Below are 50,559 nucleotides of genomic sequence, written 5' to 3' on the forward strand. Positions count from 1 at the left end.
TTATACATTGGTAAACATGTTTGGCGCTGCCTGGTAAATCCCCTGGCAAACAGTGGTAAAAAACATGGCAAGGATGGTAAAATCTCTTGGCTGTAATCACGCGAACACTTTCTTATTTTCTGTATGTCGCATTAATGTCCAGTTCTTATCTCGAAACGGATAATCTTCATATGTATTACCCATACTCAAACAATAATCAATAGCTTCCTCTCTGTTTTTCATTGTTTACCTCTCCCTCAAACTAACATGCTAGGTTTTCCATAAAGCTGCATCGCTTAATTATAACCCTTGAACCCTTTATTCCACTAATTGGCCCTAAACAAAAGAAGCGCATCTCTTGTTTGAGAAATGCGCCCGTTTACTGAATAAAAAAAAACAAAAGAACTGAAAAATAGTATTAAATGCATTTATTAAGCGTCCATTATGGATTCAACTAACTGTGTTTCTTTTTACTGTAGTGAAGGGCAGGTTCTAACGCTGCCTCATATTGTTTTCGGTCAAATACAAAAGTAAGACCATCATCAATTGGAGTATGTTCTCCTGATCTATAATCCACAAAACCTTTCCATATAACCCTGTCATATTCTAAGAAAATATCGATTTGAATTCCGTGACATTCTAAATATCCACAAGTACATATATAGATGGCAACCTTCCCATCCTCCGAGCAATTCCCGTCTGGTTTATCTAATAAATGGCGAGAAGGAAGAAACATGACATCCGGAGGCAAAGTATCAAAAAGTTCCGGTCTAAAATTTGGAGCTCTGTCTTTTATAATAGAAACTAGATTCCGATCATTTATGAAAATATTACACGATGGGTAAGAGAAAAAAATCGAATCCATTCATATCACCTCTTTATGAAGGTTTATTCAACATTTATTCAAAAAAATCCTTCATAAACAAAACTGTCTTTAACAAAAGTAGACGCATCTCTTGATTAAGATTTGCGCCCTTTTGTGGAATATTGAATTTGGTAATTTGACAGTAAAACTCTTCAATATTTTACAAATATCTTTTAATACAAAAACTACTGTTATTTTATGGTAAAATTGAATTGTTGGTAGATTAAATTTTTTTGAGGTGATATTTTGGGTTGGATTATTTTATTAATAGCTATTAGTACCATTCTATGGGCAATTTTAAATGTAAAAAGAAATCCTAAAATTTCATTACTGATTTCACTTATTGTTCCCTTCACCTGCTTTTATCTTCTAGGTAAGGACGGAAATAATGAAGTATTTATCTTTGCAACAATACTTTTTTTTATTATTGTAAATGTCCTTCTTTTCAAAAATAGGTTAAAACAAATTTAGAGCCTTCTTAATATGGAGGCTCTATTTTTTCTTCTTCAAGCGCGCCCTATTGTGAAATTTACTACTTTAAATTTTAGTGTGATACTCCTTCATTAAACTCCAGATCAAGATCTAACAAGATCTTGTTAGCCTCATGAAGCTTGTTAATGTCTTGCTCCGAAATAGCTTGCTGAATTAGCTGATTAGGCTGGTTTAATCTATCTTTAATTAATTGTGCAGCATTTCGTTCCTCAGCAAGTTCAATAACTCCGTTCATATATTTTTCGATATTTTCAATTCCTTTTATTTCCGAAAAACTTGAAACGTGTTCAAGAGAAGAATTTAGGATCATAGAAGTATTATGGATTCCATCTGAAATCGTTCCATTGTCTTTAAGATTTTCATCTAGTGCTGTGAAAACAACCTCTTCATTGTTCTTAACGTTGTTAGATTCAAGTGCTTCGCTATTCTTTCCACCGATTCCAAACCAAGCAGTCGCAATGACCACAGAAGCAAAACCAGTTACAAGTACTTTTTTCATTTTACATACCTCCGCATTATCATGGTAATAAATACCAACTAATATTTCAAGAGAAAGCTGGAAGTATTTTAGCTTTCACTACATAAAGTAGCACACTTCACAAGCAGTCGTCCTTTTTCCTTAATCATCCGTTGCTGATACTACAGTAGCAAATGGAAATATTAACAAAAAGCATATACCAGATAGCCATATCTCAATCCCCCTAAACCTTTATATAAGGATCCATTTCTCATTAGCAGGTGTTGTTTTGTTAAATCATCCATATTGAAAATAAGCGCTGATCCCTACAGGATAGCGCCCGATTGATGAGTATTGAACAACATGAAAAAGCTTCAAAAATCAATCCTTCGATCCCGTCCGTTATACTGTCCACCCCCTACTTGTAGAAACATGTTTGAGGCTGGTTGGGGCTTTGACCACAAATAACAAGCGAAACTATGAAATTACAAGATAGTCATGGGCTGCCGGCAAATATAGTAAAAGGAGATGTGATAAAGTATGGATCCAGTCATTGGTCTGGATGTCGCAAAAGGAGAAAGTCAAGTCCAAGCTTTCCTGGCAGTGTGAGTTACGTAGATAAAGAGTCACTGAGCATCAGTTTCTTTTAGGAATAAATCGATAGCTACACGAGCAATTGACCCGTTAGCGCCAAGAATTAAAATATTACTCAAATTTAACCCACCCTTCCTTCACTGTTTGTAATGAAAAAATCTCCCTAACATACTGAATCAAATTGAGGCAAGCTAAAAAGAAAGATTAAATATCAAGTTTACGGGTAGCCATCCATTTCACGATTTCAGGGTCGTTATGTGAAAAGAACAAACTCTTTCCTGTATCTAACACAGTAATCTTCACCATTTCCTCTTGGTTTAATTCAAAATCGAAGATATTGAAGTTTTCAATGATTCTTTCCTTATGAACGGATTTTGGAATCACAACAACCCCTCTTTGTATCAACCAACGTAAAACCACCTGTGCAACGGATTTACGATATTTTTCAGCTATTGATACTAAAACTTCATTATGGAAGAGTTCATTTCTCCCTTCAGCAAAAGGTGCCCACGATTCGATTTGAACATTGTATTCCTTCATCAATTTTGCACTTTCGATTTGCTGGCAGAAAGGATGTGTTTCAACCTGATTTACGGCCGGGATGACCTCATTGCGTAGCGTTAAATCGAGTAAACGGTCATCTCTAAAGTTACTCACTCCGATTGCCCTAACCTTGCCTTCATGATACAGCTCCTCCATTGCACGCCAAGAACCAAAAATATCACCAAACGGCTGATGAATAAGGTATAAATCCAAATAATCCAATTGCAATCTTTTAAGTGATTTTTCGAATGCCTTCTTTGTGTTCTCATAACCTGTATCCTGAACCCAAAGTTTTGTGGTTATAAATAATTCTTCTCTTGGTACATTACTGCGTTTGAGGGCTCTTCCAACTCCTTCTTCGTTTAGATAAGAGGCAGCAGTATCAATCAAACGATAACCTGCCTTAATAGCGTCGTAAACTGATTGTTCGCACACATTTGTATCTTGAATTTGATAAACACCAAACCCGATGATAGGCATCTCAACACCATTGTTTAAAACTACTTTTTGCATATAAAACCCTCCAAATTTTTTCAAAGAACAGAGCAGAGTATATACCCTGCTCCTGAAAAATTTTCATCAATCTATAGTGCGCCTACTACTGGATGTGGTACGTACGGTTCTTCTAAGTACGCAATTTCTTCATGTGTTAATGTGACGGACAACGCACCCACTGCATCTTCAAGGTGGGATATTTTCGTTGCCCCGATAATAGGTGATGTTACCGGTTCTTTCTGTAACAACCAAGCAACAGCGATTTGTGAACGAAGGACACCGTGTTTTTCAGCCAATTCTGCAACCCGCTCTGCAATCAATCGATCAGCGCTTGCAGTTGCATCGTACTTTGATTTCTGCGTTTGGTCGGTTTCGGAACGAAGTGTAGTTTCTGACCAATCACGCGTCAATCTACCTGAAGCAAGTGGGCTATATGGTGTCACCCCAATTTTTTCCTCCTTACAAAGTGGTAACATCTCCCGCTCCTCTTCACGGTATATGAGGTTGAGATGGTTCTGCATCGATACAAAACGGGTCCACCCATTTTTCTCCGCCACATTCAATGCTTTTAGGAACTGCCATGCATACATTGCAGAAGCACCAATATATCTTGCTTTACCAGCTTTCACAACATCATGTAATGTTTCCATTGTCTCTTCGATGGGCGTGTTATAATCCCAACGGTGGACGATATAAAGATCTACATAATCTGTCCCCATGCGTTTAAGGCTCTTATCAATTTGGCTCATAATATGCTTTCGGGAGAGTCCCTTGCTGTTCGGACCTTTGCTGTTTAAATCTTTACCCAGCGGAAAATAAACCTTTGTGGCAAGGACAATCTCATCTCGGTATGCGAAATCCTTAAGAGCACGTCCCACAAATTCCTCGCTTGTTCCATCTGAATAGACATTTGCTGTATCAAAAAAATTGATGCCTAAATCAAGGGCTTTTTTGATGACAGAACGACTGCTCTCTTCATCAATTACCCAAGGATGAACCCAACGTTCCTTCTCACCAAAACCCATGCATCCAAGGCAAAGCCGGGATACATCCAAGCCAGTATTTCCAAGTTTCACGTATTCCATTACGTTTCCCTCTCTTTCGAATATCTGATTTAACTTTTAGTATTAGCAGATACAAGATACTTAAAATGGTCATCTATTAAAGTTTCTTATTTTCATTACTAAACAGCTAAGGCGTTTATTTGTTCAATTACAGCTTTTTTCTACTGCCGAAGATTGTTATTAGAAAATAAAGGTGTTTAACAACTTGAACATCCTTATTATGCAAGAATTGAAATCACGACCGGTATCACAATCGTGTCAAATGATTGCATAATCCTCTCACAGCCATTTACGTAGAAAGTAAATTAGTCATATAATGGGACCATCACTGATGAAGAAAACAAAGGAGGATTCTATGTTTGAACAATTGTATAGACAGAGAGTCGAGCTCGCAAAGTTCATAGAGGGTCACACAGGACGGGATGGCTCTTTTGCTACTGATATTTCATCTTTATTTTTCTCCCGGTACTCGAATAATACTGGACCAAATTATGGAGTTTACAAACCCTCCTTATGCATTATTGTTCAAGGGATGAAGGAGGTACTGCTGTCACAGGAGGTCTTCAGGTACGGTCCTGCTGATTACCTTGTTGCATCCGTTAACTTGCCCATTACTGGAATAGTCACTAATGCTTCTTCTGAAATTCCTTATTTGGCTTTAAAACTTGAATTTACACCGAGTGAAATATTAGAGGTGTTACGCGAATTCCAAAAGGGAGTTGATAAAAAGGAAATTGCTAAACGAGGTATGTACGTCAGCAAAATAGAACCATCTTTGCTGGACGCAGTAACCAGGTTAGTTAGACTCCTAGATAATCCGAAGGATATCCACGTACTTGCTCCTATAATTAGGAAAGAAATCATCTATAGGGTTCTACAAGGAGAACATGGAAAAGTGCTAAAACAGATAGCGATAGAAGGAAGTTCCACTAATCAAATCAGTGACGTGATTGAACATATTATGAATAACTATGAAAAGTCTTTTAAGATTAAGGAACTTGCGGAAAAAGCAAATATGAGTGTTTCTTCACTTCATCGGCACTTTAAAGAGGTTACCGCGATGAGCCCAATTCAATTTCAAAAACAACTTAGACTTCAAGAAGCCCGAAGCCTGTTGTTATTGGAATCAACTGATGCTGCTGATGTAGCTTTCCAGGTTGGCTATGAGAGTCCATCACAATTCAGTCGTGAATATTCGCGCATGTTTGGTTTACCACCCAAAGAAGATATAAAGCGCCTAAAAGAGAACTATGAGGAAACGATAAACGGATGATCCTCTGCCTAATAGTAGGGGTTCTCCTATGTGGATGAAAAGGAAATTTTTCGAGGGAGATTTACTAAACAGGAAATTGTGGTAACAAACAATCAAAATGTAGATTATGTATCATTTCACTTAAAATTAAATTCCAGCTAGTTTAAGTTTACTTTTCCTCAAACTCACTTAGTCAATATAAATATCCTAGATTTTCCAAAATAATATTTTTCAATTATATGGCCTATATTAAAAAAAGGCGCAATCACTTCATTTTGCAGGAAAGCGCCCGATTGCTGAGCATCATTGCCATCATTTAATTGAATAAATCCCCGTTAGTTAAACAACCTCCAGAAAACACTTAACTCGTTTATTCTTTATTTAAAGAATTTATTTAACTTATCTGGAATAAAAGAGGGCATTTATTGTTAGTATAATAAAAATAATGAGTAAAAAAACACAGAAAAACGCTTGGATTTATTCCAAGCGTTTTTTCTAATTTTAAATGCACTACTGAACCAACTTACGCCATTTGCTTAATAATATAAAACCTTACCACTGTTGAATTAAGTAGTCTTTTCTATTCTGGTTTAATTTCAACTTTTGTAATCTTTACAAGATTATTAGAAAAGGGATTATAATCAAATAAAAAACAAGTGAATAAAATAATGATTAGGAGGAATGCAACAACAATAATTTCTTTGTTATATTTTACTCCTTTATTTTTATCCTGTATTGTCTTTCTATATTTAATTTGAATTTTTTTCTTATTAAAATCCTGGTTCATAAAACATACCTCTATAATCTTAGGATTTTCAAATTATGATAAATGAAAAATACCTTCCTGACCTAGATTGAATTTCGATGTTGTCTATTACACACCAGTGATTATATTTGTTACATTTAATATCATACTTTTGTAGAATCCGCTTTTCAAATTTTCCACTATAAGGAGCAGTTGATACCCTAACTGTTAAAAGCAGTAAGGGAGAAATTACAAGCACGATTCTAAAATTCCTTTTACCTCAACTTTTTATTTTCCTCTCCATAGATTGTAGACCTTCCTAATCTAATTATGTTTATGTACTATTATTTCGTCATAATTCCTCTTATTCCTTCTTTAACAAATCAAATCTGCACCTGTAACTGATTAAAGACCAAGAAAAATGGACTGCTCAAAAAAATAGCCCAAGTTGTTGAGTTTTCGCGCCCATTTTATTGAATAAGCGCTACTATTATTTAGTTCGAACAATCATCATTCATTTATTCTTCCCATAACAACTGTGTTGTAATAATTACCATCGGAAAGGACTTTATCATTTTTTAGAATGCCTTCAGTTTTAAAACCAAATTTTTTATATAGGTTTATCGCTTTTTCATTTGTTTCCATAACATTTAAAGTTATTTTTTTAATTCCGTTTGAGTCAATCCAAGCAATGGACTCTTTTAAAAGATTTTTGCCAATGCCGTAGCCCCAATAATCTTTTAAGACACAGACTCCAAATTCTACTTTATGGGCAAATCGTTTTAATAGATTTCCTTCACATCTTGAAAATCCGACAATCCTGTCATGAACCACAGCAACTAAAAAAAGGTTCTCCTTATTATCTGTATCTGTTTTGATTAATTGTTCAAAACCTTGTGCATCTATGAATCCCTCCCCTTTTTCCCTGTCGAGATTTTCAGTTTCTCCATCAATCTGTAATCTGATTTTCGACAAATCCTTTGCATCTTTATTTATTGCAGATCTAATGATATAGGTCATTCCGTTAACATTAAATTCTTGCTGGATAATTTTCATCTCATATTCCCCCCTAACAATTTAGCCATTTTTCACATCAATCACTTCAAAGCGCTCACATACAAGGAGCATATCTTCCGAAAATTCACGTCCGATTGCATTTAACTCGTTTCTGAAGAATTTTTCATGGGCTTCCCACCAATATTGATAAGTACTATCTCCTTCACCTTCTGCAACAGCAAACTCTTCAGTAACTTCGTTCATTGGGGTTAGGGTAACCTCCACCGTCTTAATGATTGCTAAAGGTTTGTCGTCGCTGTTTAAAATAATACTGTAATCCTCTGTTGTTGGGAGGGGTTCATTCTCCAATTCATAAAATATATATCCGGAACATGTTGCAGTTTTAATACCATCTATCACCAATTTAGCAATGTAATCAGGATCTGCCCCAAATTGCCATGCACCAACAGACTTAGGTTGATCTTGATTCTGATCCCTCCAATATTCATTCCAGTACACCTGAACATCCTGATTCATAATTTCTACCGCCTTGCACAGCTTTTATATTTATAACATAGCTTAACTCATAACCTTATTCTATTAAATGGCCCTAAAAAGGTTAAAAGCGCCATTCCTTTCTACAGGAAAGCGCCCTATTGCTGAATATAAACAAAAATCAATCAAAAAAGTCTTAAATCTCCTATAAAACTCCATATTGTAAAAGAAACCCCCATTTCCTTGGAGGTTTTTAAACTACTTATTTATTCCTTTTCCAATAAACATTTTCTCGTTTATGTTTGATACCATCAATCCAAACAATTGATTCTTCTTCATCAACCTCAAATACCAGAATCATTTTATAGAGACCAAGTCTAACCCAATAACCTTTTAAAGTACCACTGGAAATTTGTTTTGCAGTCAACGTAGGCATATATGATAATCGTCTAAATGTATCCAGATATATCCGTTCCTTTACTGCTGGAGGATAAGCAAGTATATTACTTAACTCATCAATAGCAGTTTGCGACCAATAGACACTATAAGTTTTGTTCACTTTCAAACTCCTTGATTTTGTTCTGGAGATACTTTAGTCCCTGCTCTTGATCATAAATACGTCCATTAATACGGTCCTTACGGCTGTTTTGTACTTGACGAATGATTTCTGCATCCTCAGAAAAAAGTTCTAAATTCATTTGATCAATGGCTTCTCTTTCTCGTTTCATATTTAAGTAGCCAATAAAGTCATAAACTTCAGCTGCGTCTTCTTCGTGAATATTGTCAATTAGTCGTTTTAGTTCTTCACGGTTAACACTCATTTTAAACACCGCCTTGTTATTTACTTACAATATTATAACATTGAATTAATAATTATTTGCAGTCATCATTTGGCCTTACATCACCAAATCCCCAAAAAAGGATAAAAAGAACTTCGTGAAAAATATTGAACAAAGTCGGTACTAAATAAGTTGATACCAAATAAAAACATCAGTATATCGTTAATTAATTATTTAGATGTTTATAGTCTAATACTTCTACCTTAAAGCCATGACTACATCCAATTTTAGGGCTATCACAGGATGGGGAAACTCTTACTTTAACCAAGTCCTCTACGTATTCAAACGGATCATCGTTATTGTCAGGAATGTTAATTTTTATGGTAATATCATATGAATGATTGTTGTTATAAACAATTTTTATTATCCTCTGTTGCTGCCAACCAAAACCGGAAGCCTCTTTTCCTCCGTATTCTTTTATTACCCTTTTATCAATAGCTGGAAATATAATATCTCGAATAATATCTTCTGGTGTAACATACCAGTCATCTGCATAAGGTTTAATTTCCTTTGGCTCTGGTGATTTAGCATTTACCAAGTTATCTGTGTCAAACATTAATAAAATTGCAAAGAGTAGAAACATTTTCTTCATGATGCTCGCTCCCATTAATTTTTACCGTTAGATTCCGCATACTCAATAAATAATTTCCATACCAATTGAGAAAAAACTCGTTACCTTAAGTCAAGCATTTCCTAATCTCATCTAAACTCTACCTATTGGTCCGGGTACTGTACTCTTTATCTTTTCTGCCCACATTTCTATTATCTTCTCTAGTTCATTTGTTTCTATTACACATTCATCTTCTTCCTCACTGTAGTTATCAAGTATTTTTGTTATATCTTGATTAATCTCCAATGTACAATTATTACCTGTACATTCCTCATAATTTGAATCACCTCTTAAAACCTTGTTAATTAATTTTAACCATGGTTGACTGTTGCTTTGAACATCGCCCATTAGAAGTATTGCTACTGAGGAAATAGCATGTGGAACCTCCACCTCAATACCTCTTTCGGTTTCCTTAAACGTGATTTGATATTTCATATTTGTACACTTCCTTAATATATTGGGTAAGCCGTTTTAATTTTTCCTTCAATGTCTAACCTCATTTGAATTTTCATACCATTAGGTAAAATGCCTTCATATAAATTATCTTTTATCACTTTTCTATTACTGTAAGCCTGTTTTATCGCATCTGTAACTTGCACCCTATTCCAATTACTTGGAAAAAATGTAGAAGGAACTTTTTTATTTTTCCCTTCAATTTCTACTATTGCACGATATACCCATATTTATTAGGAGGATCAGTTACCTCTACTATTTTACCACCCATCATACTGTCATGATGATAACCTACAGCTTTACTTTTTTTGTTTATTTCCCCATGAAACACATGATTAAACGAACCATTAGAAAATATATTATCTTTATCTATATCCTTAGTAACATCTCTTACATCATCCACAACTTTATTCACTACAGGACTACTTACGTCCGCAGATTTCTTAATATGTAGAAAATTTTCACCATAACCGCTTTGTGCCCATGCATTGGATAGTTCTGGTTTTTCCAATTTGATAGTCAGGCGTTCTCCAATGTCATTCAAGCCTTTGCCAAATAGTTTTTTTCCACCCTTAATCGCTAACGATTTAGGATTGACCACGTATTCTACTTCAAAAATAAATAGCACCCACTTTGGGGTGCCATTAAGAAGTGCAGCCTATGAAGAAAAATCAAAATAATTTCTCTTCAACAATCTTGGTAATTCCATAAGTTCCTTAAAGGTTATCGAACTATCAATTTTTTTATTATCAACCAAAAACAATTGATCTTCTATTTCTTTAATCGTGATGTCGGTCTGATACACCATGCCACATTCCTGGCAGATAATCGCTGGTGTCATCGTAATTTCAATCGCTCTTGAGCCGTCTGGCAACTCCCAATAGACCGTGTTCTCACCACTGCTGGCGTTTCCGCCACACCATTCACATTTCATCTCCATCACGAATCACCTACTCCTGAACCGTTGAATCATTTTTTTGAGCATCAATTGTGCTGGATTTTTGCTGGGCTTTAAATTTCTTTTCCTTTAATTCATCTCGCTTTTCACGCTTATCCTTTAGCGAAGAATGGGTGGGGTCTTGTTGGTACTTCTGCCTTCTATCTAGGCGCTGAAGGTCTTCCGGGATGAGGTTGAATTTACTGTCATTCATGACAGCGGATATTCCAACATTAGATTTATATTTTTCATAATCCGAATACACACCTTTGAAATAATCTTCCGCTGTACCTGGTTTATAATTCTGGGGTTCTGGGTAGGATGTTATTACACCTTCAAAATTCCTCAACACCACTTTTTCCGCACTTTGTGAAATCAAATAATTCGGCTGTAACGAAATTTTCCCGCCACCACCAGGAGCATCGCAAACGAAGGTAGGGACTGCGTTTTTTATTGTAAGTACTTTTTTAATATCAAAAAACTGCAAATCAACATAATTAGCTTGATTTGCAGTTTCAACAATACATAATGTTTATTTGTCTTTTTTTATAAAGGGAATTTACAGTATATTTTTTAGACTGCATATATTTCAAGTCGTAACCTAGTGACCTTGTGATTTTGGAAAATTATTTCCAATAGACTTTGTATCAACAACCCTTCCTAATTTTTTATGGATTCTTCAATCCATTTATAAAATCCTTAAAACTATCAGCGATTTTATATGTATTTTCTTCTTCACTTGATTGTGGGAAATAAAAAGAATGATCCCAATAATAGACACCATAGTTTTCAACATCTGTAACAAGTACAATTAATCCTGCTCCAGGATCATCTCCTATAATTAGGCTATTTGGTAATAAATCTTCTTCAAACTCTTCAAAACACACACTTAAATCAAAAGTACTATTTACACCTATACCGTACAAGACATCCAAGGGGATTTCCTGATTCAATTCATTAACAAAAAATTTACTATATCTAACTTTCGAAGTTCCTCCATTATATTCACTCAAAAACTTTTTATAATCATCGGGAAGAGGAAACCCTATAAATTCTTCTAATTCTATGAGTAATTCCTCTGATGCTTTGCCAAAAGCATCTAAATTCATACATATCACTCCTTGTTATCTTTTAGCTTCTTAGTTAATGACATTCCACCCATATGTCGAAATCTTCTGTGTATCTCTTTATTAACCTCTTGCATTGTTTTTAAATCTTGATGATGATGCCATGTATTTTCATCTAACTTTGGTCCGTTTGGAGCTAATTCATCTGCTGTAGCAAAGTCAATATCATATCTATCAAATTTACCTAATTGGACTTCTTGTCTTACCAATCCTGCAGATTTAAAATCAGGAAAACTTCCCGGGTAAGAAACCCGATTTGGAGGTATCTCCCAATCAATATAAGTCCATATTCCTTCCTCACTTATTTCAATTTTCCCACCTTTTTTCAGCCATTTCTCGGGATCCCTAGAATATGGTGGTTTAGAAGATAATTGTTCTTCCGTAAACTTCAAAATTTCTGAATTCTTACTCGTATGCTTAGTTCCATTTATATTTATATTAATATTTCTACTTTCTTGTTTCACATTAAACTTCTGAACTACGTCTTTAAGCGAGGCACTTTCTGTAGAAACATTTATAAAATTGAATACACCTGAAATCGAAAGTTGATTTCTCTTGAAACTTGTTGGAACCTTAACTTCACCTATTTTCTTAATACTGCTTTTGATAGACTGATCAATCGCTGCCTTTGTTTTTGTAAGTGGACTTTTGATGACATCACGATATGTATTTTCAAAGACGTACTTGAGTTTGTTTGGATTTACTACATTTTTTATAGTGCTCAAAGTCTTTGTGTTTTGAACGGCTCGAACAGCTTGATTTAAGGTGATTTGGACGGGTTTGTTTTTAAAAAATTGAACAATCTTTGCTTTTTGATTGCTGAAATTAGTTTTTACTTTATTATAGATGAAACCCTTCAGTTTCTCTGTGTTTAGGACATTATTTGGAAGAGTGGGCTTGGTCTTGGAAACCCTGCCTAGTTTACCTAGCTTGCCGACTTTATCGAATCCCTTTAATCCAAAAATTGAAACAGCTGCATAGGTGAAAAAACCACTTCGACTGCGGGCATTTCCATTTACCACATCACGTTTCCACGCCGTTTCAATTCCGTTACACATACTTAGCAGTGTCAATCGGATGAGTTACTACATTCATAATTCCTTTGAAAAAGTTTACCGAGTCAGTGACTAAAGAAATGGCAAGATCGATTAGACCTTTAAAAATATCAACAACTGCTTTCCATGCACCCTCACCGATTCCAAGTAAAATATCACTTAAGTATTTTATACCATGATGAATTTTGCTCTCATTCATGATGGTACTACCATCATGAGCTCTCGATCCTCAAACAAATCATTTTCTTATTGTCTCACTCAAATATTTGATTTTTTGTGTAAATTAAGAGTAAAAAACCTTGAAAGGCATTTTGCCAATCCAAGGTTCTCATATTTTTCATTAAGATAGTCCCCAAACACTTAACTCATAAAAATATTCCGTTCGTTCGATACACAAACCAAAATTAAAATCTTCTGCAACTAGGATAAAATCTCCATATCCAACTGAAAACTTTGTTAACTCAATAATTTCATTTAAGTGACTAAATACTTCATTAAGATTAACCAATACTGCTTCTATTTCATTTTCTCTAAAAAACAATAATCTTCCTTGTTTTGGGATTACTTCAATATTATTAATAGTCTCATTTAAAAAATGTATTGATTTTTGAATATGTTCTTTATAAGTATCTCCTTGCAATTGAATTTTATTTTCCCGTGTGTTAAGCATCGAAAACACATTCTTACAAAATAAATCGTTATCTTCAATATCTAAAAATGGTTCATCTGAAAGATTCATGAAGTTTATTTCTTTTACCAAATTCCGCCTTCTATTTTTTCTTTTTAACAGCTCCATTTTTGTTTTTCTTTCGTCACTCAAATTAATCACCTTTCTCATGGTCGCCCCTACTTTTTATAACCAACGGAATCTTCAGGGGAATGTCCAGGATACTGATTATATCTTCCTTTTCCCAATGGGCTTCCCTTCAAATCGTCAGCGCCATGAAAGTGAGGACCTCTCCCGAATTTATCCTCTCTGTGCTCTATGATATATTTTTTCTTGCCATCTACATCAAATTCATATACTCTCCTATTTTCAGTTGTTCCATCATAAACATCGACAGGTTTCTTGTGCTGAGTAGAGTTAGGTATTCCCGCCCTTCTCTTTGCATCCCTAAATGCTCCATTTTTTGTTAATACCTTATCAATTTCATGCGAACTCTTAGAAACATCTCTTACATCATCCACACCTTTGTTCACTTCAGGGCTACTTACTTCCGCAGATTTCTTAATATGTAGAAAATTTTCACCATAACCGCTTTGTGCCCATGCATTGGATAGTTCTGGTTTTTCCAATTTGATGCTAACGATTTGGGATTGATCACGTATTCTAGTGGTTCAAATGGAGTTCCCTCAAATGAAGAACCTAACTCTTTCACATTGCCAGTTCGATCTTTTTTGGGGATTTTCTCAACAATTTCATATAGGGTAACGAACTTCCCATGAATCCTAGCTGTATATTTCCTGACAATCTGCCCGTTGTCAAAAACAAAAAAATCTCCACCATATTCCTCATACTCATCGATGATTTGAACTTTGTAGGCCAATTTTTGATGAATGTTTTCAAACTCTTCTTTACTAATTGACCGAGGCTTTTTCGCCCGATAAATTTCGCTGTTGTGATAGGCTTTCTTATCAAAATGAATCGGTAATATGGCACCGTTTTTCGTTGATGACTGTAATAATTGTTGAAAAAGTAATTTCGCGTAGGTCTCGGCTGGTTGGGACATTTTGTATCGATTGACTAGATCATAATCCAGTTCATGAACCTTCTCAAGTGTATCCTTTCGCTCTTTCTCAACTAGGTAAATTTGATGGTCAAATTCGGTACTAGAGAATACATCTAAAGAAATAATATCATCAATGTTACAGAAAATCCTATTTAGTTCACTTTTCTTCTCGGAAACTATCTCGGTAGATTTTTTCGCTGCTTTCATTAAAGTTTCTTCTAAAAATGGTACATGAACCAGTGTATTTCCGGATAAATTACGTTCTGAGACGGCACCTTCTACACTTTTTAAAAATGAAAGGTGTTGATCAATAAAATCTTCCCAGGCATGGACAACATCCATTTGAGCACGATAAAAACCTTTGATTGCCTCAGCTGCCTTCCCTTTAAAATCAGATAGCTGGACAATTTCTTGAAAAGCTCCCTTTAAATCTTCCAATTGTTTCTGTAAGTTTTGGTAGTCCTTAATCCGTTCATTTATAGACGAAAGCAAAGTGCTTGCTTCATAGATTTTCAAATATGACATTCTTCTAATTCCTTCTTTATTTTGGTGTACTGTTTGCAATTGCTTCGTCTTGTTGTTTTATAGAATCTACATTTGAACGGGTATCTTCAATATTTTTTGAGACAATTTCTATGTATGAGACAATGTCAGACGAAATAGCAGTCTCCCTCGAAGTCCACTGGTCCGTAAATCAAGCTTATTATTGCCAAGTACTTGTTGGTTAGGATTGGGAAGGGCCAAAGCAGCTAAAGCTTCTTTGACCTTTGTTAATCGTTTCATGACTTCATCATGTTTTAACTGAATCGTATTCATTAGGACTATTGCCTCCTGATTTGCTTGATTTTACGCTGCAAGTCTTCTGTTGCCTCTTCTCCTCTTTTCAAAAGACATTCTGCTTCGCAGGTTAAGCCTTTGGCAAAGGTTAATCCTGATTTTTCCATTTCCAAAATAGTCAGCTTTGAATCTATCTTTTCAATATATCGATCGTACTCAGAATGAAAAATATTTTGCATTTCACTATGTGCACGAGAACGGGATTCATCGAATGACTTTGCACGATTACCTTCCCAATAATCTTGAAGATTTGGGGTTAGATTGGTATTCCACTCTGCCACAGCATTGTTTTTTTCCCTTCTAATTTCCTGTTTTGCTTGTTCTAGCCTGTTAATTTGGTCTTCTAGATTAGCAGATTGATGGTTTATGTATGAGGAAAGTTGTGCCAACACCTCTGTAAAACTCATTCTTATCTCCCTCCTCACATGAAATTATTTCCATATTGTCTATTATATGTCGAATTGCGGTGTCTACTAAATAAGAAAATATACTTATTTTACTTATGGGTGATTTACTTCAAAAATAAATAGCACCCATTTTGGGGGTGCCATTAAGAAGTGCAACCTACGAAGAAAAATCAAAGTAATTTTTCTTCAACAATCTTGGTAATTCCATAAGTTCCTTAAAGGTTATCGAACTATCAATTTTTTTCGTATCAACTAAAAACAATTGATCTTCAATTTCTTTAATGATACTTTCCGGCTGATACACCATGCCACATTCCTGGCAGATAATCGCTGGTGTCATTGTAATTTCTATTGCCTTTGACCCATCAGGCAGCTCCCAATATACCGTGTTCTCACCACTGCTGGCGTTTCCGCCACACCATTCACATTTCATCTCCATCACGAATCACCTACTCCTGAACCGTTGAATCATTTTTTTGAGCATCCATTGTGCTTGATTTTTGTTGTGATTTAAATTTCTTTTCCTTTAATTCGTCCCGTTTTTGACGTTTATCTTTTAGGGAAGAATGATTCGGATCCATTTGGTACTTTTGCCTTCTATCTAAGCGCTGTAGGGCTTCCGGAACCAAATTAAATTTTTTATCATTCATGACAGCAGAGATGCCAACATTGGATCGATACTTCTCATAATCCGGATACACACCTTTAAAATAATCTTCCGCTGTACCTGGTTTATAATTCTGCGGTTCTGGGTAGGATGTTATTACACCTTCAAAATTCCTCAACACCACTTTTTCCGCACTTTGTGAAATCAAATAATTCGGCTGTAACGCAATCTTTCCTCCACCACCAGGACTATCGCAAACGAAGGTAGGGACTGCGTTTTTTATTGTAAGTATGAACAATACTTCAAAAAGCTTGTATAAAACAACTCTGTTGACTTTTTTAACCCAAATAAAAAACAGCATGGTTTTGGAAACCAGACTGTTCAAATGGTAAAATAATAATTTTTTATTAAACTAAAGCGCCCGATAATTGAATATCTTTTTGACTTTAATTTTTTTTTGAATTTAAAGTAATCATTTCTTCTACATAAAATTGGAGACTTGGGTATACTGATTTTCTCTCTAAAAACCGCGATACCTCGAACAAAGGTAAAATAACTATATCGCCCTTTTTAGAATAAAGAAGACTATAATGTTTAATCCTTCTATCTTTCTTTTCAAATTTTGGAGAATAATTGTAAACAGAATCAAACTCATACCAGTAAAAATCTTGCTTAATATTTCTTTTAATAATTTCACCAATGTATGCACCTATTCGAATAGTTAAATTATCAAAATGCTTATTCAAAAGTTCAGTTCCCATACCAGTATTCATTAATCTTTCTACATACAAATCGATATATCGAATGCTTTCAATAGTAAAATCTAAATTTAGTTTAGTAAGGTTCTCTTTGTCCCAGTTATCTCCTGAAACATCCTCATACATTAATTTTGCTACACCTTTTAAATCATCTTTTATTAATTTTGTTTTTGTCAAGAAACTAAACCCCGTAATCCCTAAAGAACCACCTAACGCAACCGAAAATGCTGTTTGGATGTTTAAATTATGTTTAAAAAGTGCGTTTACTATTAAGTTTCCAATAAAAAAGACCGAAAAATAAAGCGAAAACATATATAAACGTTTCATAATTATCTCTCCTAAACTACTTTCCATACTTTTGAACATGTCTTTCTTGTTTAGTATAACTTCAATTCTTATTACCTTTATCATTATTTTTTAAACATTTTCGTATATTTTTGTCAAACTAAACTGCTCAATAACCGGTTAAAGGTTAAGAAAGATGGACTGCTCAAAAAGCAGTCCATTTGCGTAAGTTTCGCGCCCTTATATATAAAAAAACACAGATCCATGCAGTGGAAATGCGCCCGCTTGCGGAATAAGTAACTTAATTACCTATTTAATTGTTTATCAAGAAAATCCAATAATGTTTTTTGATCCTTCTCATTTCGAATAATTTTTTTCACTCGAAAGTTACTTTGCAAATAAGCTCTTACTTTTTTATTTGTCAAAAACAATTTGCGGTACTTTTCATCTTCATAAATCCTATTAAACCATCCTTGTAGTATTAAAAGTTCAATGTTTTTGTCAATTTTTTTTGTATTTAGACCCGTTCTTCCTCCATAGAAAAATGTTCCCAATAAATCAAATAAAAAGTCAAACATATCAAATCAACTCCAACGATAACATATAACTATTAACTACAATACTCAAAGCTATAATCCGTCTTATAAAAACCTACCAGTTTGTTGAAGCGACAAATTGTTGGCTACAGTAGCAAGCCTAGCTTTTCAAGAAAGCCATCGATAATTGAAGAACAACAATTTCTGTTATTAATAAAAAAAGCGAAAATACAGAGCTACAATATAATTAATAATAAGAAAGACAGCATAAATCTTTCCGAATAATAAAAATCCGAAAATAAAAAATAAAATTGCATATAAGAAAAACAAAATATACCTTTCTTTCATATAGGATATGAAGATTTTTAACTGTGGTATCTGAAAATACCCTAGGACAATTTAAAACCCTAAACTTTTATTCCTAAACCCATCTCATAAGCTTTATGGATATTTTCAATTCTTTTTGTGTTTCCTAAATTTTAACATGTTAATATTTTTAAATTTCATTTTATTATGTAGTCTTTTTGAATTATTCTGCCTTTCTTCGTTATTTCATAAGAAATGCCGAATCAATATGGCAGCTATTCTAATGAACCATTTCTCTTTATAGAAGTTACATTCTAAATTACCTAAGCATAAAAAGAGCGCGATCATTTTTGATAATCGCGCCCTATAGTTTAAGTGTATTGTTTCACAAACTCATCAAAAAGGAACCATTAATTACGATTTACTCAACTCACGATTTTAGTAGAAAATGATTTATTAGTTTAAAAAAGTTTCTATATTATATTAATAAGTTAATTCGTGGTGTAAAATTCTTCATCGCAATACATACAATAACCTTTTCCACTTCTAATAGGTATTGGAGAACAGCAAAGTGAACAAAGGATAATTTCCCTTTGACTGTATTTTTGAACTTCCTCTTCTTGTAGCTTTTTTTGAGCTTCTTTTTTTGATGTATAAGAACCTTTTATTAAATTTCTACTGCCACATACCTGACATTTTGATGCTGAATTACTGCATAAAGTTTTACATTCAGCACATTGCTTCATTTTAATTGGCATTGTACTCACGCTCCTAATTCAATTAAAGGTAGTATCTTATCTTTAGTTTGGCTCCCCGACCTTTAGGTGGTTTCATAACTACCAAATCACCATTATGAACATCCATTGAATCATACATTGCGTCACAACAAGAGGCCATCCTATGGTTCGGACCAGGGTAGTACCCTAACTTTCTATGTAAGTCAGCAGATAATATCTCTATATACTTTAATCCCAATGTTCTAGACTCGGTTTTTAACTGTTTAATGGCATCAATAAAATCGTTTTTAGTAGGTACTGACATCATTAGAGCTCCCTTATAAAGTGTAGTAGATAAAAATATCTTTTCGACATCACCATTAAATATTCCTTTATTGATTAACCTGCTCCAATAGTTCAATAACTTCAACAATTCTTTTTGGATCGACGGACCCTTTAGCTTAATAACGAAAAAAGGATAGCCGTAGCTATCCCGGTATATAACCATAAGTGTTGATTTCCCATTTGCAAGGGTGATGTCAATTACAATGTTATATAGCTTTCCGCTTAAAATAGTTCACATTATTTTCTTCGCAGTCAATACTAACATTCAAACTTTCCCTTACAGCAATGCCATTGATTTCAATGATGTATTCACATCGGTGGAAACGTCCAATCACCCACTCTTCTCCTTCTGGATCAAGAAAAAAGCTGACTGCTGCTCTTGCCTTCACCAATGAAAGGATGGGTGATACGTCTGCAAAATCTTGTCGATAAAAGATAACCGGTTCTCTCATATCCATAAAATTGACTAACATAAATTCCTCCTATTTTCTTACCAGAATATTAGTGGGACAATTTTTCCCACTAATATTTCTTGCCCTTCCGAAGTCTTTATATGTCAGTGTACTTAAATTAGATGATGCCCCTTCTACGCTACAATTCTCTTATCTTTACTGATTTTCTTTAAAGGCTTTATTTAAGAATATGGCCCAAAAATGAAAATGAGCGCTTAACTGCTACGGTTAAGCGCCCGATAATTGAATACTTAAAAATGTAATTATCATGCAATTCTTCTTTCAGAAATATTTTTACAAATCTTCTTTCTTTAATACCTTCTCAAATTCGATTTGAAACTTTTTAGTCGCTTCTGGGTCTTTTAAGATGTTCTCAATTTCCGTTTGTTCCACAAAGCCCCTCACTGAATGATTCATCTGTATCAATGCACTATACTTCTCCTTGTACCACGACTCTTTGCGTAGCAACCTAAACTTGTTATTAATTGTTCTATTTTTCTTAGATGGAAATGACATTAAAATCCCTTCAAGCAAACCACCAATTAATTCTGCCACTGCCACTACTTTCCCATCCTTCCATTTACTATTTTCAAATTCTCCACTATTTCTTACCATTGATACGTTATTAACGACTGATAAGTTTCATATATGGTCAATAAACAACTTTCTATCAACATTATTACTAATGGAAATATTATCAAGTCTATGGTTAAGAGCTTCTAAAAATTTAAAGCAACTCTAATAATGGTCAAGGTATTTTGTTGCCACGCCATTATACAAACTGTTCTTAGTAATACTTTTATTCTTTGTTTTATTTCCGCTGCAACTGCTCAACTTTTAGAATGATATGTACTTTTTATGCTTCAATTTTTTTAAACCAGTTCACTTCACAATCTTGCCCCAAAACGTAAAATGAGCGTTTATCCTTGCATTGGATAAGCGCTCGTATCTTGAATAACTATCGTCCTTTATGCTTTTGTTTAGCCTTTTGTTTTTTGATTTCCCATTGTTTTTGTTTGAAAAATGCGAAAAAACAATTAGATTCCTTTAGATTTAATCAAACCATGATCCAATAATAGGATATCGAAAAGGACGTTCATTAATTGCTTTAACAATGCCAACGATCGGAGTTATTATTGCAATTACTCCAAAAATAATGAGGAATGGAATTCCAATTAATATCCAAGAAAAAAAGGCAGACACTGAAATTAAAATACCAATAACAAAATGAAATATCAAAGCTTGTAACGATAAGCTTTTAAGTTCTCGATCTGAGAAAATAAAATATGTGATAATGGGAACTATTATAGGTGCAAACCAAGTACTAGCATGAATCAATATTTTGAGTCCCTTATTTTCCATTTTAGATTTACTCCTTTTTATATAATAATATTCAAGAAACCTTTATTCATTAATCATTATAAAGTTTGGGATAGAATATTACATCAGGCTAAGAACTAAATTGATATACGACCTAGGTCGTATTCTGAATAAAAATTTCGGTATTCTAAGTTCTTTTACATTTTCCAAATGCTGAGATTACTCCACAGTCTGGCCCGTTTGTTTAATATGAAAAAATTTAATAAATACGAAAAAATGACACCCCTATATGAGTGCCATTTAAAAGTTTGAAAGAATCATTAAGAAGAAAAATCAAAATAATTTCTCTTCAATAATCTTGGTAATTCCATAAGTCCCTGAAAGGTTATTGAACTATCAATTTTTTTCGTATCAACTAAAAACAATTGATCTTCAATTTCTTTAATAATGTTATCCGGCTGATACACCATGCCACATACCTGGCAGATAACCGCTGGGGTCATCGAAATTTCAATTGCCTTTGACCCATCAGGTAGTTCCCAATATACCGTGTTCTCACCGTTACCGGCGTTTTCGCCACACCATTCACATTTAATCTCCATCACAAATCACCTATTCCTGAACCGATGGATTATTTTTTGGATCATCAATTGTGCTGGATTTTTGCTGGGCTATAAATTTCTTTTCTTTTAACTCATCCCGTTTTTCACGTTTATCCTTTAGCGAAGAATGGGTGGGGTCTTGCTGATACTTTTGCCTTCTATCCAACCGCTGTAAATCTTCGGGGACAAGATTAAATTTTTTATCATTCATGACCGCAGATATTCCAACATTGGACTGGTACTTTTCATAATCCGGATACACGCCTTTAAAATAATCTTCTGCTGTACCTGGTTTATAATTCTGAGGTTCTGGGTAAGAGGTTATCACGCCTTCAAAATTCCGTAGCACCACTTTTTCCGTACTTTGAGAAATCAAATAATTCGGCTGCAACGAAATTTTCCCGCCCCCACCAGGAGCGTCGCAGACAAAAGTTGGGACTGCATAGCCCGAAGTATGCCCTCTTAAGCCTTCGATAATTTCTAGCCCCTTTGATATCGGTGCCCGAAAATGGCCAATTCCTTCAGAGAGGTCGCACTGATAAATATAATAGGGTCTAACTCGGATTTTTACGAGGTCATGCATGAGCTTCTTCATGATTGGTACACTATCGTTGATTCCCGCCAAGATGACAGATTGATTTCCAACTGGAACTCCGGCATTAGCAAGCATTTCACAAGCTCGTTTCGAATCCTCCGTAATTTCAATCGACGTATTAAAATGAGTATTGAGCCAGATTGGATGGTATTTCTTTAAAATATTGCACAAATTTTCAGTGATTCGCTGTGGAAAAACAACAGGTGCTCTAGTGCCAATCCGGATAATTTCCACGTGATCAATTTCCCGAAGTTTCTTTAAAATATACTCTAAAATATTGTCATTGATTAATAAACCATCCCCGCCTGAGAGCAGTACATCTCGGACTGCTGGCGTCTTTGCAATATAAGCAATTGCTGCATCAATTTGCTTCTTTGGAACACCCATCCCGATTTGTCCAGAAAATCTTCGTCTTGTACAATAACGGCAATACATCGAGCATTGGTTTGTAACAAGAAACAAGACGCGATCAGGATAACGGTGAGTTAATCCCGGGACTGGAGAATCTTCATCTTCATGAAGCGGATCTTCCAAATCATATTTTGTTTTATGGATTTCTTTTGAAACAGGAACAGATTGCATGCGGATTGGACAGCGTGGGTCATCTGGGTTCATTAGTGACGCATAATAGGGGGTAATGTTTAAGGGAATTGTTTTTGTCGAGATGCGAACACCTTCCTCTTCATCTTTGGTTAAGTTGATGACCTTTTTTAAATCATCTAATGTTCTAATCGTATTGGTAAGCTGCCAAAGCCAATCATTCCATTGTTCGTCGCTGACATTCTTCCACAATTCAATATCCTTCCAGTGCCTTGTTGGTTTATATAAAAAAGATTTCATATACATTCCTCCCACCCTATTACATGCAAAAACCATGCCAAAGGTGAAAACGGAATGGAACAAGCGAAAATCAACATTTCATCGATATAAAACATAAAAGAGTGCCGATTACTCGGCACGATATTTTTTGAGCTTATATTGAAGCGTTTGTCTTGGAATTTCCAATAAACCTGCAGCTTGATTAATATTGCCATTTGTGCAAGATAGCGCTTGGGCAATTAGCTCCCTTTCAAGTTGCTCGATATGATCCTTTAATGCCAATCTATCCTGGGACAAAGCTGGTAATGGCTTTTGATTTTTCAAAAAGATTGGTAATTCCGCCGCGGTTAAGATGTCCTGATCAGCCACATTCATCATATATTCGAGACAATGCTTTAGCTCCCGGACATTACCCGGCCATTGATACGTTAAGAACAATTTTTCAGTGTTCGAATCAAGACCCCTGATTTGTTTTCTTAACTTCTCGTTATAAAAATCAATAAAATGCTGCGTGAGGAAAAGAATATCGTCCCTTCGTTCGCGCAACGGCGTTAATTCAAAAGAAAGAACATTAAGCCGATAAAATAAATCGTGTCGGAGCTTTTCTTGTTCGACTGCTTTTAACGGGTGCAGATTCATTGCGACCATTACCCGAACATCGACGGTGATATTTTTGACACCACCCACTCGTCTTACGATTCCATCCTCTAAAACGCGGAGGAGTTTTGCTTGAAGATCGATGGGCATAGCATGAAGCTCATCTAAAAACAGCGTGCCGCCGTTGGCTACTTCAAATAACCCAGGACGGTCAACTGCACCTGTATAGCTCCCCTTTATTGTGCCGAAGAGGATGCTCTCTAGTAAGTTAGCCGGGATTGCCGCACAATTTTGCGCAATGAATGGTGCTTCTCGGCGCGGAGATGCGTGATGAACCCCTTGCACAAACAGCTCCTTTCCAGTCCCGCTTTCGCCAAAAACAATCATCGGTGAATCTGACCGAGCCAATTTCTGTGCAACTAGCTTCAATTGCTGAAATGATGGATTAATCGTTTTAATATCTTCAAATGTATAATGATTATGTTTTTTTCGAGATCGCATTTGCCGCTTCGCTGTTTCTAAATCTAGTAATCTTTCGTATAACTGTTTGATACGGGAGTAATCCTTGCCGATTTCCACCGCACCAACAATTTTTTCACGGTCAAATATCGGCAACGTTGTATTTAACGTCTCAATGATCTTCCCATGTATATTCAAATAAGACTGGGGTTGATTCAGAATGGGTTGTTTTGTTGATAACACTTTCAGGAGGGTACTGGTTCTTTCTGTTAAAGAGGGGAATACTGTAAGGATTGGTTTGCCAAGTACTTCATCCATTGTTAAGCCATCATGCTTTGCGGCTACCTCATTATAAAAAACAGTAACCCCCTCGATATTCACCACATGAATTGCCTCATCAATACTTTTTAAGATTGAAGATAACACTTCTTTTGTTAGTTGATTATATAAGAGCATTTATTTTCACCATCCCATTTTCAATATATGAAATGGTGCTGAAAATCTGTCACCTTTCATGCCAAAAACTCGGCATATCCCCTTCAATTATTTAGATAAATCTTTTACCCAGAGATTCATATTTTCAATTTGATCATAAATATAACAATTATTTAACAAGCGGCCCCGATAATTGTAGCCTAGTTGATAAAAAGCCGCATTCATTCCAAAAGATTGTGCTCTTGATAATGAATACGCACAATAAATATTGTTTGCTGTTAACTCTTCCTCCAACCTTTTTAGCAAAAGTTTAACGTAACCGTGCTTTCTGTGATTCAATAATGTAGCACAATCTGTTAATTCAGCATTTTTATAGGCTGAATTTACTTCTGCGGATGCCGCACTGATAATTTCCCCATCTTGTTCGATAACAAAATAAATGGTTCCATCCTGAAAGGTTTTCTCAATGTAAGCTGGATCATGAAGCGGTGTCGGATACACCTCAAACACTTCCCGGTACAGTTTCGCCAATTGTTTGACATCACTTTTTACAGCCTTCCTCAGCTTAACTGTCAATGGTGGAATGGTTGCTTTACTTTGGCGCTCAAGTAAATAAACATTTTTGATAATTTGATCTTCAAAAAGACATTGATCGTTTTCCATGCGCTCTGTTTGAAAATATTTGCAGAAAAAATACATATCAGAGCCGAGGAAGTATCCATCTAATTTTGCTTCACAAGTAAAGCCATGTTCAAGAAAAACGGTAAAATGCTCTTGTCTAACCTTACAAATTAATTTTTCAGCAGAAACCTTATCACATTCCAGTTCTGCAGCTTGGATTACCTTTTCCAAATTGCCCCGATAATCATCGATGCGGACTCGTTTGTTGAATGGATCGATAAATACTTCTAAAACATAAGCATCGCCAGAAATAGTTTGTGTCTGTGCTTGTTCTATCACGATGTTCCCCTCAATTCATTTCATTCATTAATAAAGTGCTTCTTATATTATATCGAAAAAATCATTTCGCGACCTCACACCATCTTATCATCGCAACGGCAATGATTTCGGCTGCGAGGTAGACATCTTTCAAATAGATAAACTCGTTTGCATCATGTGCCACCTCGGTCACACCAGGTCCAAACACGAGAACGGGAATATTGCCAACTTGCGAGAGAATTCCGCCATCCGTGCCCCATGGTGAAGCTTCGATTACTGGCTTCTGCTCCGTTACAGTTTGATAAGAGCTTGCTGCGGTCCTAATAAATGAATGATTGATCTCAAGTGTTCCAGGTAACCATCTACCACCAAACCACTCGATGATAACGGGATGTTCTTTAAACCAAGGGTCGATTAATTTAAGATTATCTAATGCTGTAGTCATTTCCGTTTCGGCATTTTCCATTGCTTCATTTGGAGCAACACCCATTCTTCCTTCTATGATAGCCAAGTCTGGTACGGAAGAGGGCCATGTACCACTGTTGATTTTACCGATGTTAATTGGGATTGGGATGCTGATTTTTTCATAGAGTGGATCGTTGATTCGTTTATTTCTTGTTTTTTCTAAACTTTGAATTTGTCTAATGACTAAATATGCCTTTTCGATTGCACTGATTCCTTCATATCTCGTGCCTCCATGAGCTGACTTGCCATGAACAGTAATGCGAAACCACATCGACCCCTGCTGCTTCGGGAAAAACTTCAGATTGGTTGGTTCAGGGATAATAGCCGCATCAGCTGTATAACCACGTAACAAACAAGCAAGTGTTCCCGCTCCTCCACTTTCTTCTTCAATCACACTTTCGAAAATCACATCGCCCTTTAGTTTAATTTGATTGGCACGAATTGCTTCGAGAGCAAGTAAAAGAGCAGCGGTTCCACCTTTCATATCAGTTGAACCCCTGCCAAACAGCTTTCCAGTTTTTATTACACCACTAAAAGGATCCTCCTCCCATTTTTCAATATCACCTTCGGGGACAACATCAATATGGCTATTGAGTATTAATGACTTACCACCCCCCGATCCAGGTAATATACCGACCACATTCGGATTACCGACAAAGTTGGTTCTGTCACAGCAAAATTTTGGGTGTTTTTGCAACATTTCCCCGCCTATTTCCCATATATCTAGACTCAAACCGAGCTCACGGCATTTTTCGATCACAACCGCTTGAGCACTACTCTCATGGCCTCTGACACTTCCTTCTTGAACAAGTTTGCGAAGAAGCGATGTCCCCTTGCCTTTGTTGGCTTTGATCCATTCTCTTATCTTGCCTTCAAATGGTTCCACCCTATCACTCCCACTTAAACAGAATGAATTTTAATTTTGTTTTCTATAGAAAATAAGCAACCAGTTTTTTTCACTACATCTTCAACCGTATACGGGGCAAACAATTCGCTTAATTGCAAGATTTCGTTTTGAATATGAAAAACAGCCATTTCAGTAATAATCATATCCACACATTTTGTTGCAGTTAGCGGTAATTGACAACTCTCAACTATCTTTGGTTTACCTGCTTTATCAGTGTGACTCATTAAAACAATCACCCGTTTAGCCTTTTGCGCTAGCTCCATTGCGCCTCCCATTCCAGGCACTTTTTTACCCGGAACAATCCAATTCGCCAAGTCCCCTTTACGGCTTACCTGTAATGCACCTAGAATGGTCATATCAATTTTCCCTGACCGAATCATCGCAAAAGCGGTTGCACTATCGCAGTATGATGCTCCATTCATGATTGTCACAGGGAATCCACCTGCATTACAAAGATTTTCGTCTTCTTCACCACTGTTGGGTCTTGGCCCCATGCCAAGAATTCCGTTCTCCGCCTGAAACATGACATGCTCCGTTTGCAAATAATTCGGCACTAAAGACGGAATACCTATTCCTAGATTAATGACCATACCAGAGGAGATTTCCATTGCTACCCTTTTTGCCATTAATTCTCGACTTTTCTCTCCCATGCCCACTTCCAATTCACCCCTTTTGTTTGCACCATTTTTGAAACAAAGATCCCTGGGGTCACGATTTCTTCAGGATCTAAACTGCCAAGTGGGACAAATTCTTCGACTTCAGCAACGGTAATCTTTCCGGCCATGGCGACGAGCGGATTGGTATTACGCGCGCTTTTATCGTAAACAAGGTTGCCAAATGGATCTGCTTTTTTGGCATAAATGATCGAAACATCGGCAGTTAGAGCAGGCTCAACAATGAATGGCTGACCATTGAGTTCTAGTACCGACTTATTTGTTGTCACGATTTTGTTGTTCAAGCCGATATCACTTAAAATTCCACCAATGCCTACTCCACCAGCACGAATTCTTTCTGCCAGTATTCCTTGCGGTGAAAATTCCACCTCAAGTTTTCCTGCAGTCATTAATTGCCCAGCAATAGGATTGGAGCCAATGTGTGAAGCAATCACCTTTTTGACAAGGCCATTACTGACCAATTTCCCGATTCCAATATCAGGAAAACCCGTGTCATTTCCAATTAATGTGAGATTTTTTATCTCTTTATCCAGAATTCCATCAATTAGCGATGGTGGTGAGCCAACCCCACCAAAGCCACCAAACATTAACGTCATCCCATCAAAAAAATAATCCAAAGCAGCCTCGAGCGAAATCACTTTTCCGAAGAAATTGTCCATTTAGCTTTCTCCTTTGAGGTTGTTAAGAGATGACAACCTCTGTTCAAACTGTGATAGGGTTAAGGTTAAGAGCCGTATAAGTTCATCAATTTCTCGTTTTGTAATGGTTAAGGGTGGAGCAATAATAACGGCATCACCGTTCACTCCATCAAGCCCGGCATTAGCTGGGTAAATGAGTAGGCCGTTAGTCTGGGCCAAGTCAATCAGCATCTTTATCGCCTGAACTTTCCGCGAGAATGGTTGTTTCGTAAATTTATTTTCAACCACTTCCATTCCAAGCATTAAACCCTTTCCTCTGATATCACCGATAAACGTAAATTGATTCATAAGCTTCATTAATTTATTTCGTAAATACGTCCCCTTTGGCTCGACAGCTGAAATGATTTGTTTTGTATCCAAATACTCAAGCACAGCTAAAGAAACTGCACATGCTTGCGGGTTTGCACTTAAGGTGTGCCCGCTCATGATAAGCTTCGATCCTGACAGAATAGGGGCGATTACTTTATCGCTGACTAATGTGGCTGCAATCGTTGCATAACCGGCTCCCATTCCTTTCCCTAAAGCAACAATATCCGGCTCAACTTCCCAATGCTCACAGGCGAGGACCTTACCTGTTCGACCAAAGCCAGTCATTACCTCGTCAGCGATAAATAATATTTCATTGCGTTCACATATATCTTTAATCACTTGATAATAGCCGTTCGGTGGAGTGATCGCTCCACCTGCTGCACCTATGATTGGCTCAGCAATAAATGCAGCGATATGTTCCTTGCCAATCCGTTTGATTGCATTTTCCAATTCATGGGCACATTGATGACCGCATTCAGGTGAGCGTAGTTGATAAGGGCACCGGTAACAGTAGGGAGGATTTATGGTTGGACAGTCGTCAAGATGAGGAATAAATCTATTTCTTCGCAAAGGATGCCCTGACATTGACAATGCTCCCATCGTAATACCATGGTAGCTAACCCAGCGCGACAAAATTTTCGTTTTTGTTGCTTTGCCCTGCTCTTGCCAATATTGAATCGCTATTTTCATTGCTGTTTCTGTCGCTTCGGAACCACTATTAACAAAGAAACTCCAGTTTAAATTTCCTCCCACTAATTGGGCTATTTTTTGAGCAAGTGCTTCAGCAGGCTCACTAGTAAATTGCGATCGATAAACAAAGGAGACCTTTTGAGCCTGTGCTTTCATCGCCTCGATAATTTCCGGCACACCATGACCAATATTGGAAGTTACTGCCCCGGAAGATGCATCCAAGTATTTTTTTCCAGCTTGGTCGTATAGATATACCCCCTTTCCATAATCAATCATAGGATAGTTTGCGTCCAAAACAGGTTTAATTAAGTATGATTGCTCCATTGTCTCACTCCGTTTCTTTGGCGGAAGAAAATTCGTATTTTAAAAATAGGTCTATTAAAAGTGTATGAACTGATTAATTTTAAAATGAAAAAAACAGACACGGTAATCGCTGTCTGTTTCCTTAAAAAGATTAATATTCATTTTGCTCAATCAATATTTCTGTCTCGGTTCCTTTGGCATAGATGGTTGCGGTTACACCTATGGGGAGTGTTGCAAATGGTTGAACGTGTCCAAAGTTAACATTAGCGATAACAGGAATGGTCTTGAGCTCTGCTTTTGTTTGAATAATGTGCTGTAGGGCACCTATCGTCATATTTGCATCTGTTTGAAATCTGCCAATTAATAACGCTTTAATTTCAGATGCCGAAGCGCTTTGTAATAGTGCCTGAAGCTCACGATCGAACCGGTGCGGATGTGTTTCATGATCATCCTCGATAAACAGAATAGCATCCTTTAATGACGGCATGAATTCTGTCCCCTTTAACAAATTCAATGCCGATAAACTTCCGCCAACGATACGACCCTCAGCCTTGCCATCATGAATCACAAAATAATGATCTTGCTCATGATAGGTTCTGCTATCCTGCTCCAGATGCCATGGATCCTCGCTCCAATAGCTTGATGGAGCCATTTCGTATGGAGAATCATTGGTTGTGGCATCCAAAAATGATTGCATCGTATAATCAAGGCCTTCTTTTACCCCAAAACTGGATAGGTCAGGACCCGCATATGTAACTAATCCTGTTTTTTGATATATCGCCAAGCTCAATGCCGAAATATCCCCATATCCACAAAATATTTTAGGATTGGCTTTAATGAGCTGATAATCTATGTATTGTAATAATTGATTGCTGTTATAGCCACCCACAGCAGCAAGAATTCCCTTCACATTTTCATCGAGAAACGCATCATGGATATCTTCAATTCTTTCTTCAATCGTCGAGCTAAACAACGCATCGTGAGCGTAAACATTTTTCCCGTATGTAATTGTAAATCCTAATGATTTGAGACGTTCAATTGCAATCTCGATTTGTTTTTCCTTTATCATTAGCATGCTTGTTGACGGTGCAATCACCCTTATTTCGTCACCAGGCTTGAGCCTATGAGCTAACATAAAATCCCCTCCAGTAATAGCTAATACATTATTTTATCATATTTTAGTTGCTAAATTGCTAAACATATACCCTGCAAATCATTGAAGAAAAACCTAGAGGGATTCCCCTCTAGGTTAGGATTTATTTATCTTATGCTTGTTGTGCGATTGTCTCAAATGACTTCGTTTGGACCTTTTCGATAATATCCCTAGCAATCCAGACTCCACACGCACTTGCTTGAGCCAAACCACGAGTGATTCCAGCACCATCGCCTCCAACATACAAACCATTAATTTCCGTTTCAAAGCGGTCGTTTAATTTTGGTCGTGCCGAATAGAATTTTGCTTCAACTCCATAAAATAACGTATGTTCTGAGGCTAAGCCAGGAGTGACATGATTTAACGCTTCGGTCATTTCAATTAAACTCTTCATGGTGTTATAAGGTAGAACAAGTCCTAAATCACCTGGTACCGCTTCCTTTAAGGTTGGTTCGATAAAGCTTTCTTTAATACGCTTTACGGTTGAACGTCTACCCTTTAAAATATCCCCGTATTTTTGCACAATAAGCCCTCCATTGGACACTTCATTGGCTAGCCGGGAGATTTCATGAGCGTACTCGTTTGGTTTATCGAACGGCTCAGAAAACGTATGTGATACAAGTAAGGCGAAATTGGTATTGGCACTACCTAATTTCGGATCACGGTAGGCATGTCCATTCGCGAGCATTGTTCCCGAGTGGTTTTCGACCACAACATGTCCAGATGGATTACTGCAGAAAGTCCTGACTCTTGTGCCAACCGATGTATTAAAAACAAACTTTCCTTCATATAAATGCTCGTTTATTTCTTGCATGACAATATTTGAGGTTTCAACACGAACACCAATATCAACTTGATTATTGATCATACCCAATCGACGCGATTTAAGAATCTCAGCTAACCACGTTGACCCGTCGCGGCCAGGAGTAATCACGACTTTATCAGCATATATGGATTGTCCATTTTTCAAATGAATCCCTGTTACTTTAACGCCATCACTTGTTTTCTCAGTGAGTAAATCTGCAACTTCAGTTTTAAATGCCATGTCAATTTTATCGTTTAAATATTCAAAAATACTTGCCATAATTTGTAAATTTTGTTCCGTACCCAAATGGCGTACTTGGGCACGAAGCAACTTCAAACCTACGGCATAACCACGTCGTTCGATTTCTTTTACTTTATCGGTTAATGGGTCAGTGATACTTTCCGTTGCTCCATGTGACAAATTAATATTATCGACATATTTAATCAAATCCAGCACGGTTGATTCAGGTAGGTAATCCGTCATCCAGCCGCCAAATTCGCTGGTGATATTAAATTTCCCATCGGAATACGCTCCCGCTCCACCAAAACCGTTTGTAATTGAACAGGCTGGTAGGCAGCCAGCAAAGTCCTTTCGCCCAGCTGCAGGGGGACATTTTTCAATTTTCTTTTGTAAAATTGGACAGTTTCGTTTATAAATATCGTGGCCTTTATCCACGAGCAATACTTTAGCATTAGGCATTTTCAAAGTTAATTCATAGCATGTAAAAATTCCAGCTGGGCCTGCCCCAACCACAATCACATCATAATTCGATCTCATCAAGAACTTCCCCCAGACGTAAGTGATCTTCGGATATTTCACAATCCCATTCGTAAATATAACAGAATCACCGGGTTCAGTCAAACAAAACACGAACATTTTTCGATAAAAACAATTAAAACATTCGCAAAAACTAAGACTTACGGCGTAATCCCCTCCGCAAGTCTCATTTATTGTTTACTTTACGTAGTAGCAGCTCGCTCCAATAATAATCAACAAAATAAACAAAACAACGATTAACGCAAAACAATTACCATGCCCATATCCATAACCATATCCACAAGATGGATAGGCTGGTGCTGCAACACCACAACCGCCATAGCCATAATGCATACCTCATCACTCCTCGTTTTTTAATGTACATTGATAAGGTATGTAATAGGTACTTGTCTCGTATGTATTTTTGCCCAACATTTTTTCATCACTCTTACTCCTTGAAAACTGACTGCAATTTGGCAAACAAAATTACAAGATATTGATGAGATTTGATACACTAGAGTGAGGAATTTTTTTAGATGTGGAGGATATCATTACGTGAAAAATCTTGTCAAAAATTTTATAAACGGAATCTTAACGATTGTTCCTATTATTTTAGTAGTTTATGTAATTTACAAAACATTTATGTTTCTTGATAGTATTCTCGGAAACCTGCTAAGACCCTATTTAAAGGATGATTATATTCCTGGTATTGGCTTGTTAGTCACGATTGTTCTCATAACCTTACTGGGTTGGATGTCGACAAAGTTCATTACTGGCAAGGTGATACGTGTCATCGACTCCATCTTAGATAAGATCCCGTTTGTGAAAACTGTTTATTCCGTCATTAAGGATACCATCCATTCATTTTTAGGTGAAAAGAAATCATTTTCCAAAGTTGCCCTTGTGACCATTCCTGGTACGGAAATGAAGAGTATGGGATTTATCACAGCGGAAGAACTCGACAAATTTTATCAACCTCTGGGAAATTACATCGCTGTCTATGTGCCACAAACGTTTCAAGTGGCAGGGTTCACCTTTTTAATACCGAAAGAACAGGTTGAAATCATAGATGTAAAGCCTGAGGATGCGATGAAATTTATCTTGTCTGGCGGAATGACGAATAAATAAGAAAAGCCGCATGTAACTGCGGCTTTTTTATTATTCATTCTCAAAAAGATGCAACCATTCACCATAGCCAGCTTCAACAAGTCCTTCTTTTGGAATAAAGCGGAGTGCAGCTGAATTGATGCAATAGCGCAAACCTGTTGGAGCAGGTCCATCATTAAAGACATGTCCTAAATGGGAATCAGCACTTTTGCTTCTTACTTCAGTTCGGATCATAAAATGGCTATGATCCTGTTTCTCGATGATTTCTTCTCCTTCTAGTGGCTTAGTAAAGCTTGGCCAGCCGCAACCAGCATCAAATTTATCCTTTGAACTGAATAATGGCTTTCCAGAAACAATATCAATATAAATACCTTCTCTTGTTTCGTTCCAATATTCGTTTCTAAAAGGTGGCTCTGTCGCATTATTCTGTGTGACTTCGAACTGGACTGTCGTCAATTTCTCCTTTAATTCATCGATGTTTTTCTTATTCAAACTTCTCCCTCCAATGCTTGCGAAAGTATGCATCCCTACCTGAACCTACACGATAGCGTTCATAATGAGGCTTGTTTTTCTTATAATAATCCTGATGATATTCCTCGGCAGGATAAAATGGTTTTGCCGGAAGGATTTTCGTAACGATAGGTTTAGAGAACCGCCCACTTTCGGCAAGTGCCTGTTTAGAGATTTCCGCCAACCGCTTCTGTTCTTCGTTATGATAAAAAATCACCGTTTGATACGAGGTCCCTCGATCATAAAATTGACCTCCCGGGTCGGTCGGATCAATTTGCTGCCAAAATAACTCCAATAATGTCCCGTATCGGAAAACTTCAGGATCAAATGTAATTTCAACTGCTTCATAGTGTCCGGTTGTTTCAGAGCAAACTTGTTTATAAGTGGGATTTTCAACCGTGCCTCCTGTATAGCCGGAAACAACTTGAACGATACCCGGTTGTTCGTCAAATGGCTTGACCATACACCAGAAGCAACCTCCAGCAAAGGTCGCTTTTTGTAACTGCCGGTCCATTAACCACACCTCCTTTATCATTTTTACTATACCCACTATTTTAACGTCTTTTTGACATAATGAAAAATAAATGCCCGCACACACCTTCAAAGCCCAAGATGCATATGTTATCGAAGAAGTTTTATAGATAGGAGCGACGCGTATGTCACAAAAGCGAAATGGGCAGGATTATTTTGAGAAAGCTGCTTCATATGATGTGATGGCTAATTATTATAAATACTTAGACCCCAATTTATACATCCACTATTATAAAAAGCATCTCCACGCACTTTCCAGAGCATTTCAGACGATCCAAGAGGACAATAGACTACCTGAACAAGCGAGTCTTGGAACCGGAATTATTCGTGTTTTACATGGTTCTAGTGACACCGGAAATATTGATGTATATATTAATGCAATTCGCGTGTTTCGGAACCTCCCCTACAAAGAAGTGAGTCATTATTTATCATTACCAAGTGGTAAATACCATCTAGACATTTATCCTGCTGAAAATCAAGTGACTAGTATTTTAAATAAGCGTATTACTGTGGAACCCGGAAAAATATATACTCTGCCGATGATTGGCAGTGAGAATAAGCTTCGTTTGCTCTCTTTTGAGGACCATCTCCATGTCCCAGAAGGTGAAAGTAAGTTCCGTTTTATCCACCTTTCTCCTCGCACCCAAGCGATCGATGTTGCCGTTGTAAAAGGTGATGTAGTTTTCCCAAAAGTTTCATTTAAGGAAGCCACACCATACCTGGGAATCACGCCAATGACTGTAGACTTAGAAATTAGAAATGCCGGTACAAAACAAGTAATATTACCACTGCATCAATTACAATTTAATCCTAACGAGGTTTATTCAATTGTTGCCACAAATTCTCAACATAACGAACATTCCTTTGAGACCTTTATAATCAGAGGCTAGGCGACCGGTTGTCCGGTCGTTTTCATTTATCTGGAGGCTCTGCAAATTTTAGACTTGACTCATTTTTGAAAAAAGCAAATAATCGTTTGTAGGCAAATTAGCTGAAAGGAGCTCAATAAGTGAATTTACCAGAACCATTTATAAAAAGAATGACCCATTTACTAAAAGAAGAAGCTAATCCATTTTTCGATACATATAAACAAACTAAAGCAAGTGGACTAAGAGTGAATCCCCTTAAGCTTTCCCTTTCGGAATGGGAAGCACTATCACCATTTGACGTGAAACGAATTCCATTTGTGGAAACTGGCTATTACTATGATCCTGAACATGATCAACCTGGAAAGCACCCTTATCATGCGGCGGGGCTTTACTACATGCAAGAGCCAAGTGCCATGTTTGTCGCAGATGTACTAAAGCCTGAAAGCACTGATACTGTCCTTGATTTGTGCGCTGCACCGGGGGGGAAAACGACTCAACTCGCCGGTTACATGGAAAATGAAGGAATTCTTGTCGCTAATGAGATCAATCCAAAGCGAGCCAAAGCGCTATCAGAAAACGTGGAGCGAATGGGAATAAAAAACGCGATCGTGTTGAACGAAGCACCTGAAAAACTGGCGGAGCGGTTCGAAGGATATTTCAATAAAATCCTCGTTGATGCACCTTGTTCCGGAGAAGGGATGTTTCGCAAGGATGAGGATGCGATTGCGTTTTGGAGCGAAGCTCATGTCGACCACTGTGCCAAGCAACAGCGCCATATATTGAAATCTGCTTACAGTATGTTAAAAGAGGGAGGAATTCTTGTTTATTCCACCTGTACATTTTCGCCGGAGGAAAATGAACAAACAATTGAAGATTTCCTCAACAACTTTCCTGATATGGAGCTATTACCAATTGAGGAAAAGCCAGGGATTGTTGATGGGAATCCCGCTTGGAGTAAAACAGGCAATGTAGAGCTCACTAAGACAAAACGTCTCTGGCCACATCATCTGTTTGGCGAAGGTCATTTTGTAGCCAAGCTAATTAAGCATGGCTCAAATCCACCTTCTAAGCAAAAACCGCTTGGCAAGGGGCCTAGTAAAAATGAGCTTCGTGATTTCTACAAATTTGCTCATGATACACTTTATCATGTACCAACTGGACCCTATTTTAGCTTTAAGCAGCAGTTGTTTTCATTACCAGAGAACTGTTTTGATTTTTCCGGATTAAAAGTCATTCGGGCAGGCTTGCACCTTGGAGAGTTTAAAAAAAATCGCTTTGAGCCAAATCATTCTTTGGCGTTATCTCTAAAGCGCAGTGAGGTAAAGCATATACATTCCATATCCCTTGAAACGGACGATTGGAAGCGGTATTTAAAGGGGGAAACGCTTCAATCAACTGGAGATTCCGGCTGGGTGTTAATATTGCTTAACGGTTATCCACTTGGTTGGGGGAAAGAAACGAAAGGTATCATTAAAAACTTTTATCCGAAAGGTTTAAGACTCTTATCATAGAAACAAATTGAGCAAGGACTGAACCACACCTTATCGCTTTTTTCGAAAAATCGATTTGGTGTGGTTCAGTCACCTTATCCCTAAGGATTTTTTGATTCAATTGGAACTAATAACGTAAATGAAATCTGATCCTTCTTTAAATCAAATTGATTGGCTTTTATTTGGATGCCACTTTTTAGTTTCAACTGCTGCAAGTCTACATACACTTGATTTTTATTAGGCTGGATCGTTACCCAATCCGGAAACTGATACATATCATCAACAACCTGTAATACCGTCGCTGAAGGTAAATGGAATCTGCCTAGCGATATTTCTTCTTCCTTTAAAACCAAATCGCCATTTTCTAACGCCTTTGGTGCAAATGACAACTTCATTTCAATATTTTGATTAAGGATAGGAAACGTTCCATACAAATTTACAAATTCATCTAGATGAATTTGATAGTCAATTACCCCTTCGTTTTCTTTTTGTAAATAATGATTGACAACAGTGTCCAAATCGCCTTTATTGCTCTGTACTTTAAACGATACAGCATCTGTATCCGGAGCTTTATTTTTCAAGGGCTTATCAACAGCCGGTGCGGTTAAGTAAAATATTAATATGCACATAAATAACAAATTTAAAGAAAGTAGTGCTAAAAATAAAAACTTCCATTTATTCTTCATCTTCAAGCATTCTCCTGTTTCGTCATGACTACTTTTATATTCTTTCTATATTTAATATAGAAAAAACCTTCCGAAGAAGGTTTATTTTTGTAGAGTTTTAATATCCTTGATAATTTCTTTGTACGGAATTTCCTCAAGACCGTCGTAATATTTCACGATATTTCCTTTTTGATCCATTAAATAAAAATCAATCCCGTGAATGACTTGATCTTCATTTTCTGGTTTTTTCACAACAGCTTTAAAATCCTTTAATGCCTTCTGTTCAATTTCTTCTTGCGTATAGCCTGTTAGAAAATGCCAACTACTATAATCTACATCGAAATTATCTGCGAACAGCTTTAATCGATCAGGGGTATCGACAGTTGGATCAACACTAAAAGATACAAGTTCTACATCCTTGATACCTTCATCTTTCAGCATTTTTTGCAACTTCGCCATATTTGCGGTCATTGGTAAACATACATCAGCACAAGAAGTAAAGACGAAGTCAGAAACCCAAACCTTGCCTTTCAAATCAGATAAGCCGAATGACTTACCATCTTGGTCTGTATAAGTGAAATCTTTTACAGGCCAATTCTTTGCGTTTTCAATTTCGTTTTGACCACATGCTGAAAGAATAATAGACAAAATGATAACGATTGCAAATGCACTAGCTTTTTTAAACATTGCGCTCACCCACTTTATTCAAATATATCTGAATTTTATTCTAGCAAACCTTTTGCAAAGAAAAAAGGAAAAGATGTGGATATTCCGACCTTTTCCTTTTTTTAAGTCAGTTATTCAAGATAATACATAAATCCGATTGCTCCAACACCCGTATGTGTCCCTATCACTGGAGTAGTATAGCGTATATCAATTTCAGAAAAGCCGGTCTGTTCGATGATAGCTGCTTTTAATTTGTTTGCGAGATCAAGCCCTTCAACATGAACGATTGAAACCCCTAAGATTTTCTTTCCAGTTGACTGTTCCACAAATTGCTTTGCCAAATATTTTACAACTTGCGAATGACTTCTTACTTTAGCCACTGGGGTATAGACACCACCATCGAGTGAAGCGATAGGTTTGATATTTAGGAGCGAACCGATCATCCCTTTGCCCTTTCCGATTCTTCCACCTTTTATCAAATTCTCCAATGTATCTACGACAACGAATAAAGTTGTTTGTTCACGTACTTTATCAACTTCCGCAACAATTTCTTCTCGAGATTTACCTGCCTTAGCCAGCTTTGCCGCTTCAATTACCTGAAATGCCAATGCAGCAGATATATACTTCGAATCAATTACGGTTACTGTGGCATTCGTCATTTTCGCAGCACTGCCTGCAGACTGAACAGTACCACTCATTCCACCTGTCATATGGATGGAGATCACTTCATACCCCTCATCATGAAGGCGATCATACACTTCAACAAAGGTTCCCACAGCTGGTTGTGAGCTTTTCGGAAGTTCAGGTGCTTCTTTCATCTTTTTAATAAATTCAATCGGAGAAATATCAACGCGATCTATATAAGTCTCCCCGTTAATATGAATGGATAATGGTACCACTTCAATGTCATATTGACTTAATTCCTCATCCGTTAAATCCACAGTGGAATCGGTTACAATGCGAATCTTACTCAATTTTTCACTTCCTAACTTTTTACACTTAATTAATATTATACAGGTACATTTTTGACAATGAAACCAATTCTAATAACTTTTCGTACAGATTCGACAAATTTCCAACATCGCAAAATGATAAACTCATCTTCCAAATCATTTTCTATTTATCTATAGTTGTTCACCAACTGGAAATATAATAAAGTAATAGTTGAGAGATGGGGGGGTATCATGGTTCGAAAATTATCTATCTTATTAATTATTGTAGGTTTAATAATCATAGGTTATAGCGCTTTTCAAATTTTTAAAACGAAAACTGTACAAACCAATAGCCTTGAAAAAGCACACGAAATTCTCAAAAAACCAAAAGTCGATATTGAAGATTTTTCTCCCTTTATGGGTGATGTTGTCGGGATTCTATCCATTCCGAGAATAGATGCAGAACTACCGATTGTGGAAGGTACTGATGCAGATGATTTAGAAAAAGGTGTCGGTCATTATAAAGGAACTGCATGGCCAATGGGGAATGACCAAATTGTATTATCAGGTCACCGTGATACAGTATTTCGAAGAATGGGTGAACTAGAGATTGGTGATGAACTAATTGTTAAGGTTCCGTATGGTGAATTTTCATATAAAATTGAAGGTACGAAGGTCGTTGACGCTGATGATTTGACCGTCATTAAGCCAACCGCACCTAATGAAGTATTAACCGTTACAACTTGCTATCCGTTCCGATATGTTGGGAATGCACCACAACGATACATCATTAATGCAAAACCTGTCAATAGATAAAGGCTGACCATTTCGTCAGCCTTTTTAATATATTTTAAAAACTAACAAATTCGCGGTAGCATTTTGCCTGTTAGTCTAGTAAGCATTCTTTTAGAACCAATCGGTGTTTCTAATAGCAATTGTCCTTTACTAACACCAGCCACCCGACCAATGATTTGAGCATCTTGACCGATTGGGAAGCTTTTTACTATTTCCAAAGCCCGTTTCGACTCAAGTTCAGAGATGAAGATGATCGCCTTACCCTCATTAGCTAAATAAAGCGGATCAAAGCCCAGCAGATCACATGCTCCATTTACTTCATTCTTCACAGGCAATTTTGCTTCCTCAATGACTAATGTAAGCGAGAAATCCTCTGCGATTTCCACGAGCGTTGTTGCAAGCCCACCCCTGGTCGGATCCCTCATGATTCGAACATCGTCACAATGCTCTGTGACACTGGCTAACATTTGGTTTAATGAAGCACAATCACTATCAATTGGAACTTGAATTCCCAGGTCTTCGCGAGCTGTTAACACCGCCATACCGTGGTCTCCGATTGTACCTGTAATGATAATTTGATCACCCTCATGAAAAAATAATTCAGGGTTAAGTCGCTTTTCAATAATCCCAATACCGGTTGTATTAATGAACACACCATCAGCACTGCCCCGTTCTACAACCTTAGTGTCTCCAGCAATAATTGATACACCAGCATGTTTCGCTTCCTTTGCCATATCCATAACAATTGTTTTTAAATCCGATAAAGAAAACCCTTCCTCTATGACAAAACCACAGGTTAAGTATAATGGCTTCGCCCCACTAACAGCCAGATCATTCACCGTTCCAGCCACAGCTAATTTGCCAATAGACCCACCGGGAAAGAATATAGGTTTAATTACAAATGAATCAGTAGTCACGGCAATTTCGGCTGTAGGAAGCTGTAAAAGGGTTGCGTCGAACATCGATTCGTTCCGATTCCCAAATGCTCCAACAAATAGCTCCTGGATTAATTGATGGCTTAATTCTCCACCATCACCATGTGCTAAGCTGATAATCTTTTCCATTAGAAACTCTCCCTCATGTAATGGTAATAGGCTGAGCAGCTTCCTTCGGCAGAAACCATGCATGGACCAATTGGATTCATTGGTCGACAAGCTTTTCCAAACAAAGAGCATTCGTTTGGTGAAATAATTCCCCTAATGACTTCGCCACAGCGACATTTTGTTTTCTTTGGTGCTTCTAAGGTTATGGAGAACCGCTTTTTAGCATTATACTGGTCGAATTCAGGCTTTAAATCCAAACCACTATTTGATATTACACCAATTCCACGCCATGCTTCATCACAAACCGTGAAATAGGTCTCCATCCAGGTTTTCGCTACTTGGTTACCAGTTTTTGTAACAATCGATTTATGATCGTTAATAATTTTTGCCTCTTTTTTCAAGGACAAATCTATCAATTTATCTATGCCACTTAAAAGCTCTGCTGGTTCGAATCCAGAAATCACTCCAGATACACCGTACTCGTTGACTAAAAATTGATATGAATCTTCACCTAATACAATCGACACATGACCTGGAAGTAAAAAACCATCCAAACGAACATCGCCAGCATCCAATAATGTTCTTAGAATTGGTTCTACTAACTTTGTCGTCATCCATAATGAGAAATTCTTCAACTGAAGTTTATCTGCCTCTCCAACGAGTAAAGATAAAATCGGAATGGTGGTTTCAAAACCAATCCCTAGGAATACAACTTGTTTGTCGGGGTTTTCCTCGGCAATGCGGATTGCATCAACCGGAGAATATAATACCCTTATATCCTTACCAGCTGTTTTAGCATGTAGAAGGTTTTTCGACGAACCAGGAACTCGAACCATATCCCCAAAAGTGCAAATAATCCGATCATCACCTTCACTGAGCGCAATCATCGCATCAATTGATTGCTGATCTGTAACACAAACTGGACAACCTGGACCAGAAATGAGCTTAACATCATCTAATAACGCTTGCTTTACCCCTGATTTCGCCAGAGCCATAGTATGTGAACCACAAACCTCCATATAGGCAGGTTTGCGTCCATAAATACTTTGAAATGTCTGTGCTTTCTCTTTTACCGATTCCAATAATGCTTTACAAATTTCTGGGTTAGAGGACTGTTTAAGTATTTCGAGCATCAGTTAGTTTCCTCCACTCTTCAACACTTATTTTTGCATATTCCTCATCCACGATTGACATCGCTTGACCCGCATGGACAATCACATAATCTCCAATTTCCACTTCAGGGACAAAAATGATACCTACGGTCGTTTGTGTTCCCATTACATCGACAACCGCTGAGTATTCGTGCTTTTCAATTACTTTAGCTGGTACCCCTACACACATGCTGCTCCCTCCCTTATCGCTGACGCAACTAAAAGCTGTCCGTATGATAATCCCCCATCATTGCAAGGGACCTTTTGATGATTGTATACTGTAAAATCATTTGTGAGCAGCTCTTTTGACAGCTTCTCTCGTAAATACCGATTATGAAAACTGCCACCTGACATGACAACCCTATTTGGGCGTGTCGGAAATTTCCGTTTAAGTTCGAGCATTACCGAAACGATAGCTCTGACAATTGTTTCATGAAATCTAGTACTAATTTCTTCAATTGCAGTTCCAACAATGACGTCCTCGGCAATTTCCTGGAGCATTTTGCTAAAATCAAAATCGAACAGACTGTTAGCTCGATTAATTTCAAATGAATAGGGACTGACCTCAGCTGTGAACTCTGTACTTTCACTAAGCTTTATGGCTGCTTCCCCATCATAGGTGGAAACATGGCAAAGCCCAGCCATTGCACTTACAGCATCAAATAATCTGCCGCAAGTTCCCGCCTGTATCGTATTAATATTTTTCTGCAGCATGGTTTGAATAACAGTTAGATCTGACAGTTTCTCAGGGAACAGTTGCTTTGCATACGTAATGCCATTATCACCGAGCAATGAAATAAGCATCGCACTAGCGTTCCGCCATGGTTCTTTTATCGCCTTTTCACCACCAGGAAGCGGTGTATACCTTAAGTGCCCCTGACGTTCAAAGCTCTTGTAATCTCCATAGAGGATTTCAAACCCCCAAATATGGCCGTCAATCCCATATCCTGTTCCATCTAGGATAATTCCATAACATTCTTCTTCCAGTTCATTTTCAGCCATACATGCTGCCATATGAGCATGATGATGCTGTACTTCAATTACTTCATTAAACTTGTAATCCCTAGCAATTTCCCTCGATAAATATCCTGGATGAGTATCAATAACTGCTGTAGTCTTGGGAATATCAACCCATTTTAATATATGGTTTAATTCGTGCTTATAATGATTGATTGTTTCGATATTTTCCAAATCGCCAATATGTGGACCTATAAAAATTTGTTCGTTTCTTCCAATTGAAAAGGTCGTCTTTTGTTGCCCACCAAATGCGACGATACCCGTTACATTCTTGTTAATTGGTAAGGGATCGGGGACGTAGCCTCGTGAACGACGTAAAAAATCCTGATTTTTGTTATTTAGTTGAACAACCGAATCATCTACAGGGTGTAAAATTTCCCGATTATGGATTAAATAAAAATCCGCAATCCCCTGTAAATAGTGAAAAACTGTTTCCTCATTATATATCATCGGTAAACCAGAAGGATTGGCGCTTGTCATCACAAGACACTTCACTTCTGACTCATCGAACAAAAGATGGTGCAGCGGCGCGTATGGAAGCATCACTCCAATAGTATTCATACCTGGTGCAATTCCATCTGCCAAATCATAGGTTTGATTTTTCTTAACAATAACAATTGGGCTTTCAGGACTTAATAAGATGTCTGTTTCTTGACAACTCAGTTCAGCAAAGTTTTTCACTTCATTAAGCGAAGCAGCCATAACGGCAAGCGGCCTTACTTTACGATTTTTTCGTAATCTGAGCAGCTGTACAGCTTCCTCGTTACGTGCATCACAGGCAAGGTGATACCCACCAATTCCTTTAATTGCAATAATTTTGCCTAGTTCAAGTAGTCGAATTGTTTCGCGCAAGGAGTCACTTACTTCAAGGGCAACTCCATTTGCATCGTATAGAAAAATATCCGGTCCACATTTTGGACAGGCAATTGGTTGAGCATGATGCCTCCGATTAAGTGGATTTTCATACTCCGCTTGACAATCTGGACACATTTTAAATGATCCCATCGTCGTGTATGGACGGTCATACGGAAGCTCACGAATAATTGTATACCTCGGACCACATTGAGTACAGTTAATAAAAGGATAACGATAGCGAAAATCTCGCGGGTTACGCATTTCCGTTAGGCAGTCATCACAAACGGCTGAGTCTATCGGAATAACCAACATCGATGCGCCACTACGCTCACTTTTTATGATAGAAAAAGTAGTGAAGCCCACAATCTCGGCTTCAGCTACAATAATTTTGTCAATCTTTGAAAGTCGAGGAGCTTTGTGTTCTAAATCATGAAGGAAGGAGTGAAGCTTTTTTTCTTCCCCTTCAAGGTGTATCTTCACACCATCCATGTTGTTCTGAACGGAACCAAAAAGCTTGTACCGGTCTGCTAGTCCGAATACAAACGGGCGAAAGCCCACTCCCTGAACTCGGCCTCTAACCGATATTCTTTTGGCTGCAATCATATCCCATCACACCTTCAATCCAAGTAAGCCAATTATCAAAACCTTCCTTTGTTGTGGCTGAAATAGGAATCAGTGTAGATTCGGGATTAATCCCTTCTAGATCGATTTTTGCTTGTTCAACATCAAAATTTAAGTATGGCAGCAAATCGATCTTATTAACGAGCACTAACTCGGTTCGCATAAACATTGTTGGATATTTGGGAATTTTATCATTCCCTTCCGGAACACTTAATACGGCAATTTTCTTATGCTGACCTAAATCATAGCCGGATGGACAAACTAAATTGCCTACATTTTCAATAAATAATATATCAATTTCATCCAAATCTAATTCTGCTAAAGCCGCCGCTACCATACGCGCATCTAGATGACATCCGCCATGTGTATTAATTTGTACAGCTTTCGCACCCATTGCCCGGATCCGATCAGCATCCCTTTCAGTAGCCAAGTCCCCTTCGATAACAGCAATTCGATAACGACCAGATAAGGCCCTCACTGTTTCTTCTAGCAACGTTGTTTTTCCCGCTCCAGGTGAACTCATCATATTAATGACAAACGTATTTGTATCAACAAACAGTTCCCTGTTAAATTCCGCTGCCTTGTTATTGTTAGTTAATACATCTGTTCTTAACGTTACTTTCATAGCTTGTTATCTCCCCTCGTATGATAAGACTTGGAACGTTTCACCTGAAGTAATTTTTCCAGATGGCAAAAGGCATATTGGGCATTGAGCAATTCGGTGGTCCGGCTGATACACATGACCACACAAAACACATTCTGCCCTCGCTGCCTCATTATGAATTTCTAATGTGGCAGACGAGTCGATAAAATGAGGATTTTGCTCTTTAAATATTTCAAAAGCCATGACTAAGGCATCGGGCAAGACATTGCTAACTTCACCAACTATTAATTCTACTTTTTGGAGCTTCTTCATTCCCTTTGACTCTGCATCATCTTGAATAATATTTAATACATCACCCATTAATGACATTTCATGCATGAGAATCATTCCTTATTCATGTTGTCACAGCCCTATCGTTTTAGCCCAATATAATATCCACCACTTTTTAGTAATATTGGTAACTCCTCGAAGGCTAAATTCCCAGATTCTGTTTGAAAATTATAATCTTTCGAACAATTAAAACATTTACAAGTTAATAATAGGTTTGATAGATTAAGAAGATTGGAACACGAGGGGCAAATACCGCTCAATGCCCTCATGTTCCCATTTGCATGAATAATATAAATTGGTTTTCCATTGATAAAATATTCATTTACCTTGGAAAACTCTGTATCCATTTGACACACAAACATCCAGCGAATCCCAAGCATAGAGTCAGCGGTCTTTTCCAGCTTCTCAATTTCCTCATCCACAAACGGTTCAGATACCGTTCTAATGGTGCTGAATAACCCCTTCCTCATTTCCTTAAAAAAATCCTGTCTGTTCACATTGCTTCTCTCCAAACTTGTATTTGGTGTTGAACAGCTTCTGCAAGATTAGTTAATTTAGCTTGATTTTCAGGGGATAATTGAACACCAAGTTCCAAACAAGTTGGTTGCATACCGACCATTGCAATGTGTTTTGGATATCTCTCACGCAGCTTTGCAGCAAACAATACTTCCTGGAAACCTAGTTGATGGATTGACATTTTTATACCGAAATAAGCAGGGATCTCCTCACCTTTTAAGGTAATAATCTCGCCGCCTGATTTGCCGGCATTTATCGCATCAATGACAAGTAAATAATCAGTATCCTCGACCGGACCCAACAGTTTCATCCCATCTGTCGAACCTTCGATTATTTCGATTGACTGATCATCTTTATACAGTTCCTCTAATAAGGGAAGAATATGGACGCCAACCCCTTCATCAGAAAAAATGCTATTGCCTATTCCTAATATCGTGATTTTTTTATCTGAGCTGCTATTGTTCATCTTTTCCTCCAATCGCCTTCTTTGGCTCCACTTTATATCCTGTACCAATTGAAGAAAGTGTTCCGTTTCTTTCAAGGTAATCGTCACGCCAAGCTAGGTAAATATGAATCACTGAAAATACCATAAACGCCCAAGCGATTAGATGGTGCCAAGAGCGAATGGAAAAGCTGTCGCCAAAAACACTCGGCACCCATGCAAAAAGAGTCGCGAAAAACGATCCATGCTGAGGTTCAAAGTAAAGATAAAAGCCAGTTAAGATAATCCCAATTGAGCCAATCCCAATGAAAACGATATAGCTCATTATCGCCAAAGGATTATGACCAACGTAATGCGGTTTTTTATGTTTCATAAATAAGTAAAATTTTACAGTTTCAAACATTTCCTTCCAATAAATGAGTCGGAATATGTTTTGTGATGAATATTTGTTACCTGCAAAGATCCAGTAAAACCGAAAAATAGAGTTAATCGTAAATACAAACGCAGCAAAGAAATGTGTATATCGCATCCAACCCATTAAATTAGAATAGTATGCTTCCTCAGGGATGGTTGCAGCTGCGAACGGTTTACCGATATAAATACCCGTCACCATTAAGAAAAGAATTGCGATTGCATTCACCCAGTGCCAAATCCGAACCGGCAACTCCCAAACATAAACCTTGACAACGTCATTGCCAATCGGTTTAGTAATCGGAGGACGATTTCGTCTGAAACTGGTTTCGCTGTTCTCACCAGGTAGAAGCGGTATCGAACCCTTTTTTCGGTGGATAATTTTTGGATTAGGCATAACGCACTCCTCCTATCCGATTCGAATTTCCGTGGATTGTTGATTTTCCAAATCGGTTAAATGAACAGCACAGGCTAGGCAAGGGTCAAAGGAGTGAATAATTCTTAATATCTCTAATGGCTTTTCCTTGTCTAATAATGGAGTACCTTTAAGCGCCGCTTCATATGCACCAATTTTCCCTTTATTATCCTTAGGTGAAGCATTCCAAGTTGTTGGTACAACTGCTTGATAATTCTTTGTCTTACCATCTTCAATTTGAATCCAATGACCGAGTGCTCCCCGAGGTGCCTCCATCCAGCCTACACCTTGTGCTTTTTTAGGCCAGCTTTCTGGCTCCCATTTTGATCGATCAAAGGTGATTTGGTTACCATTTTTCACATTCTTAAATAATTCATCCATATCGTTTCTCATCCAATCAGCAATGAGAACAGCTTCTAAACCACGAGCAACCGTACGTCCAAGTGCTGATTGCAGAGCAGTGATTGGCAATCCAAGTTTGGCAAGTGTACTATCAACGATATTCACAATTTCTTCTTTGCCAGAAGCATATCCAACCATCATCCGTGCAAGCGGACCAGTTTCCATTGGATTTCCCTTCCAACGAGGTGCTTTTAACCAGCTATATTTTTCATCTGTATTTAACTCTTTAAACGGTGCTTTCGGACCAGTATATTTAAGTGTTGTTTCACCATCCCATGGATGCTTACCAACGCCACCTTCTTTACCATCATAGGTGTACCAAGAATGATCGATAAATTCCTGAACATGTTCTGGATTTTTGAGATCAACTTCCAATACTTCATTCACATTTCCATTTAAAATAATTCCGCGCGGCATGCGGTATAGCTTAGGATCATTTATGCTACCAGTTGAGAAATCTCCATAGCATAAATAGTTATTTAATCCCCCGCCATGGGTCCAGTCCTTATAGAATGAACCAATTGCGAGCAGATCAGGAATATATACCTGATTAACAAACTCTTTTGCTTCATCGATTAACTGAGAAACCCGCATTAATCTTTCGGCATGAATTCCGTTATCACTATTGATATCAAGCGGTGTTGCCATACCACCAACTACATAGTGAGGATGTGGATTTTTTCCACCAAAAATCGTATGGATTTGAACTATTTCCTTTTGCCATTCTAACGCTTCGAGATAATGAGCTACTGCTAGTAAATTAACCTCTGCAGGCAATTTATAGGCTGCATGTCCCCAATAACCTTTTGCAAAAATCCCCAATTGACCACTTTCGACAATTTTCTTCACCTTATTTTGAACATCTTTAAAATAACCAGGTGAAGATTTTGGCCAAGTTGAGATTGACTGCGCCAGTTTTGAAGTCTCATCTGGATTTGCACTTAACGCGCTGACCACATCAACCCAGTCCAAAGCATGGAGATGATAAAAATGGACAACGTGGTCATGCAAGAATAACGTTTCATTCATTATTTCACGTATTAAGTGCGCATTACGAGGTATTTCTATTTTCAAGGCATCCTCAACTGATCGAATCGAAGCTAAGGCATGTACTGTCGTACATACACCACATATCCGTTGCACAAAAGCCCATACATCCCGTGGATCTCGGTCACGAACAATGAGCTCTAAGCCGCGAACAGCAGTCCCCGAACTATAAGCATTTTTTATTACCCCTGCATCATCAATATCCGCTTCAATCCGTAAATGCCCTTCAATTCTTGTTATCGGATCAACAACTATTCGCTCGCTCATTCATCTTCCCCCCGCTTTTCATCATGTTTCTTTTTCATCACTGTAAGACCTGCATGGGCAAGAACTCCGGCTGCGGTAAGTCCGACTGCCGTTGCACCTATTTGATCTGGGTTGATTGTTGTTTGAGTTCCTGGAATTTTTGCACGGCGAACAAAGAATGGACCATTATCCCAAAAACCTTCCTCCGAACAACCAATACACGGATTTCCGGATTGTATTGGATAACTCACACCACCATTCCAACGCATTTCTGCGCATGAATTATATGTAGTTGGCCCTTTACAACCTACTTTATAAAGACAATATCCTTGCTTTGCACCTTCGTCGTCGAAGGACTCGACGAATAACCCAGCATCAAAGTATGCTCGGCGATTACACTTATCATGAATTCTATGTCTATAAAATGCTTTCGGACGACCTAAATGGTCTGTTTCCGGAAGTGAACCAAACGTAATAAAATGAGCAATTACTCCGGTCATAACCTCAGCAATTGGAGGACAACCAGGAACTAATATAACGGGTTTACCTGATACGAATGCAGTGATTGGTTTAGCGCCCGTTGGATTCGGCTTAGCAGCAGCTATTCCGCCCCATGACGCACAACTTCCATAAGAAATGATAGCTGCTGCTCCTCCTGCAACCTTCTTAAAGGTTTCCTTCGCAGCGTTTCCAGCAACACTTAAATAAGCATCATCATCTGGTATGCTGCCTTCACATGCCAAAATATATTTACCATCATAATCCTTTAATACTTGTTCCATTGCTTCATCTACCTGATGACCACTTGCTGCAGATAACACCTCAGAATACTCGAGTGAAATCATATTAAATAAAACGCTTTCAACCTTTGGATGGGCACTTCTGATAAATGATTCTGAACAACCTGTACAATCTTGAAATTGCAACCAAATGACAGGAACACGAGATTTTGTCTCCATAGCCTTGACGACTTTATCATTCTGGGAAAAATCCAAGCCAATCGCAGCTGTTAAAGCAGTACACATTTTCAAAAAGTCACGTCTGGAAAAACCTTGTTCTAAAGCTGATTCATAAATCGTCTTCTCTCTCATCTTCGTTCCCCCCTCTTTATATTATTGAAAAAACAATGATTTCAGAAAAATTATATCGTACAAATGAAAAAAATATCCAATTGTTACATTATTGACACAAATTCTTCTTAACTGCATTAACACTATGTTATATGTTAAAAACGCGGATTATCATTATTCTTTTGTATAAATATGCAATAAAATATCAGCTAATATTATTGCAAGAACAAAATCGCTAACGCGACTTAATACCCACGACCCAAGTGAAGGTTATTCACTTGGGTCTTTTCTCGCCTGGCGCATTGTTCCATTACAAAAAGG

Annotated in this window: 63 protein-coding genes and 3 pseudogenes; 5 read left to right on the top strand and 61 right to left on the bottom strand. The window is 37.4% G+C overall.

Features of this window, described 5'->3' with window-relative positions; translation table 11 throughout:
* Window positions 1–99 precede the first annotated feature (99 nt).
* The 5 genes and pseudogenes from HHO41_RS18260 to HHO41_RS18280 form a co-directional block, all read right to left on the bottom strand.
* Window positions 100–222 (bottom strand): annotated as a pseudogene (locus HHO41_RS18260) (MmcQ/YjbR family DNA-binding protein); the annotation flags it as partial.
* A gap of 211 nt (window positions 223–433) precedes the next feature.
* Entirely contained in the window at window positions 434–844 is a 411-nt protein-coding gene (locus HHO41_RS18265; protein WP_169101344.1) for a hypothetical protein, read from the bottom strand.
* Window positions 845–1,388: 544 nt separating this feature from the next.
* The gene (locus HHO41_RS18270) at window positions 1,389–1,835 is read right to left on the bottom strand and encodes a hypothetical protein (RefSeq protein ID WP_169101346.1); all 447 of its coding nucleotides are present in this window, start codon (window positions 1,833–1,835) and stop codon (window positions 1,389–1,391) included.
* Between the two features lie 756 nt (window positions 1,836–2,591).
* Window positions 2,592–3,443 (bottom strand): aldo/keto reductase, encoded by an 852-nt coding sequence (locus HHO41_RS18275; RefSeq protein WP_169101348.1) that lies wholly within the window; start codon window positions 3,441–3,443, stop codon window positions 2,592–2,594.
* Window positions 3,444–3,514: 71 nt separating this feature from the next.
* Window positions 3,515–4,510: an aldo/keto reductase gene (locus tag HHO41_RS18280; protein ID WP_169101350.1), complete on the bottom strand. Its 996-nt coding sequence runs from the start codon at window positions 4,508–4,510 to the stop codon at window positions 3,515–3,517.
* A 334-nt stretch (window positions 4,511–4,844) separates the two neighbouring features.
* Here HHO41_RS18280 and HHO41_RS18285 point away from each other — a divergent pair, with 334 nt between their 5' ends.
* On the top strand, window positions 4,845–5,762 hold the full coding sequence (locus HHO41_RS18285) for an AraC family transcriptional regulator (RefSeq protein ID WP_169101351.1): 918 nt from the start codon (window positions 4,845–4,847) through the stop codon (window positions 5,760–5,762).
* A 559-nt stretch (window positions 5,763–6,321) separates the two neighbouring features.
* Here HHO41_RS18285 and HHO41_RS18290 read toward each other — a convergent pair.
* The 40 genes and pseudogenes from HHO41_RS18290 to HHO41_RS18475 all read right to left on the bottom strand — a co-directional run bounded on the left by HHO41_RS18290 (window position 6,322) and on the right by HHO41_RS18475 (window position 32,857).
* A complete protein-coding gene (locus HHO41_RS18290; RefSeq protein WP_169101352.1) occupies window positions 6,322–6,528 on the bottom strand; it encodes a hypothetical protein in 207 nt (68 codons plus the stop codon).
* 468 nt (window positions 6,529–6,996) lie between these two features.
* Window positions 6,997–7,542, bottom strand: a complete 546-nt coding sequence (locus HHO41_RS18295) for a GNAT family N-acetyltransferase (RefSeq protein WP_169101353.1) — start codon at window positions 7,540–7,542, stop codon at window positions 6,997–6,999.
* 21 nt (window positions 7,543–7,563) lie between these two features.
* Window positions 7,564–8,019 carry an ASCH domain-containing protein gene (locus HHO41_RS18300; protein WP_169101354.1) on the bottom strand — a complete coding sequence of 152 codons (456 nt, stop codon included), beginning with the start codon at window positions 8,017–8,019 and terminating at the stop codon, window positions 7,564–7,566.
* Window positions 8,020–8,239: 220 nt separating this feature from the next.
* Window positions 8,240–8,536, bottom strand: a complete 297-nt coding sequence (locus tag HHO41_RS18305) for a type II toxin-antitoxin system RelE family toxin (RefSeq protein WP_169101355.1) — start codon at window positions 8,534–8,536, stop codon at window positions 8,240–8,242.
* A complete protein-coding gene (locus HHO41_RS18310; protein ID WP_169101356.1) occupies window positions 8,520–8,798 on the bottom strand; it encodes a hypothetical protein in 279 nt (92 codons plus the stop codon). Before HHO41_RS18310 ends, HHO41_RS18305 begins: the two co-directional genes overlap by 17 nt.
* A gap of 184 nt (window positions 8,799–8,982) precedes the next feature.
* A complete protein-coding gene (locus HHO41_RS18315) occupies window positions 8,983–9,408 on the bottom strand; it encodes a hypothetical protein (RefSeq protein WP_169101357.1) in 426 nt (141 codons plus the stop codon).
* Window positions 9,409–9,519: 111 nt separating this feature from the next.
* Window positions 9,520–9,861, bottom strand: coding sequence for a hypothetical protein (locus HHO41_RS18320; RefSeq protein ID WP_169101358.1), 342 nt, complete (start codon window positions 9,859–9,861; stop codon window positions 9,520–9,522).
* A gap of 14 nt (window positions 9,862–9,875) precedes the next feature.
* Window positions 9,876–10,109: an EndoU domain-containing protein gene (locus HHO41_RS22460; RefSeq protein WP_348981325.1), complete on the bottom strand. Its 234-nt coding sequence runs from the start codon at window positions 10,107–10,109 to the stop codon at window positions 9,876–9,878.
* Window positions 10,088–10,480 (bottom strand): hypothetical protein, encoded by a 393-nt coding sequence (locus tag HHO41_RS22465; protein ID WP_248278528.1) that lies wholly within the window; start codon window positions 10,478–10,480, stop codon window positions 10,088–10,090. Before HHO41_RS22465 ends, HHO41_RS22460 begins: the two co-directional genes overlap by 22 nt.
* Window positions 10,481–10,537: 57 nt before the next feature.
* On the bottom strand, window positions 10,538–10,819 hold the full coding sequence (locus HHO41_RS18330) for a YokU family protein (protein WP_169101359.1): 282 nt from the start codon (window positions 10,817–10,819) through the stop codon (window positions 10,538–10,540).
* 10 nt (window positions 10,820–10,829) lie between these two features.
* A pseudogene (locus tag HHO41_RS18335) lies at window positions 10,830–11,261 on the bottom strand (lysine 2,3-aminomutase); the annotation flags it as partial.
* Between the two features lie 223 nt (window positions 11,262–11,484).
* Window positions 11,485–11,925, bottom strand: coding sequence for an SMI1/KNR4 family protein (locus HHO41_RS18340; RefSeq protein WP_169101360.1), 441 nt, complete (start codon window positions 11,923–11,925; stop codon window positions 11,485–11,487).
* 5 nt (window positions 11,926–11,930) lie between these two features.
* Entirely contained in the window at window positions 11,931–12,335 is a 405-nt protein-coding gene (locus tag HHO41_RS22815) for an HNH endonuclease (protein WP_211171226.1), read from the bottom strand.
* Between the two features lie 658 nt (window positions 12,336–12,993).
* Window positions 12,994–13,197: a hypothetical protein gene (locus HHO41_RS18350; RefSeq protein ID WP_169101361.1), complete on the bottom strand. Its 204-nt coding sequence runs from the start codon at window positions 13,195–13,197 to the stop codon at window positions 12,994–12,996.
* Between the two features lie 141 nt (window positions 13,198–13,338).
* Complete coding sequence (locus tag HHO41_RS18355; RefSeq protein WP_211171223.1) at window positions 13,339–13,836, bottom strand: YxiF family protein; 498 nt, start codon at window positions 13,834–13,836, stop codon at window positions 13,339–13,341.
* Between the two features lie 8 nt (window positions 13,837–13,844).
* On the bottom strand, window positions 13,845–14,186 hold the full coding sequence (locus tag HHO41_RS18360; protein ID WP_348981324.1) for an HNH/endonuclease VII fold putative polymorphic toxin: 342 nt from the start codon (window positions 14,184–14,186) through the stop codon (window positions 13,845–13,847).
* 23 nt (window positions 14,187–14,209) lie between these two features.
* Window positions 14,210–15,253, bottom strand: a complete 1,044-nt coding sequence (locus tag HHO41_RS18365; RefSeq protein ID WP_169101362.1) for an LXG domain-containing protein — start codon at window positions 15,251–15,253, stop codon at window positions 14,210–14,212.
* Window positions 15,254–15,269: 16 nt separating this feature from the next.
* A complete protein-coding gene (locus HHO41_RS22475; RefSeq protein WP_348981326.1) occupies window positions 15,270–15,389 on the bottom strand; it encodes a DUF5344 family protein in 120 nt (39 codons plus the stop codon).
* Window positions 15,362–15,544, bottom strand: a complete 183-nt coding sequence (locus HHO41_RS18370) for a YwqI/YxiC family protein (RefSeq protein ID WP_248278530.1) — start codon at window positions 15,542–15,544, stop codon at window positions 15,362–15,364. Before HHO41_RS18370 ends, HHO41_RS22475 begins: the two co-directional genes overlap by 28 nt.
* Before the next feature lie 5 nt (window positions 15,545–15,549).
* Window positions 15,550–15,972 (bottom strand): YwqH-like family protein, encoded by a 423-nt coding sequence (locus tag HHO41_RS18375; RefSeq protein WP_169101363.1) that lies wholly within the window; start codon window positions 15,970–15,972, stop codon window positions 15,550–15,552.
* A gap of 157 nt (window positions 15,973–16,129) precedes the next feature.
* On the bottom strand, window positions 16,130–16,411 hold the full coding sequence (locus HHO41_RS18380; protein ID WP_169101364.1) for a YokU family protein: 282 nt from the start codon (window positions 16,409–16,411) through the stop codon (window positions 16,130–16,132).
* Between the two features lie 10 nt (window positions 16,412–16,421).
* Window positions 16,422–16,853 (bottom strand): annotated as a pseudogene (locus HHO41_RS18385) (lysine 2,3-aminomutase); the annotation flags it as partial.
* Window positions 16,854–17,025: 172 nt separating this feature from the next.
* Complete coding sequence (locus HHO41_RS18390; protein ID WP_248278531.1) at window positions 17,026–17,664, bottom strand: hypothetical protein; 639 nt, start codon at window positions 17,662–17,664, stop codon at window positions 17,026–17,028.
* A gap of 263 nt (window positions 17,665–17,927) precedes the next feature.
* The gene (locus HHO41_RS18395; RefSeq protein ID WP_169101366.1) at window positions 17,928–18,200 is read right to left on the bottom strand and encodes a hypothetical protein; all 273 of its coding nucleotides are present in this window, start codon (window positions 18,198–18,200) and stop codon (window positions 17,928–17,930) included.
* A gap of 755 nt (window positions 18,201–18,955) precedes the next feature.
* Complete coding sequence (locus HHO41_RS18400; protein WP_169101367.1) at window positions 18,956–19,222, bottom strand: hypothetical protein; 267 nt, start codon at window positions 19,220–19,222, stop codon at window positions 18,956–18,958.
* Between the two features lie 22 nt (window positions 19,223–19,244).
* Window positions 19,245–19,688 (bottom strand): hypothetical protein, encoded by a 444-nt coding sequence (locus HHO41_RS18405; RefSeq protein WP_169101374.1) that lies wholly within the window; start codon window positions 19,686–19,688, stop codon window positions 19,245–19,247.
* 43 nt (window positions 19,689–19,731) lie between these two features.
* Window positions 19,732–19,998 carry a hypothetical protein gene (locus tag HHO41_RS18410; protein ID WP_169101376.1) on the bottom strand — a complete coding sequence of 89 codons (267 nt, stop codon included), beginning with the start codon at window positions 19,996–19,998 and terminating at the stop codon, window positions 19,732–19,734.
* A 273-nt stretch (window positions 19,999–20,271) separates the two neighbouring features.
* Window positions 20,272–20,538, bottom strand: coding sequence for a hypothetical protein (locus tag HHO41_RS18415; RefSeq protein WP_169101378.1), 267 nt, complete (start codon window positions 20,536–20,538; stop codon window positions 20,272–20,274).
* A gap of 492 nt (window positions 20,539–21,030) precedes the next feature.
* A complete protein-coding gene (locus HHO41_RS18420) occupies window positions 21,031–21,339 on the bottom strand; it encodes a DUF4870 domain-containing protein (protein WP_169101380.1) in 309 nt (102 codons plus the stop codon).
* Between the two features lie 278 nt (window positions 21,340–21,617).
* Window positions 21,618–21,899 (bottom strand): YokU family protein, encoded by a 282-nt coding sequence (locus tag HHO41_RS18425; protein ID WP_169101382.1) that lies wholly within the window; start codon window positions 21,897–21,899, stop codon window positions 21,618–21,620.
* A 10-nt stretch (window positions 21,900–21,909) separates the two neighbouring features.
* On the bottom strand, window positions 21,910–23,334 hold the full coding sequence (gene kamA, locus HHO41_RS18430; RefSeq protein WP_169101384.1) for a lysine 2,3-aminomutase: 1,425 nt from the start codon (window positions 23,332–23,334) through the stop codon (window positions 21,910–21,912).
* 108 nt (window positions 23,335–23,442) lie between these two features.
* A complete protein-coding gene (locus HHO41_RS18435; RefSeq protein WP_169101386.1) occupies window positions 23,443–24,825 on the bottom strand; it encodes a sigma-54 interaction domain-containing protein in 1,383 nt (460 codons plus the stop codon).
* A gap of 87 nt (window positions 24,826–24,912) precedes the next feature.
* Window positions 24,913–25,764, bottom strand: a complete 852-nt coding sequence (gene ablB / locus HHO41_RS18440; RefSeq protein WP_169101388.1) for a putative beta-lysine N-acetyltransferase — start codon at window positions 25,762–25,764, stop codon at window positions 24,913–24,915.
* Window positions 25,765–25,825: 61 nt separating this feature from the next.
* Window positions 25,826–27,094: a peptidase gene (locus HHO41_RS18445; protein ID WP_169101390.1), complete on the bottom strand. Its 1,269-nt coding sequence runs from the start codon at window positions 27,092–27,094 to the stop codon at window positions 25,826–25,828.
* 14 nt (window positions 27,095–27,108) lie between these two features.
* Entirely contained in the window at window positions 27,109–27,771 is a 663-nt protein-coding gene (locus tag HHO41_RS18450) for a 3-oxoacid CoA-transferase subunit B (protein WP_169101392.1), read from the bottom strand.
* Window positions 27,741–28,448: a CoA transferase subunit A gene (locus HHO41_RS18455; protein ID WP_169101394.1), complete on the bottom strand. Its 708-nt coding sequence runs from the start codon at window positions 28,446–28,448 to the stop codon at window positions 27,741–27,743. The genes HHO41_RS18450 and HHO41_RS18455 overlap by 31 nt, the downstream gene beginning before the upstream one ends.
* Window positions 28,449–29,810: an aspartate aminotransferase family protein gene (locus HHO41_RS18460; protein ID WP_169101396.1), complete on the bottom strand. Its 1,362-nt coding sequence runs from the start codon at window positions 29,808–29,810 to the stop codon at window positions 28,449–28,451. It abuts the gene before it with no gap.
* A 130-nt stretch (window positions 29,811–29,940) separates the two neighbouring features.
* Window positions 29,941–30,924 carry a S66 family peptidase gene (locus HHO41_RS18465; RefSeq protein WP_169101398.1) on the bottom strand — a complete coding sequence of 328 codons (984 nt, stop codon included), beginning with the start codon at window positions 30,922–30,924 and terminating at the stop codon, window positions 29,941–29,943.
* Window positions 30,925–31,054: 130 nt separating this feature from the next.
* Window positions 31,055–32,524: an NAD(P)/FAD-dependent oxidoreductase gene (locus HHO41_RS18470; RefSeq protein WP_169101400.1), complete on the bottom strand. Its 1,470-nt coding sequence runs from the start codon at window positions 32,522–32,524 to the stop codon at window positions 31,055–31,057.
* 177 nt (window positions 32,525–32,701) lie between these two features.
* Window positions 32,702–32,857 (bottom strand): YjcZ family sporulation protein, encoded by a 156-nt coding sequence (locus HHO41_RS18475; protein WP_169101406.1) that lies wholly within the window; start codon window positions 32,855–32,857, stop codon window positions 32,702–32,704.
* 201 nt (window positions 32,858–33,058) lie between these two features.
* Between HHO41_RS18475 and HHO41_RS18480 the strand changes: the two genes are divergently transcribed.
* The gene (locus HHO41_RS18480; RefSeq protein ID WP_169101407.1) at window positions 33,059–33,631 is read left to right on the top strand and encodes a DUF502 domain-containing protein; all 573 of its coding nucleotides are present in this window, start codon (window positions 33,059–33,061) and stop codon (window positions 33,629–33,631) included.
* Between the two features lie 30 nt (window positions 33,632–33,661).
* Here HHO41_RS18480 and msrB read toward each other — a convergent pair whose 3' ends face one another.
* Both msrB and msrA read right to left on the bottom strand, forming a co-directional pair.
* Window positions 33,662–34,087: a peptide-methionine (R)-S-oxide reductase MsrB gene (gene msrB / locus HHO41_RS18485; RefSeq protein WP_481747104.1), complete on the bottom strand. Its 426-nt coding sequence runs from the start codon at window positions 34,085–34,087 to the stop codon at window positions 33,662–33,664.
* Between the two features lie 7 nt (window positions 34,088–34,094).
* Window positions 34,095–34,634 (bottom strand): peptide-methionine (S)-S-oxide reductase MsrA, encoded by a 540-nt coding sequence (msrA, locus tag HHO41_RS18490; protein ID WP_169101416.1) that lies wholly within the window; start codon window positions 34,632–34,634, stop codon window positions 34,095–34,097.
* A 142-nt stretch (window positions 34,635–34,776) separates the two neighbouring features.
* Here msrA and HHO41_RS18495 point away from each other — a divergent pair, with 142 nt between their 5' ends.
* Entirely contained in the window at window positions 34,777–35,541 is a 765-nt protein-coding gene (locus HHO41_RS18495; RefSeq protein ID WP_169101418.1) for a DUF4397 domain-containing protein, read from the top strand.
* Between the two features lie 119 nt (window positions 35,542–35,660).
* Window positions 35,661–37,031: an RsmF rRNA methyltransferase first C-terminal domain-containing protein gene (locus HHO41_RS18500; protein ID WP_169101420.1), complete on the top strand. Its 1,371-nt coding sequence runs from the start codon at window positions 35,661–35,663 to the stop codon at window positions 37,029–37,031.
* 80 nt (window positions 37,032–37,111) lie between these two features.
* On the opposite strand, the gene HHO41_RS18505 is transcribed toward HHO41_RS18500, so the two are convergent.
* The 3 genes from HHO41_RS18505 to HHO41_RS18515 form a co-directional block, all read right to left on the bottom strand.
* Complete coding sequence (locus HHO41_RS18505) at window positions 37,112–37,696, bottom strand: YpmS family protein (protein WP_169101422.1); 585 nt, start codon at window positions 37,694–37,696, stop codon at window positions 37,112–37,114.
* A gap of 81 nt (window positions 37,697–37,777) precedes the next feature.
* Complete coding sequence (locus HHO41_RS18510) at window positions 37,778–38,362, bottom strand: SCO family protein (RefSeq protein WP_169101424.1); 585 nt, start codon at window positions 38,360–38,362, stop codon at window positions 37,778–37,780.
* A 110-nt stretch (window positions 38,363–38,472) separates the two neighbouring features.
* Window positions 38,473–39,315, bottom strand: coding sequence for a DegV family protein (locus HHO41_RS18515; RefSeq protein ID WP_169101427.1), 843 nt, complete (start codon window positions 39,313–39,315; stop codon window positions 38,473–38,475).
* A 210-nt stretch (window positions 39,316–39,525) separates the two neighbouring features.
* Between HHO41_RS18515 and HHO41_RS18520 the strand changes: the two genes are divergently transcribed.
* On the top strand, window positions 39,526–40,089 hold the full coding sequence (locus HHO41_RS18520) for a class D sortase (RefSeq protein ID WP_169101429.1): 564 nt from the start codon (window positions 39,526–39,528) through the stop codon (window positions 40,087–40,089).
* Between the two features lie 41 nt (window positions 40,090–40,130).
* Here HHO41_RS18520 and hypE read toward each other — a convergent pair whose 3' ends face one another.
* The 11 genes from hypE to HHO41_RS18575 are packed head-to-tail and all read right to left on the bottom strand — an operon-like array spanning window position 40,131 to window position 50,259.
* Window positions 40,131–41,132: a hydrogenase expression/formation protein HypE gene (gene hypE, locus HHO41_RS18525; protein ID WP_169101431.1), complete on the bottom strand. Its 1,002-nt coding sequence runs from the start codon at window positions 41,130–41,132 to the stop codon at window positions 40,131–40,133.
* Window positions 41,132–42,244: a hydrogenase formation protein HypD gene (gene hypD, locus HHO41_RS18530; RefSeq protein WP_169101433.1), complete on the bottom strand. Its 1,113-nt coding sequence runs from the start codon at window positions 42,242–42,244 to the stop codon at window positions 41,132–41,134. Before hypD ends, hypE begins: the two co-directional genes overlap by 1 nt.
* Window positions 42,228–42,452, bottom strand: a complete 225-nt coding sequence (locus HHO41_RS18535) for a HypC/HybG/HupF family hydrogenase formation chaperone (RefSeq protein WP_169101434.1) — start codon at window positions 42,450–42,452, stop codon at window positions 42,228–42,230. The genes hypD and HHO41_RS18535 overlap by 17 nt, the downstream gene beginning before the upstream one ends.
* Window positions 42,443–44,737 (bottom strand): carbamoyltransferase HypF, encoded by a 2,295-nt coding sequence (gene hypF, locus HHO41_RS18540; RefSeq protein ID WP_169101436.1) that lies wholly within the window; start codon window positions 44,735–44,737, stop codon window positions 42,443–42,445. The genes HHO41_RS18535 and hypF overlap by 10 nt, the downstream gene beginning before the upstream one ends.
* Entirely contained in the window at window positions 44,709–45,380 is a 672-nt protein-coding gene (hypB, locus tag HHO41_RS18545; RefSeq protein ID WP_169101438.1) for a hydrogenase nickel incorporation protein HypB, read from the bottom strand. Before hypB ends, hypF begins: the two co-directional genes overlap by 29 nt.
* 6 nt (window positions 45,381–45,386) lie before the next feature.
* On the bottom strand, window positions 45,387–45,737 hold the full coding sequence (locus tag HHO41_RS18550; protein WP_169101447.1) for a hydrogenase maturation nickel metallochaperone HypA/HybF: 351 nt from the start codon (window positions 45,735–45,737) through the stop codon (window positions 45,387–45,389).
* A 32-nt stretch (window positions 45,738–45,769) separates the two neighbouring features.
* Complete coding sequence (locus HHO41_RS18555) at window positions 45,770–46,186, bottom strand: hypothetical protein (protein ID WP_169101449.1); 417 nt, start codon at window positions 46,184–46,186, stop codon at window positions 45,770–45,772.
* Entirely contained in the window at window positions 46,183–46,671 is a 489-nt protein-coding gene (locus tag HHO41_RS18560; protein ID WP_169101451.1) for a HyaD/HybD family hydrogenase maturation endopeptidase, read from the bottom strand. The genes HHO41_RS18555 and HHO41_RS18560 overlap by 4 nt, the downstream gene beginning before the upstream one ends.
* Window positions 46,661–47,455 carry a Ni/Fe-hydrogenase, b-type cytochrome subunit gene (cybH, locus tag HHO41_RS18565; RefSeq protein ID WP_169101453.1) on the bottom strand — a complete coding sequence of 265 codons (795 nt, stop codon included), beginning with the start codon at window positions 47,453–47,455 and terminating at the stop codon, window positions 46,661–46,663. Before cybH ends, HHO41_RS18560 begins: the two co-directional genes overlap by 11 nt.
* 12 nt (window positions 47,456–47,467) lie before the next feature.
* Window positions 47,468–49,189, bottom strand: a complete 1,722-nt coding sequence (locus HHO41_RS18570; RefSeq protein ID WP_169101455.1) for a nickel-dependent hydrogenase large subunit — start codon at window positions 49,187–49,189, stop codon at window positions 47,468–47,470.
* Entirely contained in the window at window positions 49,186–50,259 is a 1,074-nt protein-coding gene (locus HHO41_RS18575; RefSeq protein WP_169101457.1) for a hydrogenase small subunit, read from the bottom strand. The genes HHO41_RS18570 and HHO41_RS18575 overlap by 4 nt, the downstream gene beginning before the upstream one ends.
* Window positions 50,260–50,559: the final 300 nt, after the last annotated feature.

It is taken from the genome of Bacillus sp. DNRA2, assembly GCF_012843265.1.
GTDB lineage: Bacteria > Bacillota > Bacilli > Bacillales > Cytobacillaceae > Bacillus_BU.

Excerpts from the sequence above, each read along its gene's own strand:
- HHO41_RS18265 (WP_169101344.1), bottom strand. The coding sequence starts at position 844 with ATGGATTCGATTTTTTTCTCTTACCCATCGTGTAATATTTTCATAAAT.
- HHO41_RS18270 (WP_169101346.1), bottom strand. The coding sequence starts at position 1,835 with ATGAAAAAAGTACTTGTAACTGGTTTTGCTTCTGTGGTCATTGCGACT.
- HHO41_RS18275 (WP_169101348.1), bottom strand. The coding sequence starts at position 3,443 with ATGCAAAAAGTAGTTTTAAACAATGGTGTTGAGATGCCTATCATCGGG.
- HHO41_RS18280 (WP_169101350.1), bottom strand. The coding sequence starts at position 4,510 with ATGGAATACGTGAAACTTGGAAATACTGGCTTGGATGTATCCCGGCTT.
- HHO41_RS18285 (WP_169101351.1), top strand. The coding sequence starts at position 4,845 with ATGTTTGAACAATTGTATAGACAGAGAGTCGAGCTCGCAAAGTTCATA.
- HHO41_RS18290 (WP_169101352.1), bottom strand. The coding sequence starts at position 6,528 with ATGAACCAGGATTTTAATAAGAAAAAAATTCAAATTAAATATAGAAAG.
- HHO41_RS18295 (WP_169101353.1), bottom strand. The coding sequence starts at position 7,542 with ATGAAAATTATCCAGCAAGAATTTAATGTTAACGGAATGACCTATATC.
- HHO41_RS18300 (WP_169101354.1), bottom strand. The coding sequence starts at position 8,019 with ATGAATCAGGATGTTCAGGTGTACTGGAATGAATATTGGAGGGATCAG.
- HHO41_RS18310 (WP_169101356.1), bottom strand. The coding sequence starts at position 8,798 with ATGAGTGTTAACCGTGAAGAACTAAAACGACTAATTGACAATATTCAC.
- HHO41_RS18315 (WP_169101357.1), bottom strand. The coding sequence starts at position 9,408 with ATGAAGAAAATGTTTCTACTCTTTGCAATTTTATTAATGTTTGACACA.
- HHO41_RS18320 (WP_169101358.1), bottom strand. The coding sequence starts at position 9,861 with ATGAAATATCAAATCACGTTTAAGGAAACCGAAAGAGGTATTGAGGTG.
- HHO41_RS18330 (WP_169101359.1), bottom strand. The coding sequence starts at position 10,819 with ATGGAGATGAAATGTGAATGGTGTGGCGGAAACGCCAGCAGTGGTGAG.
- HHO41_RS18340 (WP_169101360.1), bottom strand. The coding sequence starts at position 11,925 with ATGAATTTAGATGCTTTTGGCAAAGCATCAGAGGAATTACTCATAGAA.
- HHO41_RS18350 (WP_169101361.1), bottom strand. The coding sequence starts at position 13,197 with ATGAATGAGAGCAAAATTCATCATGGTATAAAATACTTAAGTGATATT.
- HHO41_RS18355 (WP_211171223.1), bottom strand. The coding sequence starts at position 13,836 with ATGAGAAAGGTGATTAATTTGAGTGACGAAAGAAAAACAAAAATGGAG.
- HHO41_RS18365 (WP_169101362.1), bottom strand. The coding sequence starts at position 15,253 with ATGTCATATTTGAAAATCTATGAAGCAAGCACTTTGCTTTCGTCTATA.
- HHO41_RS18370 (WP_248278530.1), bottom strand. The coding sequence starts at position 15,544 with ATGAATACGATTCAGTTAAAACATGATGAAGTCATGAAACGATTAACA.
- HHO41_RS18375 (WP_169101363.1), bottom strand. The coding sequence starts at position 15,972 with ATGAGTTTTACAGAGGTGTTGGCACAACTTTCCTCATACATAAACCAT.
- HHO41_RS18380 (WP_169101364.1), bottom strand. The coding sequence starts at position 16,411 with ATGGAGATGAAATGTGAATGGTGTGGCGGAAACGCCAGCAGTGGTGAG.
- HHO41_RS18390 (WP_248278531.1), bottom strand. The coding sequence starts at position 17,664 with ATGAAACGTTTATATATGTTTTCGCTTTATTTTTCGGTCTTTTTTATT.
- HHO41_RS18395 (WP_169101366.1), bottom strand. The coding sequence starts at position 18,200 with ATGTTTGACTTTTTATTTGATTTATTGGGAACATTTTTCTATGGAGGA.
- HHO41_RS18400 (WP_169101367.1), bottom strand. The coding sequence starts at position 19,222 with ATGCCAATTAAAATGAAGCAATGTGCTGAATGTAAAACTTTATGCAGT.
- HHO41_RS18405 (WP_169101374.1), bottom strand. The coding sequence starts at position 19,688 with ATGGTTATATACCGGGATAGCTACGGCTATCCTTTTTTCGTTATTAAG.
- HHO41_RS18410 (WP_169101376.1), bottom strand. The coding sequence starts at position 19,998 with ATGTTAGTCAATTTTATGGATATGAGAGAACCGGTTATCTTTTATCGA.
- HHO41_RS18420 (WP_169101380.1), bottom strand. The coding sequence starts at position 21,339 with ATGGAAAATAAGGGACTCAAAATATTGATTCATGCTAGTACTTGGTTT.
- HHO41_RS18425 (WP_169101382.1), bottom strand. The coding sequence starts at position 21,899 with ATGGAGATTAAATGTGAATGGTGTGGCGAAAACGCCGGTAACGGTGAG.
- kamA (WP_169101384.1), bottom strand. The coding sequence starts at position 23,334 with ATGAAATCTTTTTTATATAAACCAACAAGGCACTGGAAGGATATTGAA.
- HHO41_RS18435 (WP_169101386.1), bottom strand. The coding sequence starts at position 24,825 with ATGCTCTTATATAATCAACTAACAAAAGAAGTGTTATCTTCAATCTTA.
- HHO41_RS18455 (WP_169101394.1), bottom strand. The coding sequence starts at position 28,448 with ATGGACAATTTCTTCGGAAAAGTGATTTCGCTCGAGGCTGCTTTGGAT.
- HHO41_RS18460 (WP_169101396.1), bottom strand. The coding sequence starts at position 29,810 with ATGGAGCAATCATACTTAATTAAACCTGTTTTGGACGCAAACTATCCT.
- HHO41_RS18465 (WP_169101398.1), bottom strand. The coding sequence starts at position 30,924 with ATGTTAGCTCATAGGCTCAAGCCTGGTGACGAAATAAGGGTGATTGCA.
- HHO41_RS18470 (WP_169101400.1), bottom strand. The coding sequence starts at position 32,524 with ATGAGATCGAATTATGATGTGATTGTGGTTGGGGCAGGCCCAGCTGGA.
- HHO41_RS18475 (WP_169101406.1), bottom strand. The coding sequence starts at position 32,857 with ATGCATTATGGCTATGGCGGTTGTGGTGTTGCAGCACCAGCCTATCCA.
- msrA (WP_169101416.1), bottom strand. The coding sequence starts at position 34,634 with ATGGACCGGCAGTTACAAAAAGCGACCTTTGCTGGAGGTTGCTTCTGG.
- HHO41_RS18495 (WP_169101418.1), top strand. The coding sequence starts at position 34,777 with ATGTCACAAAAGCGAAATGGGCAGGATTATTTTGAGAAAGCTGCTTCA.
- HHO41_RS18505 (WP_169101422.1), bottom strand. The coding sequence starts at position 37,696 with ATGAAGAATAAATGGAAGTTTTTATTTTTAGCACTACTTTCTTTAAAT.
- HHO41_RS18510 (WP_169101424.1), bottom strand. The coding sequence starts at position 38,362 with ATGTTTAAAAAAGCTAGTGCATTTGCAATCGTTATCATTTTGTCTATT.
- HHO41_RS18520 (WP_169101429.1), top strand. The coding sequence starts at position 39,526 with ATGGTTCGAAAATTATCTATCTTATTAATTATTGTAGGTTTAATAATC.
- hypE (WP_169101431.1), bottom strand. The coding sequence starts at position 41,132 with ATGGAAAAGATTATCAGCTTAGCACATGGTGATGGTGGAGAATTAAGC.
- hypD (WP_169101433.1), bottom strand. The coding sequence starts at position 42,244 with ATGCTCGAAATACTTAAACAGTCCTCTAACCCAGAAATTTGTAAAGCA.
- HHO41_RS18535 (WP_169101434.1), bottom strand. The coding sequence starts at position 42,452 with ATGTGTGTAGGGGTACCAGCTAAAGTAATTGAAAAGCACGAATACTCA.
- hypF (WP_169101436.1), bottom strand. The coding sequence starts at position 44,737 with ATGATTGCAGCCAAAAGAATATCGGTTAGAGGCCGAGTTCAGGGAGTG.
- hypB (WP_169101438.1), bottom strand. The coding sequence starts at position 45,380 with ATGAAAGTAACGTTAAGAACAGATGTATTAACTAACAATAACAAGGCA.
- HHO41_RS18550 (WP_169101447.1), bottom strand. The coding sequence starts at position 45,737 with ATGCATGAAATGTCATTAATGGGTGATGTATTAAATATTATTCAAGAT.
- HHO41_RS18560 (WP_169101451.1), bottom strand. The coding sequence starts at position 46,671 with ATGAACAATAGCAGCTCAGATAAAAAAATCACGATATTAGGAATAGGC.
- cybH (WP_169101453.1), bottom strand. The coding sequence starts at position 47,455 with ATGCCTAATCCAAAAATTATCCACCGAAAAAAGGGTTCGATACCGCTT.
- HHO41_RS18570 (WP_169101455.1), bottom strand. The coding sequence starts at position 49,189 with ATGAGCGAGCGAATAGTTGTTGATCCGATAACAAGAATTGAAGGGCAT.
- HHO41_RS18575 (WP_169101457.1), bottom strand. The coding sequence starts at position 50,259 with ATGAGAGAGAAGACGATTTATGAATCAGCTTTAGAACAAGGTTTTTCC.